Source organism: Anoxybacillus thermarum (assembly GCF_000836725.1).
In the GTDB taxonomy this organism is placed as follows: Bacteria; Bacillota; Bacilli; order Bacillales; family Anoxybacillaceae; genus Anoxybacillus; species Anoxybacillus thermarum.
In genome coordinates this window covers 1-57,671 of record NZ_JXTH01000002.1, presented here as the reverse complement: position 1 = coordinate 57,671, position 57,671 = coordinate 1, and the positions used below count along the sequence as shown (strand labels likewise).

Sequence of the window (57,671 nt, the reverse complement as noted above, 5' to 3'; positions counted from 1 at the left end):
CCACGATGTGACGGTGTAATTTTTCGCTTTCTTGTAACTGTTGTTGCGTTTGGATGAGATCGGTAATATTTAAAAGGCTAGCAAAGCCTGCAATAATGTTTCCGTCTTTGTTGAATAAAGGAGATGCGTTTACAGAAACGTATATCGTCTCACCGTTTTTCGTTTTCATTGTTAGGCGAATGGCATGTAACGGTTTTCCTTCGCTTAATCGTTGTAACGTTTGATCGATATTTTCTTTATATACAGGAATGACGTCGAAAAGCGTTTTCCCGACAATGTCTTTTTGTTCCAATCCGAATAAACGTTCTGTTTCTTCGTTGGCGCGAATAATATGCCCGAATAAGTCAAATAAAATAAAAGCTTCTTGCGAGTGAGTAAATAAAGAGTCAATTAGTTGTTGTGCTTCTTCTAGCTGTTCTTCTTTTTTTAGCATATCGGTAATTTCACGCGTACATGCGACAATATATGATACTTCATTTTTTTCGTTCAAAAGAGGAATTAACGTAGATTCTGCAAAACGTATGCCATCTTTTACGTTCATCCGAGCACGAAAGGAGACGAGAGATTTTGTTTTGCATACTTTCATATATTGAAAGGTTAAGAGATTTGCGACATGTTCATCATACACATCCTCAATATATTTCCCCATATCTTCTTCGCTTAAACTCGCTAGATGGAGGGCTGTCGGACTGACGCGCACGTAGCGAAACCGCGGTCCCTTTTCGACTTTCATTAAAAAAACGATATCGAACAATTGATCCATCATATGAAATAGCAACTGTTCATTTGAGAAAGGAGCATGTGGCAAGCGTATTTTTTCTTCCACTTCTTCCGTCCCTCCTTTTACATAGAAAAATAGAATATATGTCTATTATTGTCGAAAGATGTTGATTTTTCAATGAAAAAAAGAGGCTACTTCGCCTCTTTTACAATTTCTTTATATACTTTCTCTTTATCGAAACCTTTTTCGCCCATGCCGAATGTGGCGATGACGCGGTTGTTTTCGTCTAAAAAGTATGTGAGCGTCGTATGAATCAGCATGCCGTTTCCAGGGTCGCGATATAAGAAGTCGAAGGCATCTGCCACTTTTTTCGTATCTTCTTCACTTCCTCGTAAAAAAATCCATCCTTCGTCATCGCTTTCCACTCCGAACATGTTCGCATACGTTTGCATCACTTGTTTTGTGTCGCGTGTTGGATCAATGGTGATCGTAATAAATTCAACTTTGTTTTTAAACAAACCGTCTTTTTCCAGCCGTTCTTTTAACTGTTTCATTTGAAATGACGTACTTGGACAAATGTCTGGACAGTTTGTGTACATGAACTCTAATAGGCGCACTTTCGGTTCCATGTTACGAAATGAATACGGTTTTCCCCATGCGGTTTCCATCGTCACGTCTTTTGGAAACTCCATTTTATCTTGTCGGTAAAAAGAAAAATAAAACATCCCAATGCCGATACAAATGGCAAGCAAGCTAAAAAAGCCAATGTATAGTTTTTTCAACGTATATCCCTCCCACTTTCATCATACATAATCAACGTGCCAATGAGGAGAACGGGACGTGACAATTATTTGAATTTTTTCGTTGTTCTAAATGGCGAATGAGAAACTAAACTAGTAGTAACGATGGACAAGGGGGAAGGAAAATGAGAAAAATAGCTTTTTGGACGTTGTTTTTGTATGCGATATATGCGCTGTTTTTTGCATTTTACTTATTTCAATGGACAGACTCATCCATTCCAGCACAATATAAAGGAACGAGCGCAGATCCGGCGACGTTTTTAACGAAAAAAGAACTGATGCTTGCTGAACAGTTTTCCGAAGTAAAAAACTTTTTATTCTTTTTATCTATTCCGTATGAGTGGGTCATTTATATATTTGTGTTGCTGTTTGGCTTGTCGGCACGATTTCAGCAATGGGCGGAAGCGGCGACGAAGCGTCAGTTTATGCAAACGGCCATTTACGTATTCTGGCTATCGCTTCTCGTACAAGTCGTCACGTTTCCGCTTAGCTATATAAGCTATTACGTGGCGAAAATGTATCACATTTCTACACAAACGTTTTCAAGTTGGATGCGCGATGAACTTATTGATTTTTGGGTAAATTACGCCATCATGGTTGTCATCGTTTACGTGTTATATATGCTTATGAAAAAATTTGAAAAACGATGGTGGGTGTACGCATGGCTTTGTTCGATTCCGTTTACGCTTTTTTTAACGTTTATTCAACCTATTTTTATTGATCCGCTTTATAACGATTTTTATCCTTTAAAAAACAAACAGTTAGAAGCAAAAATTTTAGCGTTAGCAGAAAAGGCTAACATCCCTGCAGAACACGTATTTGAAGTGAATATGTCGGAAAAAACGAACGCGCTAAACGCGTATGTCACAGGCATCGGCAGCAACTCACGCATCGTGTTATGGGATACGACATTGGAGCGGTTAAGCGAAGATGAAATTTTATTTATTATGGCGCATGAGATGGCGCATTATGTGATGAAGCATATGTATTGGGGGATTGGTTTATATATTGCGGTGACATGGATCGGACTGTTGTTGACAAATCGATGGATGAAGCGGACAGTTGAGCGGTTTGGCACACTTTTCCGAATAAAAAAATGGAACGACCTTTCTTCCTTACCTGTTTTTTTACTTCTCATTTCGCTATTAAGTTTTGCAGCGAGCCCTGCAATGAATGCGATTTCCCGCTATGAAGAACATGCGGCAGACAAATATGCGATTGAGTTAACGAAAAATAAAGAGGCGGCAATTTCGACGTTTCAACAATTGACGCGTTCGAGTTTAAGTCAAGTACATCCACCGTATCTCGTCAAACTATTTCGTTACGGCCATCCAACGATTTTAGAACGAATTATTTTTTTGGAACAGCAGTAAACATATTTTTTTGAAAAAAATTCATAAAAATACTTTCTTTTCTGAAAATTGTGTTATATAATAAGGGTGTCAAAGGGAAATTGTGTATTATAACAAAAGGGGTGAAACAAATAACAGCTCGTACATAGAGAAAAGAGCATCACAATCATTTGGGGGTCTTTTGTACGGAAACAGAGGGGTTACGATAAAAAAATTAAGGGGGAGAAGGAAATGGCAACATTCGAAGAACGTGTGAAACAATTAGAAGAAAGTTGGCAATTAGATGAACGGTGGAAAGGAATTACGCGCCCGTACAGCGCAGCAGATGTCATTAAATTGCGCGGTTCGCTCGATATTGAATATACGCTTGCGCGTCGTGGGGCAGAGAAGCTTTGGCATTTATTAAATACAGAAGATTACGTTCATGCGCTCGGAGCATTAACAGGAAACCAAGCGGTACAACAAGCGAAAGCAGGCTTAAAAGCGATTTATTTAAGCGGATGGCAAGTTGCAGCGGATGCGAACTTAGCTGGGCATATGTATCCAGACCAAAGCTTATATCCGGCAAATAGCGTACCGCACGTTGTAAAACGCATTAACCAAGCGCTTCAACGCGCCGATCAAATTCAATATGTTGAAGGAAAAGAAGATATCGATTATTTCTTGCCGATCGTAGCCGATGCGGAAGCTGGGTTTGGCGGCCAGTTGAACGTATTTGAATTAATGAAAGCGATGATTGAAGCAGGAGCAGCGGGCGTACATTTTGAAGACCAATTGTCTTCTGAGAAAAAGTGCGGCCATTTGGGTGGAAAAGTGTTGCTTCCGACGCAAACAGCGATTCGCAACTTAATTGCGGCGCGGCTTGCGGCAGATGTCATGGGTGTGCCGACGGTATTAATTGCGCGCACAGATGCAAACGCAGCGGATTTAATTACAAGCGACATCGATCCGCGCGACCAAGAGTTTATTACAGGCGAGCGGACACCAGAAGGGTTTTTCCGGACGCGTGCTGGTTTAGATCAAGCAATTGCGCGCGGATTGGCGTATGCGCCGTATGCTGATTTAATTTGGTGCGAGACGAGCGAACCGAACTTAGAAGAGGCGCGTCGTTTTGCGGAAGCGATTCATGAAAAATTCCCAGGTAAATTGCTTGCGTACAACTGCTCACCTTCATTCAACTGGAAGAAAAAGTTGGATGATGAAACGATTGCGAACTTCCAAGTGGAGCTCGGGAAAATGGGCTACAAGTTCCAGTTCGTTACATTGGCTGGCTTCCATGCCCTCAACTACAGCATGTTTATGTTAGCACACGGTTATCGCGATCGCGGCATGGCTGCTTACTCCGAATTGCAACAAGCAGAGTTTGAGGCAGAAAAATACGGCTACACAGCAACACGCCATCAACGTGAAGTCGGAACAGGCTACTTTGATGAAGTATCGCTCGTCATTACAGGCGGTCAAGCATCAACTGTCGCTTTAAAAGGCTCAACAGAAGAAGAACAATTTACAAATGCGTAAAATGACATCCCCTCGAAAAAACGAGGGGATTTTTTCGGTTGTTTATGGTATAATATTGTCGAAATGTGTATATAAGGGAGGGAGCGATATGCTCGTCGTCGAGCATCTACATTTAACACGCTATACGATGGGGCTTTTTCCGTTTTTTTATGACAAACATTTATGGACGAAAGTGTTAGAGGAAGATGGAGAAATTATTGTGAAACAAAGTCCGATGGACATTATTGAACAAAGTTGTTTGTACTATGGTGCCAGTTTAAGAGGAAGAAAAGATGGATCGAAACATATTATTGGCACTTCGCATAAAGCACCTATTGCAGTCGAACCAACGAACGAAATTTTCTTTTTTCCAACGATCTCCCCAACGAATCCTCAATGTATATGGCTATCGCATTTACATATTCGTCATCATGAGCATGTTCAAGTTGGAAAAACACGCATTACTTTTTCAAACGGGACGAGCGTCGAGTTATGTATTTCCCACCATTCATTTGTGAACCAATTACATCGCACAGCTCAGTTGCGAACAAAGATGAGCGAACGAATCGAAGCGCGCGAACGAAAAATGATGTATTTGTTATATTTGCGCGAAAGGGAATTGTCATAGTAGTTTTCTCTTTTCCTCTAAACTTGTACAATATAAATATGAGCACGCAGCAAAGGGGTTACTGTATGAGTTTAGAGGAATTAAAACAATGGTTTACGATCAAACATATGCTTAACATGTTAGCGGAATATCGTTCATTTGGCGTGATTCCGGGCATCGTCTTGCCGATGGCAGAGGCGTTTTTACCGTTTTTGCCGCTTTTCGTTTTTGTCATGGCAAACGCAGCGGCATTCGGTCTTTGGAAAGGTTTTTTCATCTCATGGATTGGAACGAGCACAGGCTCACTACTCGTCTTTTTTCTCGTTCGAAAAATCGGAAGACAACGATTTTTCTCTTTTTTACATCGCCATCCGACCATTCGCCGCATGATGCATTGGATTGAGCGTCGCGGCTTTGGACCACTCTTTTTACTGCTTTGTTTCCCATTTACACCATCTGCAGCAGTAAATGTCGTAGCAGGATTATCAGGTATTGCGATGCAGCAATATATGCTTGCTGTGTTGCTCGGAAAAATGGTGATGGTGTTTACGATTAGTTTTATCGGCTATGACGTTGTCGCTTTAATTCGTCAACCGATGCGCACCGTATTTGTCGCAGCCGCTATTTTTCTTCTTTGGTACGTCGGAAAAAAAGTGGAGCAACGTTTTGCATTGCACGATGGAAAATAAGAAAGGATGAACGATATGTCTGTACGCTTTATGATCGGGCGGTCGGGAAGCGGAAAAACGACGATGTGTTTAACGGAAATAATCGAACAACTTGCGCATGAACCCGATGGCGATCCGATTATTTATCTCGTTCCTGAACAAATGACGTTTCAATCGGAATATGCCCTCATGAATGCAAACATGAAAGGGATGATTCGCGCACAAGTGTTTAGTTTCACCCGCCTCGCTTGGCGCGTCTTGCAAGAGACAGGAGGCATGAGCCGCCATCATTTAACGCAAACAGGCGTACATATGTTGCTAAGGAAAATTGTTGAACAGCAAAAAGAGCAGTTAACGTTGTTTCGGAAAGCGGCGGATAAACGTGGCTTTATTGAACAACTTGAACAAATGTTGACAGAATATAAACGGTATTGTGTGACGCCAGCGACGTTAAAACAAACGGAAGAGCAGCTGCGCCGTCATGCGACCGCAAACGAAATGGTACTCGCTGATAAATTAAAAGATACAGCGATGATTTTTGAGCAATTTGAACAACAGATGGCGCATCATTATGTCGATTCAGAAGATTATTTGCGCCTGCTTGCGGAAAAAATTCGCCATTCTTCCTATATGGAACGTGCGCGCATTTACATGGATGGCTTTCATGAATTTACGCCGCAAGAATATATGGTGATTGAACAGTTGTTTATTCATTGCCCACATGTGACCGTTGCGCTTACGTTAGACGCTCCGCACGAACAACTGCCAAACGATTTGCACGTATTTCGCAGCACGTGGCGAACGTATGCCCAACTGCGCGAAATGGCGTTACAAAATGGAGTGGCGATTGAAAAAGTGGAACAGCTTCATGAAAACGTCCGCCACAAACATGGAGAACTTCGCCATCTTGAAGCACATTACGATGATCGTCCTGTATGCGTATGGCCAAAACAAACGGAAGCGATTGTCATTGGAGAGGCGACCACTCGCCGAGCAGAAATGGAAGGCATTGCTCGTGAAATCATTGGGCTTGTGCGAGATGAAGGATATCGCTATCGTGACATCGCTTTGCTCATTCGCAACGTTTCAGACTATCGCGATGTGTTAAAGACGGTATTTGCAGATTATCGCATTCCGTATTTTATTGATGAAAAAGAACCGATGCTTGATCATCCGTTCGTTGAATGTTTACGCGCAAGCATCGAAGCGGTACGGACGAACTTTCGTTATGAAGCGGTATTTCGTGCTGCGAAAACCGACTTGTTTTTTCCGCTTGACGCGCCGATACATGAGATGCGCATGGCGATCGATCAACTTGAAAACTACGTGCTCGCTTCGGGCGTACAAGGAGACAAATGGACAGAACGTTGGACGTATCGCAAGTATAAAGGGCTCGAAGGGATCCATGTGCCACAAACAGATGAAGAAAAACGATACGAACAACAACTAAATGAATGGCGCATGCTTGTTATTTCTCCGTTGTTGTTTTTACAAAAGCGGTTAAAACAAGCAAAGACAGGGCGTGAACAATGCGAAGCGCTATATGCATACGCGGAACAACTTCACATTCCGCAAAAGCTGCAACGATGGCGCGATGAAGCGGAAGAGAGAGGCGACTTGTCCGCTATGCGTCATCATGAGCAAGTATGGCAAGCGTTTATTCATTTGCTTGATGAATATGTGGAAATATTAGGCGATGAATCTCTTTCAATCGAAACGTTTTTCACCATTATTGAAACGGGATTAGAAAGTTTGCAGTTTTCTCTCGTGCCACCGGCAACCGACCAAGTATTAATTGCTCATTTTGATCGTTCCCGCCTTTCAAACATTCGCTGTACGTTTCTTGTCGGGGTGAACGAAGGAATTATTCCGATGCGCAAAAACGATGACGGCATGTTGTCGGAGGCGGATCGCGAATTGTTGCATCATTATTCCGTACGCGTTGCCCCAGCGAGCCGCGATCGATTGCTTGATGAGCCGTTTTTGCTTTATTTGGCGCTCGTTAGCCCGTCTGAGCGTTTATATGTTACGTATGCGCTAGCTGATGAGCAAGAAAAAACGTTGTTGCCATCGATGTTTATCAAACGGTTAACAGATATGTTTCCGCATGTGAAAAAAATGCAATGGGGGGCCGATCCATTTTTCCTTCCGCCTCACGAACAATTGTCATATATGACAAACGATATCGCCACGCTCGGTTCGTTAGTGCAGCAACTTGAAGCGTGGAAGCGACAATACACCATCGCTCCGATGTGGTGGGATGTATACAACGCCTACGTGCAACATGAGCAATGGAAAGAACGAATCGCGGTCGTTGTGCGGGCGTTATTTTACGAAAATCGAGCGAAACAGTTACGTAAACAGTTGGCGAAAGAGTTATATGGAAAAAAAGTGAAAGCGAGCATTTCACGTATGGAGACGTTTAACCGTTGTCCGTTCGCTCATTTTGCTGGGCACGGTTTAAATTTAAAAGAAAGAACGGTCTTTCAATTGAAGGCGCCAGATATGGGTCAGCTGTTTCATGAAGCGTTAAAAGTGATCGCAAATCGCTTGCGGGAAGAACAACTACCGTGGAGTGAATTATCAAAACAACAATGCGAACAGTTGTCATATGAAGCGGTCGAGCAAATAGCTCCATACATTCAACAAGAAGTGTTGTTAAGCACGCACCGTTATCGATATATGAAGAAAAAGTTACAGACGATTATGGCGAAAGCGACGACCGTACTAAGCGAACATGCAAAAAGAAGCGGATTTGTACCGATTGGCGTTGAATTAGGGTTCGGGGAAGGGGAGTTGCTCCCGCCGCTTTCGTTTACATTATCGGACGGGACGGTGTTGCAGTTTGTCGGGCGCATTGACCGCGTCGATCAAGCGATGAGCGAACAAGGTGTACTTCTTCGCATTATTGACTATAAATCAAAACAAAAGACGCTCGATTTAACGGAAGTATATTACGGTTTAGCGTTACAAATGTTAGCGTATTTAGATGTCGTGCTTGAGTATGCGGAAAAGCTCGTTGGCACATCCGCGTTTCCGGCAGGGGCGTTGTACTTTCCGATTCATAACCCGACGATGAAACTGAATGAATGGGTTGAAGAACACGAGCTAGAGAAAAAGTTTTTAGAACAGTTTAAAATGGGCGGCTACGTATTAGCAGATGAACAAACGGTACGGCTGATGGATGAACAAGTAGAGCCAGGAACGAGCTCTCTCGTTATTCCTGTTCGTTTAAATAAAAATGGAACGTTTGCGCAACATTCGAAAGTGTTAACTGAGCAACAATTTACGATGTTGCGGCAACATGTCCGCCGTCTGATCGTCGATGTAGGCGAACAAATGATCGACGGTGTGACGCATATTGCACCTTACAAACAAAAAAATAAAACAGCTTGTCAATATTGTGAGTTTCGCGATGTGTGCCAATTTGACGAAGGGGTCGATGCGGAACAATATCGCGTGTTCACACCGAAAAATATAGACGAATGGTTAAAGGGGTGATCGTGTGATTCCGCCAAAACCACGAGAAAGTCAATGGACGGATGAACAATGGAAAGCGATTTATGCCGAAGGCCAGCATACGCTTGTTGCCGCCGCCGCAGGTTCAGGAAAAACCGCGGTGCTTGTTGAGCGCATCATTCAAAAAATATTGCATAAAGAGCGGCCGATCGATGTCGATCGGTTGCTTGTTGTGACGTTTACGAATGCGGCAGCAGCAGAAATGCGCCAACGCATCGGAGAAGCGTTAGAGAGAGCGCTTGAAAACGAACCGCACTCACTTCATTTGCGCAGGCAACTCAGTCTTTTGCAAAAAGCGTCCATTTCCACCATTCACTCATTTTGTTTAGATGTCATTCGCAAATATTATTACATCATCGGTATTGATCCGGTGTTTCGCATTGCGGATGAAGGGGAGATGGCGCTATTAAAAGAAGAAGTGTTAGAAACGTTATTTGAACAATATTATGCGGAAAACGATGGAGCGTTTTTAGCTGTTGTTGACAAATATACGAGCGATCGGACAGATGCGGATTTGCAAACGCTTATTTTACGGCTATATGAATTTTCCCGTTCGCATCCAAACCCGAACGAATGGTTGCAACAAATCGTTCATATGTACGATGTCGAAGAAGGGGGACGCATCGACGATTTACCGTATGCCCACTACCTTTTTCAAGCGGTTGATTTGGCGCTGGAGGCAGCGGAACAACGATTGGCGCAAGCGCTGCAAAAAACGAAAGAGCCAGGTGGACCGGATTATTTGTATGAAACGCTCATTAGCGACCAACAAGTTATTGCGAAGCTGAAAGAGGCGCGCGCTGAATCGTGGCAAAAGCTACATGAAACGATGAAAAACGTATCGTTTGCGACGGCAAAAAGAAAGCCGAAAGACGGGGCATATGACGAGCGATTGATTGATGAGGTAAAAAAACTGCGCGAGCAAGTGAAAAAAGAAATAAGCAGCGCAACAGAAGAATTGTTTTCGTTTCAACCGGCGACATACGTGCGCCATTTGCGGGAGATGAAGCCGACTGTTGCTACGATTGTACAAATGGTGCAACGGTTTGCTGATCTATTGCAAGCGAAAAAAGATGAAAAAGGGATCGTTGATTTTTCAGACTTAGAACATTATTGTTTACACATTTTACGCGATCGTTCTGCGGAGCATGAGTTCAAGCCGTCGGAAGCGGCTCTTTCTTATCGGGCGCAATTTGCCGAAGTGCTCGTCGACGAATACCAAGATACAAATATGGTACAAGAGTCTATTTTACGGCTCGTATGTCATGACGATGAAGCGACAGGCAATTTGTTTATGGTCGGCGATGTGAAGCAATCGATTTACGGTTTTCGTCTTGCGGAACCGTCGCTTTTTTTACAAAAATATGATCGGTTTACGAAAGACGGCGAGGGCGGATTGCGCATTGATTTAGCGAAAAACTTTCGCAGCCGAAAAGAAATATTGGATGGAACGAACTTTATTTTTCGACAACTCATGACGGAAACGGTCGGGGACATGCGTTATGACGATGATGCGGCTCTTCGCTTTGGCGCGCGCGATTATCCGGAAAAACAAGTGCCAGTCGAATGTGTGTGGATTAATGAAGCAAAAGAAGAAAGCGACGAAGAAGAACAAGAAGATGTGACAGCCGTTCAGCTTGAAGCGAGATGGATCGCGAAAAAAATCAAACAACTGCTTGCCGAGCCGTTTTTCGTTTACGACCGTCGCTTAAAAGGAGAACGGCGTCTCATGTATCGCGACATCGTCATTTTATGTCGCTCGATGTCGTCTGCTTCAGCGATGTTAGAAGAATTTCGGAAGCAAAATGTTCCTGTATATGCCGAGTTGTCGACAGGTTACTTTTCAGCGACAGAAGTGTCAATTATGTTATCGCTTTTAAAAGTGATTGACAATCCGTATCAAGACATTCCGCTTGCAGCAGTGCTTCGATCACCCATTGTTGGATTGGACGAAAATGAATTGGCACGCATTCGTTTGGCGAAAAAAGACGGGGCATTTTATGAGGCGTTGCTTGCTTTTGTCGAGCAGTCACAAGATGATGAGCTTTATGAAAAAGTCAAACGTTGGCTCTCGTATTTATCGGGGTGGCGTACAGCGGCAAGACAAAAACCGCTTGCTGACTTCATTTGGCAATTGTATCGTGATACAAACTTTTACGACTACGTCGGCGGAATGCCGGGAGGAAAACAGCGGCAAGCGAATTTGCGCGCGTTGTATGACCGCGCGAAACAATATGAAAAAACGTCGTTTCGTGGCATTTTTCGCTTTTTACGTTTTATTGAACGGCTAAAAGAGCGCGAAGACGATTTTGGGGCGGCACGTTCGCTCACAGAACAAGAAGATGTTGTGCGCATGATGACGATTCATAAAAGTAAAGGGCTTGAGTTCCCGATCGTCTTTTTGGCGGGTGCCGCAAAACGATTTAATACGAAAGATTTGCGCGGCGACTACATATTAGATAAAGATTTCGGATTAGGGATGCGCTTTGTTCATCCGACGTGGCGGGCAAGCTATCCGACGATCGCGCAGATAGCGATCAAGAAAAAAATGAAACTGCAAATGCTTGCGGAAGAAATGCGCATTTTATACGTCGCGCTGACGCGTGCAAAAGAAAAGTTATATATCGTATCGACGGTAAAGGATATCGAGGCAGAAAAGAAAAAATGGCAAGAAGTCACTTACACATCCACGTGGGAACTTCCTGCGTATGTCATCGAAAAGGCAAAAAGCTATGCGGATTGGCTCGGTTACGCTCTCATCCGCCATCCACAAAGCATTTGTCCGTCGAAAACGGTGCTTCACGACACATCGCTATGGGAGATGCACGTTGTGTCGGCGCATGCGCTTGAGCAAGAAGACGAGCAAGCAAATGAGCATCGTGACATCGTTGAAGCGATTCAACAACTGCAACCTGTGGCGATTAAAAGCGAATATGAAGAAGAAATCAAGCGCCGCCTTTCTTGGACGTATACGTATGCGGGCGCAACGATGTTAAGGGCGAAACAAAGCGTATCGGAGTTAAAGCGGCAACGCGACATATACGGTGGACATGCCGAACAGCCGTTTCGAAAAGAGATCGTTGAACGGCCGCGCTTTTTGCAAGCGAAAACGATAACACCGGCGGAACGAGGAACGATTATGCATCTTGTGATGCAACATATTGACGTAACAAAAGAAGTGACCGTTCGTTCGGTGCAGGAGCAAATCGCGCGCATGATAAACGGAGAATGGCTCACAGAAGAGCAGGCGAAAGCGGTCGATATAGAAAGCATCGTCGCCTTTTTTCACACTCCGATCGGCAAGCGAATGCAACGTGCGAAGCGGCTTGAACGGGAAGTGCCGTTTTATTTGGCGCAGGAGATGGAGGGAGAAACGGTGATCGTTCAAGGAGTCATTGACTGCGTATTTGAAGATGAATACGGGCTCGTTTTAATCGACTATAAAACAGATCGCGTATCGTGGATGAATGACCCGCAACAACAACTAAAGCGACGATATGAAGGGCAATTGGCTTTATATCGTGAGGCGATTGAAGCAATTTGGAAAAAGAAAGTAACCGAAACGTACGTGTACGCTTTTGACGGTGCGCTACTTGTAGCGATGGGAGGCGATTAATTTGCGTATTTTGCATACGGCTGATTGGCATTTAGGGAAAACGCTTGAAGGGCGAAGCCGCTTGAGCGAGCAAGAAGCGGTGATCGATGAAATAGTAGAAATCGTACAAAAGGAAAACATCGATGTCGTATTGCTTGCTGGCGATGCGTTTGATACAGTCAATCCGTCTGCCGATGCGGAAAAGCTTTTTTATGAATCGCTTTCACGTTTGAGCGATCACGGAAAACGTCACGTTGTTGTCATCGCGGGAAACCACGATCATCCGGGTCGTTTAAGTGCCGCTGCTCCGATTGCAGCGCAACATGCGATTACGTTGTTAGGGTTTCCGACGGATGATGTGCAACGCTTGTACGTTCCATCAACTGATGAAACATTAATCGTTGCTGCGCTTCCGTATCCGTCAGAGTCGCGCTTGAACGAATTGCTTTCCGATAAATGCGATGAAACGTTGTTGCGCGCACGATATGATGAGCGCATTCGCGCCATTTTTGCGAAAATGAACGAATCGTTTCAAGAAGATGCCGTCAATATTGCAATGAGCCATTTGTATGTCGCTGGGGGGGCAACGTGCGACTCCGAGCGCCCGATTGAGCTCGGCGGAGCGTATACGGTGTCGCCAGCAAGCTTCCCTCAGCGTGCGCAATATGTCGCACTCGGTCATTTGCACCGTCCTCAAGATGTGAAACATGCGGTGATGCCAGCGCGCTATTCCGGCTCACCGCTCGCTTACAGTTTTTCTGAATCAGGATACAGCAAGTCGGTGACGATTGTAGACGTGCAGCCACGCTGTGCTCCTGTCATTTCAGAATGTTGGCTTTCCAAAGGGCGTCCGCTCGTTAAATGGAAAGCGACAGAAGGGTTAGCGCAAGTGTATCGTTGGATTGAGGAAGGGCGCGATCGCGGGGCGTGGATTGATTTAGAAATTGATGTCGAGCAATCGTTAACGTTAGAAGAAACACATCGGTTGCGCAAATTGTATGACGGATTTGTTCATATTCGCCCGAATTACTTGAAGAAGGACGATGTCGTGCGTGAAGTGCGCACCGATGTCCCGATTGAAACTTTGTTTACGCGTTTTTATGAACGGCAAACAGGCGGAGGAAAGCCGTCTGAAGAGCTCGTTCAACTATTTTTGCAGCTCGTTGCTGAGGAGGATGAACGATGAAGCCGATTCGTTTAACGATTGCAGGGTTGCATAGTTTTCGCCAAAAGGAAACGATTGATTTTGAACGGCTATGCGAAGGTGGATTGTTTGGCATTTTCGGTCCGACAGGAAGCGGAAAGTCGTCGATTTTAGATGCGATGACGCTCGCGTTATACGGAAATGTCGAACGCGCGGTGAACCAGACGAACGGAATTATGAACCATGCGGAAAATGAACTGTTCGTTTCGTTTACATTTGAATTACAACATGCCGAAGGAGTAAAGCGATATACGGTTGAACGCTCGTTTAAGCGTGCGGATGCGCTGCGCATTCGTTCTGTCTTCAGCCGCTTTATCGAAGAAGGAAACGAGCGCGTCGTCATCGCAGATAAGACGCGTTTTGTTGATGAACAAGTAAAACAGCTGCTCGGTTTAGAAATGAAAGATTTTACGAGAGCTGTCGTTTTGCCGCAAGGAAAGTTTGCTGAATTTTTGTCGTTAAAAGGATCGGAGCGCCGTCAAATGCTCCAGCGGTTGTTTCATCTTGAACGATATGGCGACGAATTAAATAAAAAACTAAAAAATAAATTGGCAGACGCGTCCGCAAAGTTAGAGGCGATTAAAGGGGAGCAAGCTGGGCTTGGCGATGCTTCGAAAGAACAAGTCGAAAAACAAAAGCAAGCGTTGACAGAAAGAAAAGAGGCGCTAGAGAGAGCGAAAAACGAGTTGCGTCACATTCATGAACGATACGAAAAAGAAAAACAATTATGGCAATGGCAATGCGAAAAAGAAAAAGTAGAACAACAGCTGAATGAATGCAGAAAGCAAGAAGAACGGATGAAACAGCTTGAGCAGACGTATGAACGAAGCAAAGAAGCTGAACGTCTTGCTCCGTATATTGAACAATTAGAACGAAGCGAAAAAGAAGTTGAACATTGGAAAAAACAAGCAAAGGAACGAGATGCCCAATTACAGCAAGTGCGCACGATGTATGAACAAGCAAGCAAACAATATGAACAATGTCGCGCGAAAAAGAACGAAGAAGAACCGAAATCGTTGCAAAAACAAGAGCGGCTGAAACAAGCGCTACAAACGTTGGCGCTTATGCGGTCGCTTGAACAACAACAAGCAAAGCTACGCGCGAGTTTGCAAGAGATAGAGCAAAAAGAACATCGAGCGCGTCATATGGTTGACACATGCACGCAAGAATATACAACATGGAGTGCAAAACAAGCGGAATTAAAAAAACAATGGGAAGAGAAAAAAGTCGACGTGCATGTAAAAGAGCGTTTGGAGCAAGCGGCTGAAAAAAAGAACCACATTCAATTGCAGCTACAAGCGCTTGAAGAAATCGAAAAGGAAAAAGAAGAAAAACTGAAAACATATGAAGCGATGAAACAAACGTATGAACGAGAAATGAAACAAATGAAACAACTTGAAGCACGTCTAGCTGAGGAGTTTCGTCATGTAGAACGGTTGTATCATCGCGTCTGTGAGCGGGAAAAGCAAGCGATGGTGCTCGTCTATCAATGGAAAGAGGAAAAAAAGCAAGCGGAAGCGGCACGTCTACATGATTTAGCGGCTACGTTAGCTGAACGCTTGCGCGATGGGGAAGCTTGTCCGGTTTGTGGTTCAACGCATCATCCAAATCGGGCGAAAAGACAACAAGTGACGCCCGATGAAGAAGCGCTCGAACGGATCGACCGTTCTATTCAAATCGGAGAACAACTCGTTGTGGCGATACAGCAAATAAAAATGCAAGTCGAACAGTTGTCTGAAATGATGGCGCGCCATCCTTTGCCACAACGCGTCGATGCGGAAAAAGTGAAGCGAGAAGTGGAAGAAGCACCGCTTTCTTCTTTAAAAGAAATCGAAACGGAAGGGAAGGCGTTGCAACAAGATTATATCGCATGCCGCGATCGGATGTATCGCTATATCGAAAAATGGAACGAGCAAAAACAAAAAGAGAAACAATATGCATATCAAATGGAAACCGTTCGTCAACAAATAGCTGAATTAGAGAAAAAATGTGCAGAGCGACGCAAGCGCATCGAACAAGAAAAAAAGATGTGGCATGAGGCGTATCCAGATGTATCGTTTGAACAAGTCGATAACATCGTTTCTCGTCTGCGTGAGCGCGAACGGGAAGCTCAACAGTTGCAACAGCGCATTGAAAAAAGCGTGACGGTACTAGATGATAAACGAGCGGAATTAGAGCGATGGAAAGAAACGTATCAAGAGGTCATGAAACAAAAAGCAGAATGGACGACCGAATGGAATATGCAAAAGCAACAATACGAACAATATAAACAAACGCTGCCAGAAGGAATAGATGAGGAGTCTGTAAAACAACAGCTCATTCGTATAGAGGAAACGTTGCAACGTGTCAAGCGGGAAGAAGAAGAGGTGTATGAACGGTGGACGTCATTACAACAACAATTGCACACGTTGCAAGCGGACAAACAAGCCGCAGATGTCGCTTTACAAGAAGGAGAGAGACGAAAACAAGAAGCGGAACGAATGTTGGCAGAACAATTCAAAAAAAGCACTTTGAAAACGGTGAATGATGTGCTTGCGTCCCGCTTAGATGAACGAACGAAACAACAAATCGCTCATGACATTCAACAATATAAAGATGAACTGATGAAGCTGCAAAATGAATGGGAGCGATTAAATGGGATGATGCGTGGCGCTGTTATGACGAAACAACAATGGGAAGAAACGATGCGCACGTATGAACAAATGAAGGAACAAGTGGACGAACATATGCGGCAACTCGGTTCACTTGAAGCGATCGTCGCTGATTTAGAAGCGAAACATGCGCGCTTTGAACAATTGCAACAAGAAAGAATGCAACTAGAAAAGCTCGTCGGTCAGTACGAGGAGTTACAAAAGGTGTTGCGCGGAAATAGCTTCGTTGAATTTATTGCGGAAGAACAGCTCGTTCATGTGACGCGCTATGCATCGGAACGGCTTGGGGAATTAACGAGACAGCGTTATGCGATTGAGCTAGATTCCGAAGGTGGTTTTGTCATTCGTGACGATGCAAACGGTGGTGTACGTCGTCCGGTGACGACATTATCGGGAGGCGAAACGTTTTTAACATCTTTATCGTTAGCGTTAGCGCTATCGGCACAAATTCAGCTGCGCGGGGAATATCCGTTGCAATTTTTCTTTTTAGATGAAGGATTCGGCACGCTTGACCAAGAGTTGTTAGATGTCGTCATGACCGCATTAGAACGATTGCGAGGAGAACATATGGCGATCGGGGTTATTAGCCACGTTCAAGAGTTGCATGCGCGCATGCCGAAACGGCTCATTGTGAAACCGGCAGAACCGTCTGGAAAGGGAACGACGGTTCACCTTGAAGTGATGTAAAGGGGGCGAGCGATGAAAGGGATGTGTGAACTTTGCGAGAGAGACGATGTTGTGTTAACCGCTCATCATTTAACGCCAAAAGAGTATGGCGGAACAGAAACGGCAAAACTATGCCTTCCTTGCCATAAGCAAATTCATGCGTTATATACGAACGAGGAATTAGCGAATCGGCTATATACGATCGAGCGGTTACAACATGATGAACGCATTGCGTCATTTATTCGGTGGATTCGAAAACAACCGGCTGATCGGCTGCCGAAAATAAAAAAAGCGAAGCGGCAAAAGCGTTAAGCATTGCCGGCAACGTTTTGATCGAATGCGTCAGAATCAAGCGTATTTGTTAAGCTAATGCCGTTGTTGGCGATAATAAAGTTCCCGGTGTTAAACGCGCCAGCGCCAGCGAATGTTTTTGACGATATTTTCGGTGACACATATAACGTATCCCCCACTTGCATGACGGCGCCACTAGCGACAAGGTTGATTTTAATCGGACCGACGAGAGCGGGCATGTCATTTTCTCCTTTCTGTCAGCTGACGAATATGTTTCACTCGTGATTCCGCTCCTACATTTTTCGTGGAACCGATATGCACGACAGATGTAGAAGAAACCCCGATGATGCGAATGGAATGAACAGCGATGAGCGGGCAATCGTGCAACGTATGACGACAAACGTGTTCATGATCAACAGGTGGAAGCGGAATCGGTTTTGTAAAGATCGGAAAGACGAGCGGAAATTCGTTGCTGTCGACGTATTCAAATTGTCTTTGAACGGCAACCGCCCGCCCAGAAAGACGAATGTGTTGGCTGTCTCCAACTTGCACGACGGAGCTAAAGACGACCGCGTTTGCTCTTAATAAATGAACGACGGAAAGGCGGCTCATCGCTTTTCCTCATTTTTTTTATTGTTTTGTTTTTGTGGAAATGGACCGATAATTAACGATTCTGGCGGTGTGTCGAATGCGGAAGCTAGTTGAATCGTTTCGCTATCGCCGATTAAAACGAGCGAGGCGCTCGCCACTCCTCCAATGGCGATATGACCAACCGATAAATGATGATTCACAACTGTCATATTCATTCGTTCGTCTCCTCTCGTGGCAAATGTTTTAAAAATGTTTCGATCGAATGTTCAATATCCCGTTTTAAATAAGCGATAATGTTTTGTTGTAATTGTTCGTTTTCTGTTTCGCTTTCCCCATACTGTCGTAAATAAAAATGAATGCGATCATCAATTTGTCGGGCAATATCTTGCAATATAAATTGGCGATATGCTGGATCAAGCGACCGCTCATACGTTTGTTCGACGCGCGCGATGATGTGCTCTCCTTCTTCTTGTAAATATGAATGAACGGCCGTTTGAATGTTGCGAAAGAGCGGTGTCGGTTGTGGAATAATCGTTTGGCTTTTTGGAACAGCAAAATTTTCAATCGTATCTTCCCCAAACGTTGCAGGATTTAGACCGATATTTAACGTTCCTTCTAACGTTTCCACTTTTAGTTGATCAAAATGATATTCAATTTTTTCAATCGTTGTACGCGGCTTTTTTTTTAACTGTTCATATTGTTGTTGTAAAACATGTATCGCTTGTTCAAGCGATTGCATTTTTTGTTGTTGCCATTTTAAATATGCCTCGAGCTGTTTAAAATAATCGTGCCACATGAGGGATGCCTCCTTCTTTTTCGGCCCTTTTATTTTCTAGTTTATGGCCGAGCAAAAAGAAGTAGCACTGTTTTATACAGGAGATTGAAGCGGAACGAACGGTCCTTCTTCCCCTTGAATATTAATTTTTGCTTCTGGAGCAGGTTCGGTAAATTGTCCCGTATTACTTAATGTGGCGAGCGGTTGTACCTTTCCAGTCGTTCCGATTTGAAGGACGGATGAGTTCGTGAGCGAGCCGATTTTTAATTGATGAATGGAAATCGTTTGTTGAATATAAAAGTTCATTCTTCCACCTCGCTAGGCGTTTCCTGTAATATTGCTATCGGCAATATCACGGTCGTTCGTATTCGTGTTGCTATACTGGTTATAAATATGCAAGCCATCTCCTGTATTAAATGAACCAGCACCAGCAAACGTTTTAGCTACGCTGTATGGGGAGATAGCAAATACATCACCGATATGAAACACGCCGCCGCTTCCGATGCTGTTAATTTGGACTGCTCCAACAATGGCAGGCATCGGCTATCCCTTGCTTTTTACGTTGCCATCGGCGATGTCTGGATCGATTGTATTTGTAAAGCTGATGAACGTATTTGTTTGTAAAAAGTCTCCTGTATTTCCACCGCCAGCGCCGGCTAGCGATTTAGATGAACTTTTTGGTGCGATTTGTAACGTATCGCCGAAATTGACGGTCGCGTCGCTACTGACGTTCGTAATTTTAATCGGACCTGCGATATAGGAAGGCATAGCCATCGTCCTTTCTCTCATTCTTTCCCTTACCCAATCATATGAAAACAATGAAAGAAATGTGCTCCACAAAAAGAAAGATATGTTATAATATTTCTGAAAAATGATAATTTTTAGATAAAAATAGGGGGATTGGGGATGAATGTGCCATTAGTATTAACGCATTTTTTAGATCGCGCCGTATCGCTTTATGGGGATAAAGTCGGCGTCATTAGCGAAGAAAAATCGTTGACGTATCGCGAGCTGTATGAACGTGTGAACCAATTGTCGCACGGGTTAAGCGATATAGGAGTGAAAAAAGGAGATCGTGTCGCTTATTTAGCTCCAAATACGTTAGAAATGCTTGAAGGGTTTTATGGGGTGTTTCAAACAGGGGCGATCATGGTACCGTTAAACATTCGTTTAAAGCCAGACGATTACGTATTCATTTTAAACCATAGCGAAAGTAAAGTGTTGTTTGTTGATGCGGAGTTGTATCATTTAATTGCGCCAGTTAAAAACGAGTTGCAAACAGTTGAGCATATCATCGTGCACGGCAAAACGGACGACATTGCTGAAATCGCTTACGATACATGGCTTGCCCAATATACGACAGAGCCGTTTGCTCGTCCGGATATCGATGAAAACGACGTATGTAGCTTGTTATATACGAGCGGAACGACAGGAAATCCAAAAGGGGTGATGTTGACACATCGCAACAACTATTTGCATGCGTTAAGTACGATGCACCATTTGCGCGTGTCGGACCGAGATGTATATTTGCATATTTTGCCGATGTTCCACGTAAACGGATGGGGGGCGCCGTTTTACTATACAGCGAACGGAGCGACGCACGTTTGCTTGCGTAAAGCGATTCCTGAAGTCATTTTCGAATACGTCAATAAATATAAAGTGACCGTTATGCATATGGCGCCAACGGTGTTAAATACGTTGTTGCAATATTATGAGCAACACGTGCCGACAATTGAGCATGATGTGCGTGTCGTCATTGCAGGTTCTGCTCCGCCGCCAGCATTTGTCACGCGCGTTGAAAAAGAATTAGGTTGGGAGTTTATTCAAGTGTACGGCATGACGGAATCATCGCCATTAAGCACGGTTTCTACCGTCCGTTCACATTTGCAACATTTGCCGCTTAGCGATCAATATCGCATGAAAGCGAAAGCAGGTTATGCGATGATTGGCTGCGAAGTGAAAGTCGTCAATGAGCATGGGGAAGAAGTGCCACGCGACGGAAAGTCGATCGGAGAAGTCATTGTGCGCAGCAACGGCGTAATGGCAGGATATTGGAAAAATCCAGAAGCGACAATGGAAACGATTCGTAACGGCTGGCTTCATACAGGAGATATGGCGACTGTCGATGCATATGGCAACATCGACATCGTTGATCGGAAAAAAGATATTATTATTAGCGGTGGGGAAAACATTTCATCGATTGAAGTGGAAGGGGTGTTGTACGAGCATCCAGCGGTGTTAGAAGCGGCAGTGATTGCTGTTCCGCATGAAAAATGGGGCGAAACCCCGCATGCATTCGTCGTCGTCCGTCCAGGAAAAGAAGTGACCGAACAAGAGTTGATCGCCTTTTCACGCGAAAAGCTTGCCCATTTTAAAGCCATTACCGGTGTCACATTCGTTCAAGAATTGCCAAAAACCGCATCAGGAAAAATACAAAAAGTACATTTGCGTAACGAATATTGGCAATCAATAGGGAAGATAGGGAGATATGTGAATTAATAAGGAAGAGCCGTTGTCGATTGACAGCGGTCTTTCTTTTCTTTAAGCTGAAATGGAAAAGGAGGGAGATTATGCGTATTTCAATGATTGATGCGGTGCGCGGTTTTGCGTTGTTTGGCATTTTGCTTGTGAACGTTCTTGATTTTTCACTTCCGACGATGTATGTCGATGCCGCGGTGTTTGCGAAAGATGGGATTGATCGCTTCCTGCTTGCATTTGTTGATATATTTGCACAAGCGAGCTTTTATCCGCTTTTTTCGATGTTGTTCGGCTGGGGAGCATGGATCATGCTCGACAAAGGTGGCGAGAAATTCCGGATCACTTTTTTACGCCGCTTGTTTGCGTTGTTGTTATTTGGGATGTTTCATGCGTTTTTCATTTGGCATGGCGATATTTTAATCGGTTATGCGATCGTTGGGCTGTTTCTTTTTCCGTTTTTTCAGGCAAGCGCAAAGACGTTGCGTCGTTGGGCGCTTTCGCTTTGGGGCGGTTGGGCTGGCGGTTCAACGATTTTGATGTGGGTGATGTGGAAACAATATGGCGACGTCGATTTTTCCGAGCCGACGTTAGCGAAGCAAGCTGTGGCGAACTACCAACAAGGGACATGGGAACAAATTTTTATGCAGCGGGCGTATGATTGGTTGTACGTTAACTCGTTTACAGAAGCATTCATTTTTATTTTAACGATTTTACCGTTTTTTTTATTTGGGGCATATATCGCAAAAGAAAAATGGTTTCATGACATCAACATAAATCGTGCAACGATAAACAGGTGGTGCATCGGTTCATTCGTTGTCGGCGTCATTTTTAAAATGTTGCCTTATGTCGAAAAAAATATTGTGACAACGTATGCGCAAGATATGATTGGAGGGCCTGCGCTTGCTTTGTTTTATTTTACTGCGTTTTCGCTTCTGGCATCGCAAGTCGTTCATGTTTTTGCTCCTGTTGGCAAAATGGCGTTAACAAATTATTTGACGCAATCGATCATTTGTACGACATTGTTTTATTCATATGGCTTCGGATGGTATGGAAAAGCAACACCAAAACAAGCGCTCGCTGTCGCATGTATCGTGTATGTCATTCAAGTCGTATGGAGCCATTGGTGGTTGAAAACATATCGCATCGGGCCGATGGAACGAGTATGGCGATGGATGACGTACGGAAAAAAGAAAGCGACATGAGCAGATCATGTCGTACAAGGCTTGTCCTCTTTTTCTTTATGGAAAAGCACGGCTTCCTTTAAATGTTTGTTTAACAATTCATCGAGCTCTTGACTGCATTGGATCGTTTCTTTCGCAGAAAAACCGTACATTTGCGCCAATTCAATTAATTGTCGTCTTTTCTTTTCGATGAGGGAAAGAGACATAAAATTCACCAACATTTTTCATTTTCGTTAACAGTCTGTAAATGACTGTACGTATAAACTATTATACATATTCTGAAGAAAAAGGAAATAGTATAATGTGCCAAAAAATAATTTTTTACAAAGGAATTTACGTGTAAAAAAGAGAAAATAGTCATGTTCGATCATACGAAAGAGGGGATGGAAAATGAAATTTGTGACAGCATACGCGCGATCGGATGTGTTTGTCGGGGTTGTACACGAGCAAAAGGTCGTTCATTTATCGAAAGCAGATGAAACAATACCAAATACGATGATCGAATGCATCGAACTTGGCGCATCGTTTATTGAAAAAGTGGAGCGTGTGCTTGAACGCGTACAGCCAGAGTGGACGTACGATCTTCACGATGTGCAGTTGCTTGCGCCGATTCCACGTCCGACAAAAAACATTTTTTGCATCGGAAAAAATTATGCCGATCATGCGCAAGAAATGGGAGGCGTAGCGGATCGCGAAAATATGATTGTATTTTCGAAAGCGCCAACGACAGTGATCGGACATGAGGCACCGATTTTACGCCATGCGGATGTGACCGATCAGCTAGATTATGAAGGGGAACTTGCGATTGTGATTGGGAAGAAGGGAAAAGCCATTCCGAAAGAACAGTCGCTTGATTACGTGTTTGGTTATACGATCGTAAACGATGTGACTGCGCGTGATTTACAAGAAAGGCATAAACAATATTTGCTTGGCAAAAGCTTAGATACGTCATGTCCGATGGGGCCGTGGATCGTTCATCGGTCAGCGATCGCTCATCCGCATGCGTTACATATTGAAACGAAAGTAAATGGCGAAGTGAGACAATCGGCAACGACAGCGCAATTTATTTTCGACATTCCAACAATCATTGCGACGTTGTCGAAAGGGATGACGTTAGAGCCGGGGGATGTAATTGCGACAGGAACGCCAGCTGGTGTTGGAAAAGGAATGAATCCACCGCGCTTTTTACAGTCGGGGGATGTGATTGAAATTACAATTGATCAAATAGGGACGCTACGGAATGTAGTAAAATAAAAAGCTGGGAACCCCCAGCTTTTTACTGTTCAAATACTTTTTTCACTTTTTCTATGGCCCAGTCGAGCTCTTCTTTTGTAATGACGAGCGGCGGAGCGAAGCGGATGACTGTATCATGCGTTTCTTTACATAATAGCCCTTCTTGTTGTAGCTTTTCACAATATGGGCGTGCAGCAACATGCAGTTCAACGCCGATAAATAATCCTCTCCCACGCACTTCTTTAATGTCTGGATGGTTGATTTCGCGTAATTTTTGTTGGAAATATTCACCGAGCTCAAATGAGCGCTCTGGCAATTTTTCTTCAACGATTACATCAAGCGCAGCAATCGAAACAGCGCAAGCAAGCGGATTTCCACCGAACGTCGATCCGTGCGATCCCGGATTAAATACGCCGAGAATATCTTTGTTTGCGGCAACGCATGAAATTGGAAATACGCCGCCACCGAGCGCTTTACCGAGAATGTACATATCTGGCTCTACTTCTTCCCAATCGCACGCAAACATTTTACCAGAACGGCCAAGACCGGATTGAATTTCGTCAGCGATGTACAGCACGTTATGTTGTTTACATACGTCATATGCTGCTTTTAAAAATCCTTCTGGTGGAATGTTAATGCCTGCTTCCCCTTGAATTGGTTCGAAAATAAACGCTGCTGTATTTGGTGTAATTGCTTGCTTGAGCGCTTCAACATCTCCGAACGGAATAACTTTAATGCCCGGAAGCATTGGGCCGAATCCACGTTTGTACTCTGGGTTTGATGACATCGATACAGCTGTCATCGTCCGACCGTGGAAGTTATCTTCACAAACGATAATTTCCGCTTGATCGGGACGAACGCCTTTCACGTCATACGCCCAGCGGCGTGCCGCTTTAACGGCTGTTTCTACCGCTTCCGCCCCTGTGTTCATCGGTAAAACCATCTCTTTTTTCGTTAATTTCGCGACTTTTTCATACCATGGACCGAGTTGGTCGTTATGGAATGCTCGTGATGTTAATGTAATTTTATTTGCTTGTTCAATAAGCGCTTGGACGATGCGCGGATGGCGATGTCCTTGGTTCACCGCGGAGTAAGCGCTTAACATATCCATATAACGATTCCCTTCTGGATCTTCTACCCATACACCTTCGCCTTTTGATAAAACAACTGGTAGTGGATGATAGTTGTTTGCGCCGTATTTTTCTGTTAGTTCAATGATTTGTGCTGTTTTCACGTCATTCCCTCCTATTTCGATCGTCACATATATAACATACTTGAAGTGAATATAGAAAGTAAATAGAAAAGGTGAGCGTTTTCTTTTTCAAATGGCATACAGACGTGTTATGATTAGCATATATGAAATTGTGGGAAAGGAGCATACTTATGACACATGCACATATTACATCGTGGGTTGTTGCGCTTATTTTATTTGTCGTTGCGATTGCGTTTCAAGCAAAAGGACATGAAAAAACAAAAATGGTACACATGTCATTGCGCTTATTTTACATTTTAATTATTGCGACAGGCGCTTGGATTTTACATAGCATGTCTTCATTTCCGTTCCTTTATATCGTGAAAGTGATTGTCGGCTTATGGGTCGTTGGAGTGATGGAAATGATTCTCGTTCGGACGGCAAAAGGAAAAAACACGAACGTCCTTTGGCTCCAGTTCATTGTTGCGTTTGTGATCGTGCTATATCTCGGATTTAAACTACCATTTGGCTTTTCTTTCTTTTCGTAAAGTTGGCATATTCGCCAACTTTTATCTTTTTCTACCATATGGAAATGTGCTATAATGAAATTAATTGATAATTGTGAAAATATAAAGAGAAAGAAAGAGTGGGAAAAGGGGATGAAATTATTTCAAACGGTTTGCCACACGTTTGCGGATTTGGAACGATGGGTGGGCGACTATCGTTTATATGAGTACGACCAGCTAACGATTTTTGTTTCTTCGCTTTCCCCTTCGTTTCGGATGCAAGTCGAACAGTACGTGCATCATCATTTGCCCCACGCACAGCTTTTTCCGATGATTGGGGATGCATCGGAACAAGCAGTCATTTGTGCCCTCGTTGTTGACGACTGTCGAGCGGATATGGACGAGATGCGTCAAAAAATGAAGCTATCGGAACAATATTACCGCTCTTTATTTGAACATAATCCAGACATTGTATATTCCACCGATTTAGAAGGTAATTTTACAAGCGTCAATCCTGCGTTTGAACGAGTGTTCGGGTATAAGGCAGAAGAAATTTTGCATACAAACTCGCTTCACTACATTAAAAAAGAAGATATTCCGCGCGTGCGCCGCTATTTTTATCGTGCGTTAAAAGGAAAAGTGCAACAATACAATTTAGAAATTCCATCGAAATCAGGAGAAGTATATTTATTCCAAATTAAAAACGTTCCGATTATCGTTGACGGAAAAAAGGTTGGCATTTATGGCATCGGTCGCGACATTACTGAACAAAAGCGCGCGGAAGAGCATATGAAATATATCGCCTATCACGATGTCGATACGGGGCTACCAAACCGATTGAAATTTACAAACATCGTAAAACAAGCGATCGATCAAGCGAAAGAAACAGGTAAAACGCTTGCTGTATTGTTTGTAGATATGGATCGTTTTAAAATCGTGAACGATACGATCGGCCATTATGGTGGGGATGAAATATTAAAACAAATAGCCGAACGAATAAAAAACGTATTGCCCCGAGGGGCTCATTTAGGCCGCTTCGGTGGGGATAAGTTTAGCCTGTTGCTAACAGAGCAAACGGATGTGCAAACGGTCGTTGAATGGACGAAAAAGTTGCTTCAACATATTGCGGTGCCGATTGTGTATGAAGAAAAAGAGTTTTTTTTAACGGCAAGCGTTGGGATTAGTTTTTATCCAGCGGACGGTGTGGATGCCCAATCGCTATTAAAAAATGCGGATACAGCGGTGAATCGCGCCAAACAAACAGGCGGCAACGGCGTAAAATTGTACGCCACAAAAATGAACGAGCAAGTGATGTATCGCGTCGAGCTGGAGCGATATTTGCGAAAAGCGCTTGAAAAAAACGAATGTTTTCTCGTCTATCAACCGATTATGGACTTAATGACAGGAAAAGTTATTGGTAGTGAAGCGCTGTTGCGCTGGAAACATCCGAAAATCGGACTTGTTTCTCCGCTTGAGTTCATTCCGATTGCAGAAGAAATTGGTTTGATCCATGATCTCGGGCGATGGGTGCTTATTGAAGCGTGCATGCAAACGAAAACATGGCACGATCTCGGCTTCGATTCATTCATTGTTTCTGTCAATGTTTCAGCGACGCAATTTCAACATCCGACGTTTTTTGAAGATGTGCAACAAGCGCTCAAACAGTCACAACTTCCTGCACATTGTTTGCATTTGGAATTAACGGAAAGTTCGATGTTGCGCAACATGTATTACAGCATTCACGTCATGAAGCAGCTTCAACAGCTTGGTGTGCATGTGTCGATTGATGATTTTGGCACAGGCTATTCATCGCTTAGCTATTTAAAACATTTGCCGATTCATACGTTGAAAATTGACCGATCGTTCATTTATCAACTTCATAAAGATCGTTCGGACATTGCGATCGTCAAATCGATTATTACGATGGGGCATGGTTTGCGCTTAAAAGTTGTCGCAGAAGGTGTTGAAACGGCTGAACAAATGAAATTGTTGAAACGATTAAAATGTCACTATGCGCAAGGGTATGGCATTTTCAAACCTCTTCCTGCGGAACAATTTGAAAAACAAGTGTTGCAAGGGAGCAATTCTATCATTCAATGATCGAGTTGGACACCAATGATTTTTTTTCCTGTTTGCAACGTCAGTTCGAATCGATGTTGTTTGTCGTCAAAATAATGTTGCACGTTGCACATATCCAGTGAATTATCAAACATTAAAAAATTCACCCCTTTTTCAGCAAATAACATATAGTTATAACAATACAAACAATCGTATACGGAAAAGTTCCATTCGTTAATTAAATGAACAAAATGGAAAAACGCGTGGTCGGGTAGCTGTGACAGCCATTGTTCGTATGTGTGCGACAACGGTTTGATGTAGCGAAGACGATCACCGTTTTTTAATGTATACCGTTCTGTCACATAAATGTCCCCATCTTCACCAAGCCATCCTTTTACCCATTGACCGAAGCGAAAAAGCTCAACCTCCTCAGGCAAACTTGTAAACTCATGTGCTTCATCGTCTTCGTCAAAAAACACCCATTCGCCGTTCACTTGTTCAACAACACCGTACACGTAAGCCCGTTTTTGTGTACGCAATGATGAGAGACGATCCATCATTATTCCCTCCTTCGTGTCAATTCCTTCCGTACGCCATTATAGACAACTCATCATTTATATAAACGGTGCATAAAATAAAAGCATGCTTCATACTTGTTCACAACAGAAGGGAATGATTGACGTGTGCGGAATTACCGGATGGGTTCATTTTGGGCGACATGTCCGACAAGAAAAAGAAACGATGCTGGCGATGGCCAATACGCTTTCGCTGCGGGGGCCTGATGATACGAACGTATGGCTTGACGATCATGTCGCGTTCGGACATAAGCGGCTTGTTGTTGTTGATCCAGCAGGCGGCGTGCAGCCGATGACGCGAATGAAAAACGGCTATCGTTATACGATTTGTTATAATGGGGAGCTATATAATACAGAAGATATTCGAACAGAGTTATTGAAAAAAGGATATACGTTTCAAGGGCATTCGGATACGGAAGTGTTGCTTACCGCTTACATGGAGTGGCGTGAACAATGTGTCGATCATCTGAACGGCATTTTTGCGTTTGCGGTATGGGACGATGAGCGAAAGCAGCTGTTTTTAGCGCGCGACCGTTTAGGTGTCAAACCGCTGTTTTATCGCTATGAACAAGGGGAGTTTTTATTCGCTTCAGAAATAAAAGCGATTTTAGCACATCCAAACGTTCGCGCTGAAATTGATCGCGAAAGTTTATGTGAAATTTTAGCGCTCGGTCCGTCGCGCACACCGGGACATGGCGTGTTTCGGACGATTTATGAATTGCGCCCGGCTCATGCGATGACTGTTCAACAAAGCGGCGTGCGTCAATGGCGATATTGGAACGTAAAAAGCGCACCGCATGAGCATTCATTTGATGAAACGGTAGAGCATATTCGGACGTTGCTGATCGATGCGATTACGCGACAACTCGTTTCCGATGTACCTGTTTGTACGTTTTTATCGGGTGGGGTGGATTCGAGCGCGATTACCGCGATTGCAGCGAAGGCGTTTGAACGTGAAGGAAAAGGATCACTTCATACGTATTCCATTGATTACGAAGAAAACGAACAATATTTTACAGCGAACGCATTTCAACCGAACAGTGACGGGCCGTGGATTAAACAAATGTCGGATGCGTTTCAAACCGTTCATCATACGTGCGTCATTTCCCAACAACAATTAGCCGATGATTTAAAAGAAGCAGTCGTTGCCCGTGATTTGCCTGGGATGGCGGATATTGATTCGTCGCTTCTTTGGTTTTGCCGTCAAATCAAGCAACAATTTGTCGTTAGTTTATCAGGTGAATGTGCAGACGAAATTTTTGGGGGGTATCCGTGGTTCCATAGAAAAGAAGATTTTGAGCGGGACGGATTTCCATGGATGCGCTCGTTAGATGAGCGGTTCGATCTTCTCAATGAAACGTGGCGCGAAAAACTGCCGCTTCATGAGTATGCAGATATGCGTTATAAAGAAACGCTTCGTGAAGTTCCTCACGCAGACGGAGAAAGCGCAGAAGAAGCGCGCCGTCGGGAATTGTTTTATTTAAATATGATTTGGTTTATGACGACGTTGTTAGATCGGAAAGACCGCATGAGCATGGCGGCAAGTTTAGAAGTGCGCGTGCCGTTTGCGGATCATCGCCTCGTTGAGTATGTGTGGAACATTCCGTGGGAGATGAAAATGTACAACAATCGTGAGAAAGGAATTTTACGCAAAGCGCTTGAAGGCATTTTACCAGATGGCGTGTTGTATCGGAAAAAAAGTCCGTATCCGAAAACACATCATCCGCGTTATACGGACATCGTTGCTGAACGGCTAGAGACGATTTTAACGAATCGTTCGTCCGTTTTATATGAATTGTTTGATCAAAAGAAGTTAAAGGAACTAGTGGAAACGAAAGGACAGTCGTTTCGCATTCCATGGTTCGGGCAACTCATGTCCGGTCCGCAGCTGTTAGCGTATTTCATTCAATTTCACGAATGGTTTGAGCATTATAACATTCGGTTAACAGACAGCTAAAAAACGGCTGTCTTTTTTCTTTCCTGTTTTTCATTTATCTTGTATAATATTTGTATAACTTTTGTTTAATTAGGAGTGGATAGTGTGAAAAAAATCGTTGTCGTCGGAGCGGGACCTGGTGGTCTTGCTGCCGCGATGTTGCTTGCTGCGAAAGGATATGACGTGTCTGTATTTGAAAAAAAACCGTACGTAGGAGGACGTAATGGACGATTCGAGCTCGGTGAATACCGCTTTGATATCGGTCCGACGTTTTTAAGTATGCCTCATATTATTGAAGAGTTATTTACAGCATCAGGAAGAAACATACATGACTATGTCCAACTTGTCGAATTAGATCCGATGTACGAACTCGTTTTCAATGATGTAAAGTTAGCGATGACGATGAATCGGAAGAAAATGAAAGAACAAATTGCGGCACAATTTCCTGGGAACGAAGACGGTTATGACCGGTTTATGAATGAAAACGAGCGGAAGTTGCAGGCGCTCGCACCGATTTTGCAAAGTAAAATGGATCGATTGTACCATTATTTGCGTCCGTCCGTGTTAAAAGCGTTGCCACAGTTGACGTTGTCACAATCGCTATACGATGTATTAAGCCGATATTTTAATGATGAGCGCCTTCGGTTAGCATTTACGTTTCAAGCGAAATATTTAGGCATGTCCCCATGGGAATGTCCAGGTGCGTTTTCCATTTTATCTTACATGGAGCATGCATACGGCATTTATCACGTCATCGGCGGGTTAAATGAAATTCCAAAAGCGATGGCGCGCATCGTTGAAGAATATGGAGGAAGCGTGCATGTGAATACAGGAGTGCGAAAGCTTTGGCTTGATGGCACGACTGTGAAAGGGGTCATATTAGAAAATGGTGAAAAAGTAGCGGCTGATGAAGTGATTATTAATGCTGATTTTGCCCATGCGATGACGAACCTCGTCGATGACGGTGTATTAAAAAAATATCGCAAAGAAAAGTTGCAAAAAAAGAAATATTCATGTTCGACGTTTATGATGTACGTCGGGATAAACAAGCCGGTTGATCTTGCCCACCATACAATTATATTTGCTGACGATTATAAGCGAAACGTCGATGAAATTACGAAAGAAAAAACGATTCCACACGATCCGTCCATTTACGTGCAACATGCTGCTGCAACTGACGCGACGGTTGCACCAAAAGGAAAAAGTGCACTTTACATTTTAGCGCCTGTGCCGAACAATACGAGCGGCATTGATTGGGAAAAGGAGAAAGAACCGTTTCGTCGAAAAATATGGGATACGCTATCTAAAAAATTAGGGTGGAAAGATATAGATAAATATATTGAATGCGAAAAAATTATCACGCCGCATGATTGGGAAAACGATGTATTCGTTTATGAAGGAGCGACGTTTAATTTAGGCCATCAGTTGTCGCAAATGATGGTGTTTCGTCCACATAACGAATTTGAAGAATTACATCATTGTTGGCTTGTCGGTGGTGGGACGCATCCGGGAAGCGGTTTACCAACTATTTTTGAATCCGCCCGTATTACAGCAAACGGCATACTACAAGCACATCGTCAGCCGCTTATTCCTGTTGGCGCTCTGCCGAAGCGGAGGGAAGCATGATGAGGATCGCGATTGTCGGCGGCGGAGTCGGAGGAATGATGACGGCGCTGTCGCTTGCGAAGCGCGGGGCACATGTGACGTTGTTTGAGAAAAATGATCGGCTTGGCGGGCGTCTTTCGTTTATTGAGCGAGAAGGGTTTCGCATCGACGCCGGCCCAACGATCGTATTGTTGCCAGAAAAATTGCGTGCCTTTCTTTCCGACGTTGGTGTAACGGAAGATGAATACGAGCTTGTTCGATGTGATCCGATGTATACGATTCATTTTGCAGACGGCATATCGTATACAAAATATGCGGAAGAAGAAAGACAAGTAGAAGAAATTGCTCGTCTGTTTCCTGGGGAGGAAAAAGGATTTCAACGTTTTATGAATGAGATGAGGGAATATTTCGCTAAAGGTGATGAGCTCATTTTAACGAAGTCATTTATAAAGAAACAAACGTTTTTCACGAAAGAGACGATATCCCTTTTTTCTCGTATGCGCGCCTATCAATCTGTGAAAACGAGCATGAGCCGTTATTTTCGCGATGAACGGTTGCAGCTTGCTTATTCGTTGCAGACGTTATATATTGGAGGCAATCCATACACGACCCCATCGCTTTATTCGCTCGTTTCGTTTAGCGAGCATGCACACGGGGTGTATTACGTGAAAGGTGGATATGCTAGTCTCGTTTCTTTGCTTGCAAGAAAACTAGAAGAAGCAGGTGTAACGGTTCGATTGCAAACAGAAGTGGAACGGTACGAAGTGAACAGTTCAAAAATCGAATCGCTTTATGCTCAAGGAGAAATGCACCGTTTCGATGCAGTTGTTATGAATACAGATGAACCGACGATGATGACGAACAAACGAACGTGGACCCCTTCATCGAGCTGCGTGTTGCTTTATATCGGACTTGGGCGAACGTATGATGCACCGATTCATCAATTTTTTTTACCTCTTGATTTCAAACAACATATGGACGACGTCTTTGTTCGAAAAGTTGTTCCGAAAGACCCGTCATTTTATACGTTTTATCCGTCAGCAATTGATCGTTCGTTAGCGCCTGAAGGGAAAAGCGTGTTGTACGTATTAATTCCTGTACCAGCCGGACGGCATATTGATTGGACAACACAACAACATTGGATTTCTCACATCGTTGATGAAGTGGAGAAACGGGCGTTTCCGAACTTGAAGGAGGCAATGGAATGGATGCATGTCCGTACGCCGCTTGATGCGCACAAAGAAGGGTTATATGATGGCGGGATGTTCGGGATCGCACCGACGTTATTTCAATCTGGTCCATTTCGTCCACAAGTGAAGTCCGCACGTTATGAAAACGTGTATCGTGTAGGAGCATCTGTTCATCCAGGTGGCGGGGTGCCGGTTGTCATGCAAGGGGCTCAATTATGTACGGAACAATTACTTCGTGATTGGAGTGAATACGAGTGAATATAAAGCAAGCGTACGCACAATGTGAAGCGGTGACGGCCCATCATTCGAAAACGTTTTATCGCGCGTTTTCCCTTCTGCCGTATGATGATCGTCAAGCCATTTGGGCAATTTATGCGTTTTGTCGCCGCGTCGACGACATCGTAGATGAAGGCGAACGACCAGATGAACAGCTACAACAATTTGAAAAACAATGGGAAGCGTTTGTGGCGGGGCATACAGAGGATGACTTTATGTGGATCGCGCTTCGCGATGTCTTTTCGCGCTATGATATGGACGTTGAACCGTTTTGGCATATGATTGAAGGGCAAAAAATGGATTTAACCGTTCATCGTTATGATACGTTTGCACAGTTGCTTCGTTATTGTTATTGTGTGGCGAGTACCGTCGGGTTAATGTTATTGCCAATTTTAGCCCCGCATCGCCGCCAGCAGTTAAAAGAGAGCGCGATTGCGCTTGGGGAAGCGATGCAATTGACGAACATTTTGCGCGATGTCGGCGAAGATATGATGCGCGGTCGCGTGTATTTGCCGCGCGAATGGATGAATATGTATGGAGTGAGCGAACAACAGATCGCTTTTGGTCAAGTTACAAACTCATTTATTGATTTATGGGAGCATATCGCACAAGAGGCGGAAAACAGATATGCGGATGCGGAAAAAACGTTTTCTCTTTATCCACTGTCTGCCCGTTTTGCCGTAAAAGGAGCGGCGCTTATGTATAAAAGCATTTTACATGTTGTTCGTGAACAACAATATGATGTATTTACGAAGCGAGCATTCGTGTCGGAAGAACGAAAAAAAGCGTTATTGCAACAAATGGGAGGCGAAAACGTTGAAGTGGGGTGATCGTTTATACCGCCTCTTTCTCATTTGGTATGCATGTGGGATTGTACTCGTCGGTTTTCGTCTTCTTCCGCCATGGTTAGAGTGGGCGAATGTTGTGTTTTTAATGCTTGCTGGGGTGATTGGCGCCTCTTTTTTAATCGAAGCATACGGTCGACGTGGCGTCAACGCAACGGTTGCTATTTTCATCGGTACGATGGCGGTCGAATATGCCGGAGCAACGTATAGTTTCATGTTCGGTTCATATGATTATACGAATCAATTTGGCATAACGGTGTTTGGGGTACCGATTGCGATCGGTTTTGCCTGGCTCGCGGTCATCGGTTGTACGCATGCGCTCGCATTGCGTTTCGTTTCAACAAAGCGCCCGCTATTTTCTGCTGTTGTCGGTGCAGCGTTGGCGGTCGTATTAGATTTAGCGATTGACCCGGTAGCATATGTGGCGAAACAGTATTGGATTTGGGAAGGAACGAGCATATATTACGACGTTCCGCTCCAAAATTTTGTCGGTTGGTTTGTTGTGGCGTTTGTCATTCATTTTATGCTTTTTATTTTTCCAGCGCGCAAGGCAAGCTCCGAGAGGCGAGCCATTTCTCTTTTTTTTCTTCTTGAAGCGATGTTTTTATTTCTCGCGTTCATGGAACAGTTATATGCCGCTTTCTTTCTCGGTCTATTGCTGACGTCGGTTATTTTTTGGAAATGGAGACGATCAACATGATTGAGGCGAAAAAAAGCCGCGCATTTGAATGGATGTTTTCGCTTTACAACACATGGTTGCTGCGTACATCGTTTCATCGATTGTACGTACGGGGACATGTCGTACGAACGCCTGCGCTATATGTAGCGAATCATAGTTCGTGGTGGGACGGGCTGATGGCGTTTCAATTAAGTCGTTTTGTTTTCCGACAAAATAGTTATGCGATGATGTCAGAAGAAGGGCTAAAACAATATCCGTTTTTCCGTAAGCTCGGCGGTTTTTCGGTGAATCGTGCGCAACGAAAAGAGGTCATGAAGTCGCTTGACTATGCTGTGTCATTGTTGCGCGATGGAAAAAGCGTCTGGATGTTTCCACAAGGGGAAGAACAACATGTTGAAAAGCGCCCGCTTCAGTTTTTCACAGGCGCTGTATATGTAGCGGAACGGGCGAACGTCCCGATCGTGCCGCTTGCGTTTTACCATAGTTTTCGTCATCATCGGAAGCCGGAATGGTTTATTCATATTGGCGATCCGTTATATATTTGTGACGTTTCAGGGAGCAATCGAAAAGAAAAAACGGCTGAACTTGAGCGTATTTGTACCGCACAACTCGATGATGTTCGGCGATTAGTGATCGCTGAACAGATTCAATCGTTTCACTGTTGGGATGGAGGAAAGTTATGAGCGTCATTTTGGCATGTTTTTTTATTTGGACGGTTGTCAACTCTTTGTTTCTTGTTCCGCTTCCGAAACGTCCGCTGTTCACGAAGCGTCCGCTTGTTAGCGTGCTCGTTCCGTTGCGCAATGAAGAGCGGAATGTCAAGCGTCTCGTTCGCTCGCTAAAACAGTTGACATATGAGCCGGTCGAGTTTCTTCTTCTTGACGATCAGTCGACGGATCGAACGTATGAGTTTCTGCTGCAAGAAACGAAAGGAGACGATCGTTTTACGCTTTTGCAAGGGAAGGCGCTTCCTGACGGCTGGGCAGGGAAGGTGCATGCGTGTCATCAACTCGCTCAGCAAGCAAACGGGGCATATTTGTTTTTTATTGATGCGGATGTTGAGTTAAAGCCAACGGTCATTGAAAAATTGTTAACGGTCGCCACGACATATGATGCAAAACTTGTCACTGGTTTTCCGTCATTTCATCCGCGGTCGCTTCCGCTCGTTGGCAAATGGCTCGTTCCGTTGCAACATTTTTTTATTTTATTTCATTTGCCGCTTGTTTTGGCGAACTATACGATGATGCGCTCAGCAACTGCTGCCCATGGTGCATGTTTATTTTTTGAGCGAGCGACATACGAAGAAATCGGGGGACATGCGGCAGTAAAACGCGAGCTCGTCGAGGATGTCATGATTGCGCGAAAAATGAAAGCGCATCGTCATCGTGTCATCGTTGCGAACGTAAGCACTGATGTCGTCTGTTATATGTACGAAACGAATAAAGAAGTATGGGCAGGTTTTTTAAAAAATGTGTATATTGGATTAAATCGCTCACCTTTTTTCGTTTTGCTACTTACGATGTTTTACGGCATATTTTACGTTGCACCGCTTGCGTTCGCTCCGTTGTCGCTCGTGTACGGGGCAGCGTACGCCTTGCCGCTTGCGATCATTATTGCACAAAAGGCGTACGTGGAATGGAAGACAGAGCGCTCAATTTCGACGTGTTATTGGATGCCGGTGAGTGCCGCAGCGTTTATCGTATTAATGTATGCATCGATGCGCGCGAAACGATATGAATGGAAGGGGAGGACGTACACGTGAAAAAAGTGGTCATTATCGGCGGTGGACTTGGTGGGTTGTCTGCTGCGGTGACGCTTGCGCAGCACGGCGTCGATGTGCAGTTGTTTGAAAAAAATAGTCATTTTGGCGGGAAGTTAATGCCCGTTCAACTTGGCGACTATTATTTTGATTTTGGACCGAATACGATTACGATGCCGTTTGTGTTTCGGCATGTCATTGAGCAAACAGGGGCGCGCACAGAAGATTACATTACGTTTCGAAAATTGTCTGTGCATACGAAAAACGTATATGAAGACAAAACGACGTTTTTTCTTTCCAGCGATCGCGATTACATGAAAGAGCAGCTTGCGGTGATTGATCGCGTCGGGGCGTTGCGTTACGACGATTTTTTACGTGAAGTCGAAAGGCTGTATCGGCTAGCGAAAACGCACTTTTTCCCGCGCATATTTCGCTCTTTTTTTAATTATATGTCACCGTCGCTTGCGTTTGCTTTATTGAATGCGCGCCCGCTTGAAACGTTACATCATTTTTTTCAACGCTATTTTACGAATGAACATGTCATTCAAGCGTACGACCGTTATGCGACGTATATTGGCTCATCGCCTTATATGGCGCCGGCGACGTTTGCGATGATCGCCTATTTAGAAATGGTCGATGGTGTATATTACGTTGACGGCGGCAATGCCCGTATCGCCCAAACGTTCGCCCATTTGGCACAAAAAGCAGGGGCTCAGCTTCATCTAAATCGAGCAGTCAAGCGGGTCGTTGTCAAAAACGGAAAAGTGATCGGGGTTGAGCTTGCTGATGGAGAAAAGGTAGAAGCGGACGTTGTGATTATGAATGCTGATTTGTTGCAAGCGTATCGTGAGCTCGTTGATCCTCACGATCGCTCGTATGAACGAGCCGAGCCATCCATTTCCGCCTTTGTCATGTTAGTTGGAACGAAAGAAACATGGGATGATTTAGCTCATCACAACGTGTTTTTCTCCCCTAATTATAAACAAGAGTTTGAACATATACTTGCTGGACGGTATAGTGAACATCCGACGATATACGTTTGCGCGCCACCATTTACGAAAGAAGGGTCATCGTTGTTTGTGTTAGTGAATGCACCGCCACTCACAAAAGATGGGCGTATGCAAGTCGATGAACAAGCGTATAAGCAGCTTGTGTACGAACGGCTTCGCTCATACGGATTAAACGTTGTGCCAGACGTCGAACGCGTCATCACTCCGCTTCATATTGCAGAACAGTTTGGGGCATATCGCGGCGCGTTGTATGGAATAGCGTCAAATCGGCGTCGCGATACGTTTTTGCGCCCGTCGAACGCGTGTAAGCGAATTGCAGGATTGTATTTCGTTGGTGGGACGACCCACCCGGGAGGTGGATCGCCAATGGTTGTCATTAGCGGGCAAAATGTCGCGAACCATTTGCTCGGCGCTAAGCTGTCGCTTCCTTTTTGACGAACGATTTTGTGCGCCATACGTTTGATTTCCAACGCCAATAGACGAGCAAACCGCGCAGCCATTCGTCCGCTGTAAAAGCAAGCCAGACGCCGACTAAACCGAGATCGAATGAAATGCCAAGAACATAGGCGAGCGGGACGCTCACCCCCCACATCGATGCGATACCGATGTAGACAGGAAATTTTACATCTCCGGCAGCGCGGAGGGAGTTAATGATGACGAGATTAAACGAACGCCCGGGCTCAAGAAGCATCGTAAGCAAAATGAGCGTCCCGCCTGTTTCAATCATCCGTTTGTTGCTCGTGAAAATGGAAAACAGTTGATCGGAAAAGGCGGAAAACAACGCCGCAACAGCAAACGAAATGATGACAGCGAGCCGTAAGCTCCGCAAGCAACGGGTATACGCCTCATGAAAACGTTCTGCCCCAACGAGATGCCCGACGATAATTTGCGTCCCTTGCCCGATGGCGACGCTAAATAAAAAAATAAACATCATGATGTTTTGCGTATATACTCTTGTCGTTAACGCCTCTGTGCCAAGCATCGTAATGAAATAGGTGATGACAAGCTGCGACGTATTGTAAGCGACATGTTCGCCGGCAGATGGAATGCCGATTTTTAATAATTGTTTGACGTAAGCAAATGAAAGCGCCTCTTTTGATAAAAGCGGGAGCGGATGTCGGAGACGTTTCATCACGAGAAAAAATCCAACGACAAGCCCGATCATGCGGCTAATCGTCGTTGACCAAGCAACTCCTTCGACACCTAATACAGGTAAGCCGAACGGCCCAAACAAAACGAAATAGTTTCCGATAATGTTTAATATATTGACCCCGATCGTAATGTTCATCATGTCGCGCGTAAATCCGTAGCTGCGCAATATGGCGCCGAGCGTCATAATGAGCGCTTGCACAAATGAAAAGCCGCCGACAATCCATAAATAAACGCGCGCATCAGCAATGAGTTCATTAGGAACGTTCATAAGGTGGAGAAGAGTATCGCTTCCTGCCCAAAGGGCAACACTTAATACGACACCAAATAGCATATTTGCCCAAATGGAAACAGCTCCGATGTAGGAAGCTGTTTTTTCATCATTTGCCCCAGCATATTGTGCAATTAAAATCGATGTTCCTGTTGCGATAAAGCCAAACATGACAACGACCATAAACAACAGTTGATTCGCTACCCCGACCGCAGCAACCGCTTCATCTGCATATTGGCTAAGCATAAACGTATCGGCGTTGCCCGTTAACATATGAAGCGTCAATTCAATAAAAATCGGCCAAGTGAGCGCAAATAAAGAAAGCTTTTTTGCCAAAGAAGACAACTCCTTTACGATTTCCGACTTGCAAACTGTTTTTAGTTTAATGGATTGTTATAATGGAAAAAAGGGAAAAAGACGATTACTTTTGTACATTTCCGACTGAAAGGAGGGGACTTATGTATATATCGTTTTCCGTTCCGCCGTTTCCCGTTTTTATTAAAGGGGGTGAGGCGATGTTTCGAAAAGGAATGAAACATTTTCGGCGCACGTTTTCCGTATTTGATTTTTTATATGTGCAAAAAGGAACGTTATATATGACGGAACAAGAAGAAACGTTCGTTGTCGGTGAAGGAGAATACGTTATTTTATGTCCGGGCTTTGAACATTACGGGCATGAGCCGTGCGATGAAGATACGCATTTTATTTGGATTCATTTTTCAGTGCCGCAATACGATCGCGTCGAAAAACAGCCGTATGGATGGGGCGATATTATTGAGAGAGAGGCTACATATGTCGATTATGCGCAATATCGTTTGTGTATCCCGCAACATGGAAAGTTGAAACAAGCGGGGATGGAGTCGATGCTTCAACACATTGTCCTCGAGCAACAAACGCCGGATCATTCGTTAACGCAACAGTTGTTATTTGCTCAATGGATCGTTCAGTTGCAAAAACAAATGCTTCATATTCCGTCAGCTGCCGAGCATGTATGTGCCGCGGCGATGGAGTATATTCATCGTCATTACGAAGAGCCATTTGACATGGGGCATCTCGCACATGCGCTTCGCCTTCATCCAGACTACATTTCTCGCTGCATGCAAAAAACGATCGGCATGAGTGCGTTGCAATATGTAAACGATTATCGGCTAAAGATGGCGAAGAAAAAATTAGCCGCGACGAATGAAACGGTCGCGGCGATCGCAAAACAAGTCGGATTTGAAGATGGCGCGTATTTTTCGCGCGTATTTAAAAAAATGGAAGGGATGACACCAAGCGAATATCGTCGCTTTATTCAGCGGACGTAGCTTGTACGAGCAGCACTCGAAAACCATACGGCTCGATTGTCATCGTTTGCTCAGTCATTTGCTCGTTCGTCCAAAGGTTTGTGACCGTTTTGTCGGCAAGTGAAAACGGAACGGTCCATTCCAGCGCTGTTTCCCCATTGTTTAATACGCAAACAATTGTTTCGTCGTCATATGTTTTCACGTAAGCGATATGATTCGTTTCATCATTTGTTTCTAACACATGAAACTCTCCGAAGCGCAAGGCACGATATTGTTTGCGCAATGAAATGAGCGTTTGCACGTGCGCAAATAAATCGCGGTCTTGCTTTTCCTTTTCCCATACCATACATTTCCGGCAAAGCGGATCTTTTCCGCCAGTTAGACCGATTTCGTCTCCGTAATATATGCATGGCGATCCGCTGAAAGAAAGTTGGAACGTAAACATAAGTTTCACTTTTTCTTTTTGTTCGCCACATTCCGTGAGAATACGCGGCGTGTCGTGGCTGCCGAGCAAATTAAAGGCGACTTCGTTGACATTTTGCGGATAGTTATGCCATACGTGAATGATCGTGTTCGCAAATTCGCTCGCGCGCACATGTCCTTTAGCGAAATAGTTCAGCGCCCCGTTTGTAAACGGATAGTTCATGACGGCATCAAATTGGTCTCCTCGTAACCACGGCATCGCATCGTGCCAAATTTCACCGAGAATGTACACGTCCGGTTTGATCGCTTTTACCGCTTGGCGAAACTCGCGCCAAAATTGATGATCGACTTCATTCGCCACATCTAACCGCCATCCGTCAATGTCAAATTCGCGAATCCAATATGTTGCAACATCCAGTAAATATTGTTTCACTTCCGGGTTTTCTGTATTTAATTTCGGCATTTCTGGCACGAACGCAAACGTATCGTAGTTTGGGATCGGTTCTGCTTGTAGCGGAAACTCACGAATATGAAACCAATCTTTATATCGTGACTTCTCACCGTTTTTTAATACGTCTTGAAACGGAGCGAAATAGTACCCGCTATGGTTAAATACCGCATCGAGCATGACGCGAATGCCTTTTTTATGGCACTCTTCGACGAGCCGTTTAAACGTTTGTTTATCGCCAAATTGCGGGTCGATTTCGAAATAGTCGATCGTATCGTACTTATGGTTTGATGGGGCTTTAAAAATCGGCGTAAAATAAATGCCGTTAATCCCGAGTTCAACGAGATAATCTAAATGGTCGATGATGCCTTCAAAATCGCCGCCAAAAAAGCTTGTAGTCGTTGGTTCAACGCTTCCCCAAGGGAGCGTGTTTGGTGGATTTAATTTCGGATTGCCGTTGGCGAACCGTTCAGGGAAAATTTGATACCATACTGTATCCTTCACCCAGCTAGGTGCGTCAAAAACGTCTATGCGGTTTAAAAATGGAAAACAAAAATAGTATGCTGTATCGTCTGTTGGAGCTTTATCATAGAAGCCTTTTTCCGTATAGACGAGCACGTTTTCTTCATCGTGCAATTCAAATCCGTAGCGCAAGCGGCGATACGGTGGTTGCACGGCGATAAACCAGTAGTCAAAGAGCCGATCTGTTCCACTTTTTTGCATCGGCTGTTTAAAAAATAACCATTCGTTTTTTTCTTCATCCCAAACGTATGGATCGCCAAACAATAAATATACGGCATCGACATCATCTTTTTTTGTTCGTAAACGAATATGTAGCGTTCGCTCGTCGTATGCATAAGCAAACGCATCTTTTGGACGATGGTAAATCGCTTCTTTCAACATATTTCACTCTCTCCTCTCTATTTCACGCGCAATCGATTGCGCTTTTCATCACATATTGATGTACTATTGACGCGATCGTTTAAGGAAGCGCATACAATACTTATGTCAAGCGTAAAATGAAAGACAGTAAAAAGTCAACATTCATTCAAAAAAAGATGAAAAAAATAGTTGTCAAAACGAAAAATGATTGTATAATGAAGATAAAGGTTGTGCAATCGTTTTCGCAAAAAATGAAAGCGTTTGTACATATTGCTTAAAACACAGGAGGGGTCGAAATGAAAAAGACGGTATCCATTTTTTCATCGCTTGCGTTGCTGGCAGGTGTGATGGCAGGTTGTGGTCCACAAGATGAGGCGAAACCAGCGGAAAATGAAAACGAAGGCAAAACAGAAGTATCCGAAGACGGCATGCCGCCGAAACCAGAAAAGCTTGTCGTATGGGAAGACGTGAAGCGTGGCGTGGCGTTAGAACCAGCGATTAAAGCTTTCGAAGAAAAGTACGGCATTAAAGTGGAGTACAAAGAAGTTGAAATGGCGACAAAACAACGCGACCAACTTCGTTTAGACGGTCCTGCAGGCACAGGTCCTGACGTCATCACTGTTCCACATGACCAAATCGGTCAGCTTGTGACGGAAGGATTAATTCGTGAAATTAATGTTGATCAATCTGTATTAGATACGTTTACGGAATCTTCAATTGCGGCGCAAATGTATGATGGAAAGTTATACGGACTTCCAAAAGCAGTAGAAACTCCTGTATTCATTTATAACAAAAAATTAATGGACAAAGCGCCTGAAACGATGGACGAATTGTATCAGTTCTCAAAAGAGTTCACAAAAGGCGATCAATACGGTTTCTTAGCGCTTTGGGATAACTTCTATTTCGCACATGGCGTTATCGCGGGTATGGGCGGTTACGTATTTAAAAACAATAACGGTGCGTTAGATCGCAACGATATTGGCCTAAATAATGAAGGGGCAGTAAAAGGAACAGAGTATATCCAAAAATGGTATAAAGAGTTGTTCCCGAAAGGTATTATCGGTGAAAACGGCGGTTCAGCGATGGACGGTTTATTTAACGAAGGAAAAGCAGCGTCTGTCATGAACGGTCCGTGGGCGTTCCAAGGTATGCGTGATGCAGGCATCGATATCGGTGTAGCGCCAATGCCAAAATTGCCAAATGGGGAGCCTGTAAAAACGTTTATGGGTGTAAAAGGTTGGCACGTATCTGCCTTCTCGAAACATCCTGAATGGGCAACAAAACTTATTGAATTTATCACAAATGAAGAAAATGCGAAAAAACGCTTTGAGTTAACGCGTGAAATTCCGCCGGTGAAGTCGCTCATTAACGATCCGTTAATCGCAGAAGATGAAGGAGCAAAAGCTGTTGCGATCCAATCTCAATATGCGATTCCGATGCCAAACATTCCTGAAATGGCAGAAGTATGGGGACCAATGGCGACAGCGCTTCAACTTGTCGCAAACCAAAAAGCAGAGCCAAAACAAGCGCTTGATGAAGCTGTAAAAACAATTAAAACGAACATTGAAACGAACCATCCAAGCAAGTAAGTAACGAGCGGTACCTCTCTTGTAGAGGTACTGCTTCAACTTTCTTTTTTTTGTTTACTTATTCACATTCAAGTGCGCTCCTCGCCATCGTTTTAGAAAGGAGACAAAATCAATGGAAACACCAATGTACCAATCAAATCATCGGAAAATTGCCCTCGGTTTATCGCTTATTCCGGGATTTGGACAACTATATAATCGTCAATACGTTAAAGGCATTTCGTTTTTCATTTTAGCTGCTTCGTTTTTGATCGTTTTTAAAGATTTATTAAATATGGGATGGTGGGGCATCTTTACGCTCGGTGAAGTCGTCGGACGTGACCATTCCATTTTCTTGCTTGTCGAAGGGATTTTAGCCGTTATTATTTCCGTGTTTGGGCTTGGTTTTTATGCGTTTAACTTGCGCGACGCTTATAAAAATGGGCAAAAGCGTGATTTAGGGTTGAAAATTAGCTCGTTGCGCGAGCAATATCGTGCGCTCGTTGACAACGGCTTTCCATATTTAATGATTTCGCCAGGTTTCATTTTGCTCGTATTCGTTGTCATTTTCCCGATTATTTTCGTCGTCTTATTGGCGTTTACAAACTATGACTTATATCATTCCCCGCCAGCTAAACTTGTTGACTGGGTAGGGTTTCAAAACTTCATTGATTTAGTAAAGCTCGATCTTTGGCGAAAAACGTTCGTTAACGTCCTTGCCTGGACGATCGTTTGGACGTTTGGGGCAACAACGTTACAAATTGCGCTCGGTATTTTCTTAGCGATTATCGTAAACCAAAAAGATTTAAAAGGAAAAGCGATCATTCGGACGATTTTCATTTTACCTTGGGCTGTTCCTGCGTTCGTGACAATTCTCGTCTTTTCAGGCATGTTTAACGAATCGTTTGGGGTCATTAATAAAACGATTTTAGCATCGTTAGGCATCGGACCGATCGAGTGGATGACGGATCCGTTTTGGACGAAAGTTGCGCTCATTTTGATTCAAACGTGGCTCGGTTTCCCGTTCGTCTTTGCGATGACAACAGGGGTATTACAAGCCATTCCGAACGAATTGTACGAGGCGGCAACAGTCGATGGCGCTTCAAGTTGGCAAAAGTTCACAAAAATTACACTTCCGCTCGTGTTGTATGCGACAGCGCCAATTTTAATTACACAATATACGTTTAACTTCAACAACTTTAACATCATTTACTTATTTAATGGTGGCGGACCTGCGGTATCCGGGCAAAATGCTGGTGCGACTGACATTTTAATTTCATGGATTTATCGTTTAACGATGACATCTGCGCAATATTCGAAAGCAGCGGCCATTACGTTATTGCTTTCGCTCGTTGTCGTATCCGTTGCATTATGGCAATTTAGAAGAACAAAATCATTTAAAGAAGAGGATATGATGTAATATGGATATGAAAAGACAAAAACTCATTCGGCTGACGTTGTCGTATGCAGTCATTTTGGTGATGACGATCATTATCGTCTATCCGCTTCTTTGGGTCGTTGGCTCGTCGTTTAACCCGGGGCAAAGTTTGTCCGGCTCGAAAATGATTCCAGACAACGCTACGCTTGCCCATTACAAAAAGTTGTTTGATACGTCTCAAAGCGACTATTTGACTTGGTATTGGAACTCGTTAAAAATTTCAACGTTGACGATGATTTTTTCGGTTATTTTAGTTAGTTTAACGGCGTATTCGTTTTCGCGTTACCGATTTATTGGACGCCAAAATGGATTGCTGACGTTTTTAATTTTGCAAATGATTCCAAACTTTGCCGCGCTCATTGCCATTTTCATTTTAGCGCTTTTAACGGGATTAGTTGATACGCATTTAGGGTTAATTCTCGTGTACGTCGGTGGTGCCATTCCGATGAATACGTGGCTGATGAAAGGGTATTTAGATACGATTCCGAAAGAGCTTGATGAGTCGGCGAAAATTGACGGGGCAGGGCACTTGCGCATTTTCTTCCAAATCGTTTTACCGCTTGCGAAGCCAATTATTGCGGTCGTGGCGCTCTTTACGTTTATTGCACCGTTTGGCGATTTCATTTTAGCAAGCGTTTTGCTGCGCAGCAAAGAAAAATATACGCTAGCGGTCGGATTGTACGATTTAGTGGCGAAGCAGTTTGGTAGCGAATTTACGACGTTTGCGGCAGGTTCGGTATTAATTGCTGTGCCGATCGCTATTCTCTTCCTTTCATTCCAAAAGTATTTCGTCTCTGGCTTAACGGCAGGTGGAACAAAAGGATGAGAAACGAAAGGAAAGAATCGTTTTGGTTCTTTCCTTTCTTACTATTTAGAGATATATTAACATAAGAAGCTTTGGAATGAATGGGGAGTGAAGTGAAATGAAACGTGTATTTCGTGCGCTACTTGCTTTTATTTTGTTGTTGTCTGTGACGACGCCAGCGAGTGCGAAAACGGAGCGAACGTGGCAAGATGAACGTATTTATTTTATTATGGTTGACCGTTTTAATAACGGGAATCCGAAAAATGACTATGACGTCGATGTGCATGATCCGAAAGCATACCATGGCGGCGATTTACAAGGAATTATTGACAAGCTCGACTACATAAAAGGAATGGGTTTTACAGCCATTTGGCTTACGCCGATTTTTGCGAACGAAAAAGGCGGGTATCATGGCTATTGGATTGAAGACTTTTATAAAGTAGAAGAGCATTTTGGGACGCTTGATGACTTCAAACGGCTTGTGAAAGAGGCGCATAAGCGCGATATGAAAGTCATTTTAGATTTCGTCGTCAACCATACAGGTTACAATCATCCGTGGTTGAATGATCCTGCGAAAAAAGATTGGTTTCATGAGAAAAAAGACATTTTTAATTGGGCGAATCAACAAGAAGTAGAAAACGGTTGGTTGTTTGGTCTCCCAGATTTAGCGCAAGAAAATCCGGAAGTGAAAGCGTATTTATTCGATGTCGCGAAATGGTGGATTCAAGAAACAGACGTTGATGGATATCGTTTAGATACGGTGAAGCATGTACCAAAATCGTTTTGGGACGAGTTTTCAAAAGAAGTGAGATCGGTGAAACAAGACTTTTTCCTTCTTGGAGAAGTATGGCATGACGATCCGCGCTATGTCGCGGAGTATGGGAAGCACGGTATCGATGCGCTAATTGATTTTCCGTTTTACAAAGAAGCGTCAACTATTTTTTCAAACGTCGATCAATCGCTCGAACCACTTTACAACGTATGGAAGCGAAACGTGGCGTTTTATGACCGACCGTATTTGCTCGGAACGTTTTTAGATAATCATGATACCGTTCGGTTTACGCGTTTAGCGTTGCAAAATCGCATCAATCCGGTGACGCGTTTAAAGCTCGGATTGACGTATTTGTTTGCAGCGCCGGGCATTCCAATTATGTACTATGGAACAGAAATTGCGCTTGACGGCGGGGAAGATCCAGATAACCGTCGTTTAATGAATTTCCGCACCGATAAAGAGTTAATTGACTATGTGACAAAGCTTGGGGAATTGCGCGAAAAACTTCCGGCGCTCCGTCGCGGTGATTTTGAATTGCTTTATGAAAAAGACGGCATGGCTCTGTTTAAACGGACGTATGAAAAGGAAACGACGGTCATTGCGATTAACAATACATCAAAAACGCAAAAAGTGACGCTCGACGATGAGCTAGAACAAGGAAAAGAATTGCGCGGGTTGCTGGCGGGAGATTTAGTGCGCAGCAAAGACGGCAAGTACGACATTATTTTAGATCGCGAAACGGCGGAAATTTACGTGCTTGCGCCAAAAACGGGATTAAACATTCCGTTTATTGCGGCGCTTCTGGCGGTATATACGGCATTTGGTCTGTTTTTATACTTCGCGCGCAAACGAAAAGCATAATGATGATGGGGGAGAGAGCATGTTAGAGGATACAAGTTTTGCGATTCGGCCGGTTCATCAGACAGATGAAGCGGAAAGATGGCAACCGATTGGACATGTACAAAAAATTGAAGGAAAAAAGCAAATATTTGCATTTACGTGCGAGCGGGCAGCGGGTAAAATACATTTTTATCGTGATGATATCGTTCGAGTGACGATCGATCCGTTCGATCAAAAGTATGTCTCCGTCAGTCCTGCGGTTGTCGCAACGCCAGAAAAAGTGGACGTGCACGTTCGCGAAGAAGAAAACGGTTGGACACTACAGACGAAACAGCTGACGGTCATCATCGAACGAAGTCCGTTTCGTTTAGCGATATACGATCAGGAAGGGACGCTTCTTGTTCGCGACGTACAACCTGTATGTTTTGAGGCGAAAGGACGCATGCGTTGTACACATGCGCTCGCTCCGACAGATGTCGTATACGGTCTAGGGGAGAAAACGGGTGTATTAAATAAGCGCGGGGCAGTATGGACGATGTGGAATACAGACGTGTATGCGCCACACAATTTAGAAACAGATCCGCTATATCAGTCACATCCGTACATGATGGTGTTAAAAAACGGACATGCGCACGGCATCTTTTTCGACCATACGTATAAAACGACGTTTGATTTACGTCATGAATCGTTTTATACGTTTACATCAGATGGGGGAGCGCTCGATTATTATGTGTTTGCTGGACCGCATCCGAAAGATGTGTTAACGCAATATACGCACCTCATTGGTCGCATGCCGCTGCCGCCGAAATGGGCGCTTGGGTATCACCAATCGCGTTATAGTTATGAAACAGAACAAGAAGTGCGCGAATTAATTCATACGTTTCGCGCGAAACAAATTCCGCTTGATGCGGTATATCTAGATATTCATTATATGGATGAGTATCGTGTATTTACATTTGATCAAAAACGATTTCCACATGCGCAATCGCTCGTTCAATATGCAAAAGAACAAGGGGTTCATATCGTTCCGATTGTCGATCCGGGCGTGAAAGTCGATGCGGAATACGAGACGTATCGCGATGGGGTGCAAAAAGATTATTTTTGTAAATATGCAGATGGAACGTTATACAAAGGAGACGTTTGGCCGGGGACGAGCGTGTTCCCAGACTTTTTAAAGAAAAAAGTGCGAAAGTGGTGGGGCGAACAACACGCGTTTTATACAAACATCGGCATAGAAGGAATTTGGAACGATATGAATGAGCCGTCTGTGTTTAACGAGACGAAAACGATCGATGAACAAGTTGTTCATGATGGCTGGAAAACGCATCGCCAAGTGCATAACGTATATGGCATGATGATGACAGAGGCGACATATCAAGGATTGAAAAAGCAGTTGAAAGGAAAACGTCCGTTCGTATTGACGCGAGCGGGGTTTTCCGGCATTCATCGCTATGCAGCGGTATGGACGGGCGATAACCGCAGTTTTTGGGAACATGTTGAGCTTTCGTTGCCGATGTGTTTAAACTTAAGTGTGTCCGCTGTTGCATTTTGCGGAGCGGATGTCGGTGGCTTTGCGCATGATACGAATGGGGAGTTGCTCGTTCGTTGGACGCAAGTCGGCGCCTTTTTCCCATATTTTCGCAACCATTGTGCGATCGGTTTTGCGCGGCAAGAACCGTGGGCATTTGGGGAAACATACGAACAAATCATTAAACGATATATTGAATTGCGTTATGAATGGCTTCCTCATTTGTATACGTTATGTTTTGAAGCAAATCAAACAGGTGTGCCGATGATGCGTCCGCTCATGATGGAATATCCGAACGATGAAGAAACATGGAACATATCCGATCAGTTTATGGTCGGCGAACAAGTGATGATTGCACCGATCGTTCGTCCATATACGAAACATCGCATCGTTTATTTTCCAGAAGGACGCTGGATCGATTATTGGACGAAAGAGCGATTTGAAGGTGGGAGAAGGTACATCGTTGAAGCACCGCTTGATCGTTTGCCGATATATGTAAGGGAAGGGGCAATGATTGCTCACGCTAAAGCGAAGCCATCGACGTTCATTGAGGATGAACAGTTGACGTTATATGTGTATACAATGAAGGAAGGAACATCGACATATACGCTTTATGATGATGACGGTACGACGTTTGCATATGAAAAAGGCGAATATGTACACATGCATATTCGTGCGACGTTTTTGAATGATACCGTTTATTTCGAAGTAGAAACAGAAGGGGCGTACGAACCAACTTGGCAGTTGCGTGTCGTGTTCGTTGGAGACGTACCGTCAACGGTCGTTGTCAACGGTGAACAACAGGCGATAGAGGAAGCGTCAATTGTTTTGTAAGAGATGGGGGATTTTTATGACAGTAACGATTAAAGATGTAGCGAAGCGAGCGAATGTTGCACCATCGACTGTTTCGCGCGTCATCGCAGATAGCCCGCGCATTAGCGAGAAAACGAAGAAAAAAGTGCGCGAGGCGATGAAAGAGCTTGGCTATCATCCGAATTTTATCGCGCGCAGCTTAGCGAATAAGTCGACGCAAGTCATCGGCTTAATTATGCCAAGTTCAGCGGATAAAGCGTTTCAAAACCCGTTTTTCCCAGAAGTCATTCGCGGCATTAGTAAAGCGGTGCACGATCGTCAATATGCGTTACAGTTATCGACGGGGGAAACGGAAGCGGAAATTTACGATGGCGTCGTGCATATGGTACAGGGAAAGCGTGTCGATGGGGTCATTTTGCTGTATTCGCGGGCGAACGATAAAATTATGGCGTATTTGCAAAAAGAAGACGTGCCGTTTGTCGTCATCGGTAAACCGCATAAAAAAGCGGAGGAAATTACGCACGTCGATAATGATAACGTGCGTGCGGCACGCGAGGCGACAGAATATTTAATCGAGCTCGGCCATGAACGCATCGCTTTTGTCGGCGGAAACGTCAATCTCATCGTGACGATGGATCGTTTGCGCGGATATGAAAAAGCATTGAAATCGGCTAGTCTTTCGTATCGAAAAGATTACATCGTGCATGAAGAATTTTTAAAAGAAGGCGGGCAAGAGGCGATGAAAGAGCTGCTTTCGCTTGCTGAGCCGCCAACTGCGCTCGTTGTCGCCGACGATTTAATGGCGCTTGGCGTGTTAAATACGCTTGCGGAAATGGGGTTAAGCGTGCCAGCCGATTTATCGATCGTCAGCTTTAACAACGTGCTTTTATCCGAGATTTCCCGGCCGCCGTTAACGTCGGTAGACATTAACATTTTCCAACTTGGCTTTGAAGCGGCAAGAAATTTAATACAACAAATCGAAAACCCGAACGAGCCCATTAAGCGAATCATTATTCCGCATACGCTCGTCAAACGATTTTCATGCGATTATTACAAAGCGCCTTCCGAATAGGAAGGTGCTCTTTTTTTATAAAAAGGCTAGGCGAAAAGGAAAAAATGGTGTATCATATTCTTAACATTCACGCTCTTTGAAAAAATATATACGATGAGCAAGTACGGTGCATACGTCCGTATGCTTAAAAGGGAAGAACGGTGCAAAGCCGTCGCGGTACCCGCCACTGTGATGGGGAGTTTCGTTGCAATATGCCACTGATTTTTGGGAAGGCGCAACGAAATGATGAACCTAAGCCAGGAGACCTGCCTGCTTGCGATACGTCGGCTGCCTACGGGAATATAGGTGGACGTGCGGGGACGATGGACGTTATAGTGATGATGTATGCTTGGATAGCGTATGCCTTATTTTTTGAATCTTTCGTTTTTTCTGCACCTCTACCTAGAGGTGCTTTTTTATTTTGAAAAAAAGGGGCGACATATATGGCAACATGGAATTTACAAGGAACGACACATCACGTACTTATTTGCAACGGAGGAAGCTGCATGAGAAAAGGAGGGGAAGAGGTGACGCAAGCGATTCGTGATGAAATTGATCGGCTACAGCTGAATGGGCGCGTTCATACGACGCGTACACGATGCAACGGTCGCTGCGAAGATGCATGTGTCGTCATCGTTTATCCAGAAGGTGTTTGGTATCGTACGATTGATGAACAAATAGGGAGGGACATTGTACGCAATCATGTACGTGACGGGAACATATTGCGCGATTACGTCACGTATACGTATGAACATACAGAATTTGTTATGCCCGAACATAGCGTTGCGACAAGGGGGAAAGAAAAATGAAGCGAAACGCATGGTGGATCGTTTGTACATGCTTGACTGTCTACGTTTTATTTGCGCTTTCACCTTCAGTATATGCGATGCACATTATGGAAGGATTTTTACCTTGGCATTGGGCGCTCGTTTGGTGGTTGTTATTTTTGCCATTTTTCTTCGTCGGTTTACGGACGATGACGCGCATCGTAAAACAACAGCCGGAAATGAAAATGTTGCTTGCGCTAGCGACTGCATTTACATTCGTTCTTTCCGCTTTAAAAATTCCATCTGTCACAGGAAGCAGCTCGCATCCGACAGGGACAGGCCTCGGTGCGCTGTTATTTGGGCCGTTCGTCATGACGGTCATCGGTACGGCTGTGTTAATGTTTCAAGCATTATTGCTTGCGCATGGTGGATTGACAACGCTCGGTGCAAATGCGTTTTCGATGGCGGTTATCGGTCCGTTTGTAGCGTACGTGTCGTTTGTTGCATGCCAAAAGCTTCGCATTTCGATGCGCCTTTCTGTTTTTGTGGCGGCGATGTTTGCCAATTTAGCTACGTATGTGATGACATCGATACAACTTGCGCTAGCATTTCCAGACCCAACAGGCGGGGTATGGGGGGCGTTCTTAAAGTTTGCTTCCATTTTTGCTGTCACTCAAATACCGCTTGCAATCACCGAAGGGCTTTTGACTGTTGTTGTATGGAATTTTTTACATACGTACACGAAACAAGAATTAAATATATTGCAACAGAAAGGGGCGTCTGCTAAATGAACAATCGACTATTGCTTTTCCTTGCCGCATTTTTGATCGTTTTGCCGCTCGTCGTTGTAAAACATACGGAGTTTGCTGGGGCGGATGCGCTTGCGGAGGAGATGATTCAACAACTTGCGCCCAATTATGAACCGTGGTTCGATGTTTTTTTTGAACCGCCCGGCGGGGAAGTAGAAACGTTGCTATTTTCATTGCAGGCGGCAATTGGAGCGGGAGTGATTGGCTACATTATCGGCTTGTATAGAGGGCGAAAACGAAATGGTTAGCTGGCTTGATGAATGGGCGTATCGCAATCGGCTTGCGAAACTTCGGGCGACATTTAAACTGACATTTTCATTTATTTTGCTTATATGGGCGATGATTGGAACGAATGTCGGTCGGCTGCTTACGATCGGATGGATGCTCACTTGGCTCATTGTTTATGCGCGCTTACCGTGGCGTGCTTGCTTACGTGTTTGTTTACTTTTTTCGCTCGTCATTCTTTGGAGTAGCGCACCGCTTCTTCTTTCATTTGATGGTGATGTTGTGGACGTTTCCTATGTAGGTACGATTTGTTTACGAGCGTTTACATGCTCGCTCGTTCTCTTTTTTCTTGCCGCAACAACGCCATTTTTTCGCTTGGCATGCGCACTACAAACATTGCGCATCCCGCGTGTACTAATAGAGCTTCTATTGTTAACGTATCGTTTCATTTTCATGTTGGAAAAGGCAGCAAGGGAGCTGTTTGTTACGGTGCGCGTGAGACAAGGGGAACGAAATTGGCAGATCGCTTCACTTGCTGTTGCACAATTGTTACGCCACACATTGCATCAATATGAGGCGATGGTCATTGCGCAACGAGCGCGCCACGTCTCTTTTACAGTTCCGCGGTGCACGGACGAGCAATTGCCAAAAAGGTATGTCATTGAAGCATCGCTTGGCATCGTTGTTTTACTCATCGTGGAGGGGTTATATGCTGCAGTTTCATGATGTTCACTATACGTATCGAAACGGTGCGCACGTCTTAAAAGGAGTATCGCTTACGATCGAACGTGGAAAAAAATATGCATTGATCGGAAAAAACGGTTGTGGAAAAACAACATGGTTGCTTCATACAAACGGCATTTATCGCCCAACAAAAGGGGAGGTGTATTGGGAAGGAAAACGTGTAAAGGAACATTTACGTCAACATGTCGGAGTCGTTTTTCAAAATCCAGAACATCAATTTTTAGCACCAACGATTGAGGAAGAGCTTGCGCTTAGTTTGCAAGGGAATAGCGAACGGATCGAACAAGCGATAAAAGCATTTTCTCTTGCTGAATGGCGAGACGTGCCCATTCACCATCTCAGTCTCGGACAAAAAAAGTGGTTGTCGCTCGCTGTTGCGATGGCCTCTCAACCGGAGTTGCTTATTGTTGATGAGCCAGCTGCTTATTTAGATGCTGCACAGAGCGAGCGCCTCATCATGAAACTAAATGAGTGGCACGAAGCAGGTACGACGCTCGTTGTCATCACTCATGATTTTGATTTCGTATGGCAATGGGCAGACGAAGTGTTTGTCATGCATGATGGACGCATCGTTTTGCACGGTACACCTGCGTTTATATTTTCACAAGCGGATATTTTTCACCAGCTTCGTTTGCCGCTTCCTCTTCTTTTACGTATATGGATGAAGGAAAACAAGCCGTGTACAGAACAACAACTGTTTGAATGGATCGAACGATGGAAAAAGGGGTGAAAACATGGTGGGAAAATTGTTTGTTGTCGGTTTTGGCCCAGGAAGTGTTGACCATATGACGAAACGGGCGCGTGAAGCGATTGAAGAAAGCGATGTTATCGTTGGTTATAAAACGTATGTCGATTTAATTAAAGACATCATTCGTGGAAAAGAAGTGATTAGCACAGGTATGACGGAAGAAGTGAGTCGAGCACAAGAAGCTGTAAAGCAGGTAGAACGCGGAAAAAACGTCGCTGTCATCTCGAGCGGAGATGCCGGACTGTACGGTATGGCTGGGCTTGTTTACGAGGTGTTAATTGAAAAAGGGTGGCATAAGGAAACAGGGATTAAAGTGGAAGTCATTCCAGGCATTTCAGCCATTCATTCTTGTGCCGCTTTGTTAGGGGCGCCGATTATGCATGATGCATGCACGATTAGTTTAAGCGACCATTTAACACCGTGGCATGTGATCGCAAAAAGAATTGAAGCGGCAGCTGCGGCAGATTTTGTCATTGCGCTATACAATCCGAAAAGCGGCCGCCGCACACAACAAATTGTCGAAGCGCAGCGCATTTTATTGACGTATCGTTCGCCACATACACCAGTTGGGCTTGTAAAAAGCGCGTATCGTGAGCGGCAACATGTCGTGTTAACGAATATAGGCGACATGTTAGAGCACGACATCGGCATGTTAACGACAGTCATTATTGGAAACTCCTCTACGTTCGTTCATGACGGTCTTATGATTACACCGCGTGGCTATGAACGGAAATATAACTTATCTAGTGCCGTCCAGCCGTTAAAACCGCACGAGCGATTGCGTCCAGAAGCAGAGCCGTGGGCGTTGACGCATGTGCGCTCACTAGCGGAAGAGGCGTATGCAAAAGTAAATGTAGAACGATTGGAAGTAGCAGTCAGTTCGGGAATTGCAAAGAAAACGTGGGAGCCTGAGCAAATGGTGCAACTTGCTCGCATCGTTGGCGAGCAAGGAACGATCACGTATACGCCTGATCATTACTTTAAAGTGACGATGGAAACGAATCGGGCAGATGAAGTTGTGCGCGCGCTCGTACAAGTTGGATTGACTGTCGCGCCTGTTGGAGATGTGTTTGTTATGAAAGCTTGTGACTTTTGTGATGGGGAGAAAAAAGATGCGATTCCTTATGCAGAGCAACTATATAAGCAGTTTGGAGGCATGAAGTTGCCAAAGGAATTGCGTGTAGGATTTAACGGGTGCGGCATGGCATGTTATGGAGCCGTTCATGAAGATATTGGGATTGTTTATCGCAAAGGGGCATTTGATTTATTTTTAGGTGGAAAAACGGTAGGGAGAAACGCTCATCCTGGACAGCTTGTTGCTGAAGGCATTCATCCCGATGACCTTGTTAAAACGATTGCTCGGATCATTGCGCAATATAAAGAAGAAGGATATGCAAACGAACGATTTCATAAGTTTTTTGAACGAAAAAAAGAAGTCGGTGGCTTCGTTTACGGACAGACGAAGAACGTCGAGCCAGCGGCATGTGGGGAGTGATACATGTGAAAGCAATTTTGTTTGTTGGGCATGGGAGCCGTGATGAAGAAGGAAACGAGCAAGTACGCCAGTTTGTCCAAACAATTCTTCCGCAAATCGATGCGACGTTTTATGTGCATACATGTTTTTTAGAATTTGGCGTTCCGTCCGTAATAGATGGCATTGTCCATTGTGTAGAACGAGGAGCAACGGAGGTAATTGTCATCCCGATTATTTTGCTTCCAGCTGGACATTCGAAGTTGCACATTCCAGCAGCGATTGATGAGGCAAAAGAACGTTATCCGTACGTCTCATTTACGTACGGACGGCCGCTTGGCATCCACGATGCAACGTTTACAATTTTACAAGATCGTTTAGAAGAAGCAGAGATTGTTTTAGATGAGCATACAGCGGTCATTTTGCTTGGGCGCGGAGGGAGTGATCCAGACGCCAATAGTGATCTATATAAAATTGCTCGTTTGTTTTGGGAGCGAAATAAACAGGTCATTGTTGAACCAGCGTTTATGGGCGTAACAAATCCGTCATTAGATGAGGCAGTCGTAAAATGTGTCAAGCTCGGAGCGAAAAAAATTGTCGTTTTACCTTACTTTTTATTTACAGGTGTGCTCATTAAACGGTTAGAAAAGCGAGTTTTCGAGTTTCAGAGCATATATCCGCACATTTCGTTTGTGCTTACGCATTATTTTGGATTCCATCCTTCACTCCAGACGATTGTACTTGATCGGTTACACGAAGCACTTAGCGACTCAGTGCAAATGAATTGTGATACTTGCCAATATCGGCTTCATGTTGCTGAGCATCACCATCATCACCATCATCATCACGATCATTGAGGTGAAAGACATGATTATGATGTTATCAGGCACAAGCGATGCGAGGCAGTTAGCGTTGGCTGTTCGTGATGCTGGGTATGACATATTTGCCACCGTCGTTACCGAACATGCGGCGGAGCAAATGGCTCATGTCGGAATTCATTCACATATCGGACGATTAACAGCGTCGGAAATGATTACGCTCGTCAACAAATATCAAGTCAAGGCGATCGTTGATGCGAGCCATCCGTTTGCGGAAGAAGCGTCGCGTCAAGCAATGAAAGTAGCAAAAGAAGCCAATGTCCCGTACATTCGTTATGAACGAAAAGAAAGCGTCATTACGTACGATCGCGTCACATTTGTTGATAGTTATGAAGCAGCAGCACAGTATGCAGCAAATAAAAAAGGGGTGGTGATGTTGACGACGGGAAGTAAAACATTGCCAATTTTTGCGCATACGTTGCTCCCGCTTCCTGATGTTCGTTTAATTGCCCGAATGTTGCCGCGAAAAGACAATATGGAATTGTGTGAACAATTGCGCTTTCCACAAGAAAACATTATCGCGATGCAAGGTCCATTTACGAAACAATTGGATATCGCTTTGATGCAACATTTCGGTGTGACGCTTCTTGTGACGAAAGAAAGCGGACGAGTGGGATTTGTCGATGAAAAAATTGCAGCAGCGAAACAACTTGGAATCGAAACGGTCGTCATCCGACGTCCGAAACTTTCTTATCCAGTCGTTTATCATGAATTTTCTGACGTCATTTGTGCGTTAGAAGAAATAAAGAAGAAAGGAGAAAAATAAATGGACTTTCGAACAACGTTTCGTCCGATAACTGTGCAACCAGAACAAATTGAACAAAAAAGTTTTCAAATCATTGATGATGAAATAGGAGAACACTCGTTTACAAACGAACAATATGCGGTTGTTCAGCGCGTCATTCATGCGAGCGCCGATTTTGAATTAGGGAAAAGTTTATTGTTTCATCCACGTGCGATTGAAGCAGGTGTTTCTGCGATTCGCGCAGGAAGAAAAGTCGGAGTCAGTCAAGACTTTGTGGAGAACATTTTTTCGGTTCACTACGGGTGTTGTCAATCACTAGTTAGCGAACCATTTTCAGGAATTGATATCGTAAGCGCTTTTGGACTCTCATCCCTCATCTTGAAGTGATGATATTGTATTCCATTTTTTTACACCCAACCAAAATCCCGAAGCGCCGACAACGCTTGATGGATCGGCGTCCCGGATGACCGCTGCAGACACGGTAGATTCTGACGCACCACATCTGCCCACAACCGTCCTGCCTTCCGTTTGGCCTGTTCAACCCGCTTGGACT

General features: G+C 44.2%; 51 protein-coding genes, 2 pseudogenes and 1 riboswitch (1 of these 54 running past the window's edge). Of the genes and pseudogenes, 38 read left to right on the top strand and 15 right to left on the bottom strand.

All coding sequences use genetic code 11. The features are described from left to right. Both LH47_RS00790 and LH47_RS00785 read right to left on the bottom strand, forming a co-directional pair. Positions 1–826: the beginning of an EAL domain-containing protein gene (locus LH47_RS00790; protein WP_043963845.1), read on the bottom strand. It extends 1,544 nt beyond the left edge of the window; 826 of the gene's 2,370 nt are visible here — the first part of the coding sequence; its start codon is at positions 824–826; the stop codon falls past the left edge of the window. Positions 827–912: 86 nt separating this feature from the next. Then, positions 913–1,503, bottom strand: a complete 591-nt coding sequence (locus tag LH47_RS00785) for an SCO family protein (RefSeq protein ID WP_043963843.1) — start codon at positions 1,501–1,503, stop codon at positions 913–915. Between the two features lie 143 nt (positions 1,504–1,646). Between LH47_RS00785 and LH47_RS00780 the strand changes: the two genes are divergently transcribed. The 9 genes from LH47_RS00780 (at position 1,647) to LH47_RS00740 (ending at position 17,592) form a co-directional block, all read left to right on the top strand. Next, positions 1,647–2,894: a M48 family metallopeptidase gene (locus LH47_RS00780; protein WP_043963841.1), complete on the top strand. Its 1,248-nt coding sequence runs from the start codon at positions 1,647–1,649 to the stop codon at positions 2,892–2,894. 210 nt (positions 2,895–3,104) lie between these two features. Then, entirely contained in the window at positions 3,105–4,391 is a 1,287-nt protein-coding gene (gene aceA, locus LH47_RS00775) for an isocitrate lyase (protein WP_043963839.1), read from the top strand. Positions 4,392–4,479: 88 nt separating this feature from the next. Beyond that, positions 4,480–4,998, top strand: coding sequence for a competence protein ComK (locus tag LH47_RS00770; RefSeq protein ID WP_043963837.1), 519 nt, complete (start codon positions 4,480–4,482; stop codon positions 4,996–4,998). Positions 4,999–5,063: 65 nt separating this feature from the next. Further along, positions 5,064–5,666 (top strand): TVP38/TMEM64 family protein, encoded by a 603-nt coding sequence (locus LH47_RS00765; protein WP_043963835.1) that lies wholly within the window; start codon positions 5,064–5,066, stop codon positions 5,664–5,666. Between the two features lie 15 nt (positions 5,667–5,681). After that, the gene (addB, locus tag LH47_RS00760; RefSeq protein ID WP_084221220.1) at positions 5,682–9,146 is read left to right on the top strand and encodes a helicase-exonuclease AddAB subunit AddB; all 3,465 of its coding nucleotides are present in this window, start codon (positions 5,682–5,684) and stop codon (positions 9,144–9,146) included. Between the two features lie 4 nt (positions 9,147–9,150). After that, on the top strand, positions 9,151–12,780 hold the full coding sequence (addA, locus tag LH47_RS00755) for a helicase-exonuclease AddAB subunit AddA (RefSeq protein ID WP_043963831.1): 3,630 nt from the start codon (positions 9,151–9,153) through the stop codon (positions 12,778–12,780). A gap of 1 nt (position 12,781) precedes the next feature. Further along, positions 12,782–13,945 (top strand): exonuclease SbcCD subunit D, encoded by a 1,164-nt coding sequence (locus tag LH47_RS00750; RefSeq protein ID WP_043963829.1) that lies wholly within the window; start codon positions 12,782–12,784, stop codon positions 13,943–13,945. Further along, positions 13,942–17,301, top strand: a complete 3,360-nt coding sequence (locus LH47_RS00745; RefSeq protein ID WP_043963827.1) for an AAA family ATPase — start codon at positions 13,942–13,944, stop codon at positions 17,299–17,301. The genes LH47_RS00750 and LH47_RS00745 overlap by 4 nt, the downstream gene beginning before the upstream one ends. 12 nt (positions 17,302–17,313) lie before the next feature. Continuing rightward, a complete protein-coding gene (locus LH47_RS00740; protein WP_043963825.1) occupies positions 17,314–17,592 on the top strand; it encodes a restriction endonuclease in 279 nt (92 codons plus the stop codon). Here the strand turns inward: LH47_RS00740 and LH47_RS00735 are convergent. The 7 genes from LH47_RS00735 to LH47_RS00705 form a co-directional block, all read right to left on the bottom strand. After that, entirely contained in the window at positions 17,589–17,810 is a 222-nt protein-coding gene (locus tag LH47_RS00735) for a spore germination protein (protein ID WP_043963823.1), read from the bottom strand. The two genes, LH47_RS00740 and LH47_RS00735, sit on opposite strands and share 4 nt — an antisense overlap. Position 17,811: 1 nt before the next feature. Further along, the gene (locus LH47_RS00730; RefSeq protein ID WP_043963820.1) at positions 17,812–18,183 is read right to left on the bottom strand and encodes a spore germination protein GerPE; all 372 of its coding nucleotides are present in this window, start codon (positions 18,181–18,183) and stop codon (positions 17,812–17,814) included. Beyond that, entirely contained in the window at positions 18,180–18,377 is a 198-nt protein-coding gene (locus tag LH47_RS00725) for a hypothetical protein (protein ID WP_009361960.1), read from the bottom strand. Before LH47_RS00725 ends, LH47_RS00730 begins: the two co-directional genes overlap by 4 nt. Next, positions 18,374–18,958, bottom strand: a complete 585-nt coding sequence (gene gerPC, locus LH47_RS00720; RefSeq protein WP_043963818.1) for a spore germination protein GerPC — start codon at positions 18,956–18,958, stop codon at positions 18,374–18,376. Before gerPC ends, LH47_RS00725 begins: the two co-directional genes overlap by 4 nt. Before the next feature lie 72 nt (positions 18,959–19,030). Then, positions 19,031–19,243: a spore germination protein GerPB gene (locus tag LH47_RS00715; RefSeq protein WP_035064814.1), complete on the bottom strand. Its 213-nt coding sequence runs from the start codon at positions 19,241–19,243 to the stop codon at positions 19,031–19,033. Between the two features lie 12 nt (positions 19,244–19,255). Beyond that, positions 19,256–19,477 (bottom strand): spore germination protein, encoded by a 222-nt coding sequence (locus tag LH47_RS00710; RefSeq protein WP_009361957.1) that lies wholly within the window; start codon positions 19,475–19,477, stop codon positions 19,256–19,258. Positions 19,478–19,480: 3 nt separating this feature from the next. Continuing rightward, entirely contained in the window at positions 19,481–19,705 is a 225-nt protein-coding gene (locus LH47_RS00705; RefSeq protein WP_009361956.1) for a spore germination protein, read from the bottom strand. 138 nt (positions 19,706–19,843) lie between these two features. Between LH47_RS00705 and LH47_RS00700 the strand changes: the two genes are divergently transcribed. Together LH47_RS00700 and LH47_RS00695 are read left to right on the top strand one after the other, a co-directional pair. Next, positions 19,844–21,436: a long-chain-fatty-acid--CoA ligase gene (locus tag LH47_RS00700; RefSeq protein WP_043963811.1), complete on the top strand. Its 1,593-nt coding sequence runs from the start codon at positions 19,844–19,846 to the stop codon at positions 21,434–21,436. Between the two features lie 71 nt (positions 21,437–21,507). Further along, positions 21,508–22,617 (top strand): DUF418 domain-containing protein, encoded by a 1,110-nt coding sequence (locus LH47_RS00695; RefSeq protein WP_043963809.1) that lies wholly within the window; start codon positions 21,508–21,510, stop codon positions 22,615–22,617. A gap of 5 nt (positions 22,618–22,622) precedes the next feature. On the opposite strand, the gene LH47_RS00690 is transcribed toward LH47_RS00695, so the two are convergent. Continuing rightward, a complete protein-coding gene (locus LH47_RS00690; protein WP_035046237.1) occupies positions 22,623–22,802 on the bottom strand; it encodes an aspartyl-phosphate phosphatase Spo0E family protein in 180 nt (59 codons plus the stop codon). Positions 22,803–22,986: 184 nt separating this feature from the next. Here LH47_RS00690 and LH47_RS00685 point away from each other — a divergent pair, with 184 nt between their 5' ends. Continuing rightward, entirely contained in the window at positions 22,987–23,850 is an 864-nt protein-coding gene (locus LH47_RS00685) for a fumarylacetoacetate hydrolase family protein (protein ID WP_043963805.1), read from the top strand. Positions 23,851–23,872: 22 nt separating this feature from the next. On the opposite strand, the gene LH47_RS00680 is transcribed toward LH47_RS00685, so the two are convergent. After that, the gene (locus LH47_RS00680; protein WP_043963803.1) at positions 23,873–25,063 is read right to left on the bottom strand and encodes an ornithine--oxo-acid transaminase; all 1,191 of its coding nucleotides are present in this window, start codon (positions 25,061–25,063) and stop codon (positions 23,873–23,875) included. A 149-nt stretch (positions 25,064–25,212) separates the two neighbouring features. Here LH47_RS00680 and LH47_RS00675 point away from each other — a divergent pair, with 149 nt between their 5' ends. Both LH47_RS00675 and LH47_RS00670 read left to right on the top strand, forming a co-directional pair. Further along, positions 25,213–25,569, top strand: coding sequence for a YisL family protein (locus LH47_RS00675; RefSeq protein WP_043963801.1), 357 nt, complete (start codon positions 25,213–25,215; stop codon positions 25,567–25,569). Between the two features lie 111 nt (positions 25,570–25,680). Continuing rightward, on the top strand, positions 25,681–27,627 hold the full coding sequence (locus tag LH47_RS00670; protein ID WP_043963919.1) for a putative bifunctional diguanylate cyclase/phosphodiesterase: 1,947 nt from the start codon (positions 25,681–25,683) through the stop codon (positions 27,625–27,627). Here the strand turns inward: LH47_RS00670 and LH47_RS00665 are convergent. Continuing rightward, entirely contained in the window at positions 27,621–28,145 is a 525-nt protein-coding gene (locus LH47_RS00665; protein WP_407637128.1) for a DUF2777 family protein, read from the bottom strand. The genes LH47_RS00670 and LH47_RS00665 overlap by 7 nt on opposite strands. Positions 28,146–28,266: 121 nt before the next feature. Between LH47_RS00665 and asnB the strand changes: the two genes are divergently transcribed. The 8 genes from asnB (at position 28,267) to LH47_RS00625 (ending at position 37,895) form a co-directional block, all read left to right on the top strand. After that, complete coding sequence (asnB, locus tag LH47_RS00660) at positions 28,267–30,117, top strand: asparagine synthase (glutamine-hydrolyzing) (protein WP_043963917.1); 1,851 nt, start codon at positions 28,267–28,269, stop codon at positions 30,115–30,117. A gap of 84 nt (positions 30,118–30,201) precedes the next feature. Further along, a complete protein-coding gene (locus tag LH47_RS00655) occupies positions 30,202–31,722 on the top strand; it encodes a phytoene desaturase family protein (RefSeq protein WP_052584997.1) in 1,521 nt (506 codons plus the stop codon). Continuing rightward, the gene (locus LH47_RS00650; RefSeq protein ID WP_043963796.1) at positions 31,722–33,149 is read left to right on the top strand and encodes a phytoene desaturase family protein; all 1,428 of its coding nucleotides are present in this window, start codon (positions 31,722–31,724) and stop codon (positions 33,147–33,149) included. Before LH47_RS00655 ends, LH47_RS00650 begins: the two co-directional genes overlap by 1 nt. Beyond that, positions 33,146–33,997: a phytoene/squalene synthase family protein gene (locus LH47_RS00645; RefSeq protein ID WP_043963795.1), complete on the top strand. Its 852-nt coding sequence runs from the start codon at positions 33,146–33,148 to the stop codon at positions 33,995–33,997. Before LH47_RS00650 ends, LH47_RS00645 begins: the two co-directional genes overlap by 4 nt. Next, positions 33,984–34,712: a carotenoid biosynthesis protein gene (locus LH47_RS00640; protein ID WP_043963793.1), complete on the top strand. Its 729-nt coding sequence runs from the start codon at positions 33,984–33,986 to the stop codon at positions 34,710–34,712. The genes LH47_RS00645 and LH47_RS00640 overlap by 14 nt, the downstream gene beginning before the upstream one ends. Continuing rightward, a complete protein-coding gene (locus LH47_RS00635) occupies positions 34,709–35,374 on the top strand; it encodes a lysophospholipid acyltransferase family protein (protein WP_043963791.1) in 666 nt (221 codons plus the stop codon). Before LH47_RS00640 ends, LH47_RS00635 begins: the two co-directional genes overlap by 4 nt. Next, positions 35,371–36,453, top strand: coding sequence for a glycosyltransferase (locus tag LH47_RS00630; protein WP_043963789.1), 1,083 nt, complete (start codon positions 35,371–35,373; stop codon positions 36,451–36,453). The genes LH47_RS00635 and LH47_RS00630 overlap by 4 nt, the downstream gene beginning before the upstream one ends. Next, positions 36,429–37,895 carry a phytoene desaturase family protein gene (locus tag LH47_RS00625; protein WP_043963787.1) on the top strand — a complete coding sequence of 489 codons (1,467 nt, stop codon included), beginning with the start codon at positions 36,429–36,431 and terminating at the stop codon, positions 37,893–37,895. Before LH47_RS00630 ends, LH47_RS00625 begins: the two co-directional genes overlap by 25 nt. Here the strand turns inward: LH47_RS00625 and LH47_RS00620 are convergent. Beyond that, positions 37,873–39,225: an MATE family efflux transporter gene (locus LH47_RS00620; protein WP_043963785.1), complete on the bottom strand. Its 1,353-nt coding sequence runs from the start codon at positions 39,223–39,225 to the stop codon at positions 37,873–37,875. The genes LH47_RS00625 and LH47_RS00620 overlap by 23 nt on opposite strands. Positions 39,226–39,338: 113 nt before the next feature. Here LH47_RS00620 and LH47_RS00615 point away from each other — a divergent pair, with 113 nt between their 5' ends. Further along, complete coding sequence (locus LH47_RS00615; protein ID WP_043963783.1) at positions 39,339–40,187, top strand: helix-turn-helix domain-containing protein; 849 nt, start codon at positions 39,339–39,341, stop codon at positions 40,185–40,187. On the opposite strand, the gene LH47_RS00610 is transcribed toward LH47_RS00615, so the two are convergent. Then, the gene (locus LH47_RS00610) at positions 40,171–41,940 is read right to left on the bottom strand and encodes an alpha-glycosidase (RefSeq protein WP_043963780.1); all 1,770 of its coding nucleotides are present in this window, start codon (positions 41,938–41,940) and stop codon (positions 40,171–40,173) included. The genes LH47_RS00615 and LH47_RS00610 overlap by 17 nt on opposite strands. Positions 41,941–42,215: 275 nt before the next feature. Between LH47_RS00610 and LH47_RS00605 the strand changes: the two genes are divergently transcribed. The 15 genes and pseudogenes from LH47_RS00605 to LH47_RS00530 all read left to right on the top strand — a co-directional run. Beyond that, the gene (locus tag LH47_RS00605; protein ID WP_043963778.1) at positions 42,216–43,508 is read left to right on the top strand and encodes an extracellular solute-binding protein; all 1,293 of its coding nucleotides are present in this window, start codon (positions 42,216–42,218) and stop codon (positions 43,506–43,508) included. A gap of 112 nt (positions 43,509–43,620) precedes the next feature. Further along, entirely contained in the window at positions 43,621–44,904 is a 1,284-nt protein-coding gene (locus tag LH47_RS00600; protein WP_043963777.1) for a carbohydrate ABC transporter permease, read from the top strand. A gap of 1 nt (position 44,905) precedes the next feature. Beyond that, positions 44,906–45,748: a sugar ABC transporter permease gene (locus LH47_RS00595; protein ID WP_043963775.1), complete on the top strand. Its 843-nt coding sequence runs from the start codon at positions 44,906–44,908 to the stop codon at positions 45,746–45,748. A gap of 97 nt (positions 45,749–45,845) precedes the next feature. Beyond that, a complete protein-coding gene (locus tag LH47_RS00590; protein ID WP_043963774.1) occupies positions 45,846–47,360 on the top strand; it encodes an alpha-amylase family glycosyl hydrolase in 1,515 nt (504 codons plus the stop codon). 19 nt (positions 47,361–47,379) lie between these two features. Continuing rightward, positions 47,380–49,701 (top strand): glycoside hydrolase family 31 protein, encoded by a 2,322-nt coding sequence (locus LH47_RS00585; protein WP_043963771.1) that lies wholly within the window; start codon positions 47,380–47,382, stop codon positions 49,699–49,701. Between the two features lie 16 nt (positions 49,702–49,717). Then, on the top strand, positions 49,718–50,752 hold the full coding sequence (locus LH47_RS00580; protein ID WP_043963769.1) for a LacI family DNA-binding transcriptional regulator: 1,035 nt from the start codon (positions 49,718–49,720) through the stop codon (positions 50,750–50,752). An 86-nt stretch (positions 50,753–50,838) separates the two neighbouring features. Further along, a riboswitch (cobalamin riboswitch) is annotated at positions 50,839–51,019 on the top strand. Between the two features lie 155 nt (positions 51,020–51,174). Then, complete coding sequence (locus LH47_RS00570; protein WP_043963765.1) at positions 51,175–51,540, top strand: (2Fe-2S) ferredoxin domain-containing protein; 366 nt, start codon at positions 51,175–51,177, stop codon at positions 51,538–51,540. After that, entirely contained in the window at positions 51,537–52,289 is a 753-nt protein-coding gene (locus tag LH47_RS00565; RefSeq protein WP_043963763.1) for an energy-coupling factor ABC transporter permease, read from the top strand. The genes LH47_RS00570 and LH47_RS00565 overlap by 4 nt, the downstream gene beginning before the upstream one ends. Continuing rightward, positions 52,286–52,555 (top strand): energy-coupling factor ABC transporter substrate-binding protein, encoded by a 270-nt coding sequence (locus LH47_RS00560; protein ID WP_043963760.1) that lies wholly within the window; start codon positions 52,286–52,288, stop codon positions 52,553–52,555. Before LH47_RS00565 ends, LH47_RS00560 begins: the two co-directional genes overlap by 4 nt. Further along, positions 52,548–53,258, top strand: coding sequence for a CbiQ family ECF transporter T component (locus tag LH47_RS00555; RefSeq protein WP_043963759.1), 711 nt, complete (start codon positions 52,548–52,550; stop codon positions 53,256–53,258). The genes LH47_RS00560 and LH47_RS00555 overlap by 8 nt, the downstream gene beginning before the upstream one ends. Next, positions 53,242–54,006 (top strand): energy-coupling factor ABC transporter ATP-binding protein, encoded by a 765-nt coding sequence (locus LH47_RS00550; protein ID WP_043963757.1) that lies wholly within the window; start codon positions 53,242–53,244, stop codon positions 54,004–54,006. The genes LH47_RS00555 and LH47_RS00550 overlap by 17 nt, the downstream gene beginning before the upstream one ends. Positions 54,007–54,010: 4 nt before the next feature. Next, positions 54,011–55,519 carry a precorrin-3B C(17)-methyltransferase gene (gene cobJ, locus LH47_RS00545; RefSeq protein WP_043963755.1) on the top strand — a complete coding sequence of 503 codons (1,509 nt, stop codon included), beginning with the start codon at positions 54,011–54,013 and terminating at the stop codon, positions 55,517–55,519. A 5-nt stretch (positions 55,520–55,524) separates the two neighbouring features. Further along, the gene (locus LH47_RS00540) at positions 55,525–56,352 is read left to right on the top strand and encodes a sirohydrochlorin chelatase (protein WP_043963753.1); all 828 of its coding nucleotides are present in this window, start codon (positions 55,525–55,527) and stop codon (positions 56,350–56,352) included. Between the two features lie 10 nt (positions 56,353–56,362). Continuing rightward, positions 56,363–57,139 carry a precorrin-6A reductase gene (cobK, locus tag LH47_RS00535; protein ID WP_043963751.1) on the top strand — a complete coding sequence of 259 codons (777 nt, stop codon included), beginning with the start codon at positions 56,363–56,365 and terminating at the stop codon, positions 57,137–57,139. Further along, positions 57,140–57,397: pseudogene (locus LH47_RS00530) on the top strand (precorrin-8X methylmutase); the annotation flags it as partial. 128 nt (positions 57,398–57,525) lie between these two features. On the opposite strand, the pseudogene LH47_RS14955 reads toward LH47_RS00530, so the two are convergent. Further along, a pseudogene (locus LH47_RS14955) lies at positions 57,526–57,671 on the bottom strand (UPF0236 family protein); the annotation flags it as partial.

Bases quoted from the DNA above. Each gene is read 5' to 3' on its own strand.
- LH47_RS00570 (WP_043963765.1), top strand. From the start codon at position 51,175: ATGGCAACATGGAATTTACAAGGAACGACACATCACGTACTTATTTGC.
- LH47_RS00665 (WP_407637128.1), bottom strand. From the start codon at position 28,145: ATGATGGATCGTCTCTCATCATTGCGTACACAAAAACGGGCTTACGTG.
- addB (WP_084221220.1), top strand. From the start codon at position 5,682: ATGTCTGTACGCTTTATGATCGGGCGGTCGGGAAGCGGAAAAACGACG.
- LH47_RS00585 (WP_043963771.1), top strand. From the start codon at position 47,380: ATGTTAGAGGATACAAGTTTTGCGATTCGGCCGGTTCATCAGACAGAT.
- LH47_RS00625 (WP_043963787.1), top strand. From the start codon at position 36,429: ATGGAAGGGGAGGACGTACACGTGAAAAAAGTGGTCATTATCGGCGGT.
- LH47_RS00740 (WP_043963825.1), top strand. From the start codon at position 17,314: ATGAAAGGGATGTGTGAACTTTGCGAGAGAGACGATGTTGTGTTAACC.
- LH47_RS00735 (WP_043963823.1), bottom strand. From the start codon at position 17,810: ATGCCCGCTCTCGTCGGTCCGATTAAAATCAACCTTGTCGCTAGTGGC.
- LH47_RS00690 (WP_035046237.1), bottom strand. From the start codon at position 22,802: ATGTCTCTTTCCCTCATCGAAAAGAAAAGACGACAATTAATTGAATTG.
- LH47_RS00605 (WP_043963778.1), top strand. From the start codon at position 42,216: ATGAAAAAGACGGTATCCATTTTTTCATCGCTTGCGTTGCTGGCAGGT.
- LH47_RS00685 (WP_043963805.1), top strand. From the start codon at position 22,987: ATGAAATTTGTGACAGCATACGCGCGATCGGATGTGTTTGTCGGGGTT.
- gerPC (WP_043963818.1), bottom strand. From the start codon at position 18,958: ATGTGGCACGATTATTTTAAACAGCTCGAGGCATATTTAAAATGGCAA.
- LH47_RS00700 (WP_043963811.1), top strand. From the start codon at position 19,844: ATGAATGTGCCATTAGTATTAACGCATTTTTTAGATCGCGCCGTATCG.
- LH47_RS00725 (WP_009361960.1), bottom strand. From the start codon at position 18,377: ATGAATATGACAGTTGTGAATCATCATTTATCGGTTGGTCATATCGCC.
- LH47_RS00590 (WP_043963774.1), top strand. From the start codon at position 45,846: ATGAAACGTGTATTTCGTGCGCTACTTGCTTTTATTTTGTTGTTGTCT.
- LH47_RS00560 (WP_043963760.1), top strand. From the start codon at position 52,286: ATGAACAATCGACTATTGCTTTTCCTTGCCGCATTTTTGATCGTTTTG.
- LH47_RS00670 (WP_043963919.1), top strand. From the start codon at position 25,681: ATGAAATTATTTCAAACGGTTTGCCACACGTTTGCGGATTTGGAACGA.
- LH47_RS00780 (WP_043963841.1), top strand. From the start codon at position 1,647: ATGAGAAAAATAGCTTTTTGGACGTTGTTTTTGTATGCGATATATGCG.
- LH47_RS00635 (WP_043963791.1), top strand. From the start codon at position 34,709: ATGATTGAGGCGAAAAAAAGCCGCGCATTTGAATGGATGTTTTCGCTT.
- cobK (WP_043963751.1), top strand. From the start codon at position 56,363: ATGATTATGATGTTATCAGGCACAAGCGATGCGAGGCAGTTAGCGTTG.
- aceA (WP_043963839.1), top strand. From the start codon at position 3,105: ATGGCAACATTCGAAGAACGTGTGAAACAATTAGAAGAAAGTTGGCAA.
- LH47_RS00580 (WP_043963769.1), top strand. From the start codon at position 49,718: ATGACAGTAACGATTAAAGATGTAGCGAAGCGAGCGAATGTTGCACCA.
- LH47_RS00730 (WP_043963820.1), bottom strand. From the start codon at position 18,183: ATGAGCCGCCTTTCCGTCGTTCATTTATTAAGAGCAAACGCGGTCGTC.
- LH47_RS00600 (WP_043963777.1), top strand. From the start codon at position 43,621: ATGGAAACACCAATGTACCAATCAAATCATCGGAAAATTGCCCTCGGT.
- LH47_RS00565 (WP_043963763.1), top strand. From the start codon at position 51,537: ATGAAGCGAAACGCATGGTGGATCGTTTGTACATGCTTGACTGTCTAC.
- LH47_RS00595 (WP_043963775.1), top strand. From the start codon at position 44,906: ATGGATATGAAAAGACAAAAACTCATTCGGCTGACGTTGTCGTATGCA.
- LH47_RS00630 (WP_043963789.1), top strand. From the start codon at position 35,371: ATGAGCGTCATTTTGGCATGTTTTTTTATTTGGACGGTTGTCAACTCT.
- LH47_RS00550 (WP_043963757.1), top strand. From the start codon at position 53,242: ATGCTGCAGTTTCATGATGTTCACTATACGTATCGAAACGGTGCGCAC.
- LH47_RS00765 (WP_043963835.1), top strand. From the start codon at position 5,064: ATGAGTTTAGAGGAATTAAAACAATGGTTTACGATCAAACATATGCTT.
- LH47_RS00770 (WP_043963837.1), top strand. From the start codon at position 4,480: ATGCTCGTCGTCGAGCATCTACATTTAACACGCTATACGATGGGGCTT.
- LH47_RS00615 (WP_043963783.1), top strand. From the start codon at position 39,339: ATGTATATATCGTTTTCCGTTCCGCCGTTTCCCGTTTTTATTAAAGGG.
- LH47_RS00710 (WP_009361957.1), bottom strand. From the start codon at position 19,477: ATGCCTGCCATTGTTGGAGCAGTCCAAATTAACAGCATCGGAAGCGGC.
- LH47_RS00555 (WP_043963759.1), top strand. From the start codon at position 52,548: ATGGTTAGCTGGCTTGATGAATGGGCGTATCGCAATCGGCTTGCGAAA.
- LH47_RS00705 (WP_009361956.1), bottom strand. From the start codon at position 19,705: ATGCCTTCCTATATCGCAGGTCCGATTAAAATTACGAACGTCAGTAGC.
- LH47_RS00610 (WP_043963780.1), bottom strand. From the start codon at position 41,940: ATGTTGAAAGAAGCGATTTACCATCGTCCAAAAGATGCGTTTGCTTAT.
- LH47_RS00650 (WP_043963796.1), top strand. From the start codon at position 31,722: ATGAGGATCGCGATTGTCGGCGGCGGAGTCGGAGGAATGATGACGGCG.
- LH47_RS00745 (WP_043963827.1), top strand. From the start codon at position 13,942: ATGAAGCCGATTCGTTTAACGATTGCAGGGTTGCATAGTTTTCGCCAA.
- LH47_RS00695 (WP_043963809.1), top strand. From the start codon at position 21,508: ATGCGTATTTCAATGATTGATGCGGTGCGCGGTTTTGCGTTGTTTGGC.
- LH47_RS00675 (WP_043963801.1), top strand. From the start codon at position 25,213: ATGACACATGCACATATTACATCGTGGGTTGTTGCGCTTATTTTATTT.
- cobJ (WP_043963755.1), top strand. From the start codon at position 54,011: ATGGTGGGAAAATTGTTTGTTGTCGGTTTTGGCCCAGGAAGTGTTGAC.
- LH47_RS00715 (WP_035064814.1), bottom strand. From the start codon at position 19,243: ATGAACTTTTATATTCAACAAACGATTTCCATTCATCAATTAAAAATC.